We start from the raw sequence: 43,976 nt of genomic DNA, 5'->3' as shown, positions 1-43,976 counted from the left end.
ATGGGTTTTTTCCATCTCATACTGACCCATCATAATTCCTGACGGTGTGGACAGCGGAGTGCCGCTTGTATACTCAAAAGCCGCTCCTGGTTTAATCGTTGGATGTTCACCAACCACGCCACCACCACGGATTTCCTGACGCCTGCCATACGCATCGGTGATCGTCCAATGGCGTGAACGCAACTGGATTGTCTCCGTCCCTAAATTTTCAATGTGGACATGGTAAGCCCAAAGATAGTGATTTTCTTCAGGCGACGATTGATTTTCCAAATAAATGGGAAAAACTGTCACTTTAACAAAATTTGTTGTTTGAGTGTAAATGGGATCCAAAGTCATTTAAAATCTATATAATTTAATTTCTACATTAGTTATAGTACAGTATGATGAAATAAAAAATCACTAAAAACGTTCACCCTGGGGGTTTTATGGCCGAAAAATTTGATGAATTCATGGAAGAAGTCGAAAGCGATATTCGTCATGAAAAATATATGAATCTTTGGAATCGTTATGGTAAAGCCCTTACCGGCTTTATTATTATGGGACTTGCTTGCCTTGTCGGATATAATTTGTGGAACCAATACGACTATAACAAACGCAGCAAAGCTTCGGATGTTTTGATTAGTGCTCAAGACTATGCGGCACAAGATCGCCATGGTGAGGCACTTAGCGTTTTAAAAAGTTTGGCGACAAGCACGGTTGCTCCTTATGATATTCTTGCTAAAGTTAATGAGGCAGGTATTTTGAGTTTAGGGGATGCACGCCAGAAACAAGAGGCTCTGAAACTTTATCAAGATATTCTTAATACTAAAAATATTGATTCGGTTTGGCATGATTTGGCCACCTATCAAAAAGTGGTGATCCAAAGCGAGCAATCTGAAGTGAACTTTGAAACTTTGCTGAAAGAGTTGGATGCGATTGATCAAGAACACTCTTCCCTTGCACCTCTCGTCTTGGAATTAAAAGGGGCTCTTTTATTTCAAAAAGGTGATAAAGCTCAAGCAGGTGAAATTTTTGTAAAGCTCGCTCAAAGCAAGACTGCACCAGAAGGAGTTGTCATGCGCAGCCAGTTGATGGCTCAAATTATTAGTGCTAACTAACAGACCTTTTTTGAAGTCGAGAGTTTTGTTTCTCTGACTAGCAAAATTTTGACGAGCATGGGGAGTTTATAAAAGTAAATGAAGCTTACGAGTTAAAATCTAGCGACGTCTGGGCGCAAAAGGCGACTGTTTCAAAAGAGGTCTAACGATAAAGCTCTGCCATTTTTAGTAGTAGAGCTGCCTCTTTTTCAGTTCGATCTATTCATTTATAATAGCAAGCCGCTATAACTATCTGGGTTTGTCCTTTAAAGGAAGGATAATAGAAAAACTCTCTCGCATTAAGAAAAAATAAGATTATTAAAAAGGTGTTTAAAAATTAAATCTTTATTATAATTGTAATATAATTCAAATTGAGCGAAACAGTTTTAATTGGATGAGAGTGATATCATTTCATTAAATTATTCATCCTCACATCATTTTATTTTACTTAAAAAATCTTGGTATGTAGTTGAGGGCATTGGATTACTTCTCTCATGATTCCACTATTTTTATCTGCTATTTCCTTGCTGAGTACCCTCCATACCAGAGACAGATAATATAGCTAAGACTGCCATTGTCCAATAATAGCCCCATCAAGACAGCTTTCAATCTATCCAAAATAAATATGAGATTTATCAAGTCTCCCCGGGGTCATCTTTAAGATTTCAGATTGTTAGTGACCTCAACAACTTTTTCCATACAGATAGATTGCAGGAAAAAGACCAAGAGGCAGCAAATTGTTAAAATATTTAAGGGGAAACTTATAATATTTTTGAGCTTCTCCGCAAGGAGGAACTAACTTTTAAGAAAGCTTAATTGGCGGCGAACTTCTTTTAAAAGGGGCGTTATGAGAAGATATGTTTTAACGTTGCCCATCAGCAAATCAAGCTTATATTCTTAAAATGTCGGTAAGTGGAGATTATTGCATAGCGAAAGTGGCCGCACCTCATAGACATAAAACTATTGGTAATAAAAATAAAGGGTTTTTCGCCCTTTGAGGAGTAAGAGATGGCTATATCAGAAATTCCTAGCAAGATAATTGAACGCGCAGAAGCTCTTACAGAGATGAAATTGCATGTAGCAACTGAACTTACTAAAATCATTTATTTGCCTTCTAAAGAAAGAGTAACCGAGAAAGAAGTTCTAGCCACCTATTATAATCTTTATAATAGTATTAAAGAACTAGCTCCCCCTCCTTTAGAAAAAATAAGTTCTAAAAAAACGCGTGCTTACTTAATAATAGGAGGAGTTATTCTTTTATTAATATCTCTTGGTCTGTATGTTTTTCCATTGGCTAAAATTATAGGAAATTATCTTCGTTGACTTCTATCATTAGTATTTCTTATCGCGAGAGATCGAGCCGCTTTTACAGAAAGAATAAAGGGAACAACCTTCTGCCAATGTGGCGATGCTCTCAAAAGGGACGGCTTATACTATTGCCTGTCTTCAAGGGCTGACTATAAATATAAAGGTAATCTTATCACCTGCCAGGAATAGGTTTTACCCAAAAGGAGGGAAGAAATGCTGGATCATGTATCTCTGTTTGTAGACGACTTCCAAAAAGGATTAGAGTTTTATGATAGCCTTTTAGAACCTTTAAATATTAAAAGATTTATGACCTTTAAGAGTACGGCTGGATATGGAACAGAACATAGCAAGTTCTTCTGGATAACAGCTGTCGGTGCTTTACCTTCCCTCTCCGAAAGAAGAAAGTTAGGTCTTCATATAGCTTTCCATGCTCCTGAGCGGTTAGCAATAGATAGATGGTATGAGAATGCTCTAAAATTAGGAGCTATGGATAATGGCAAGCCTGGGATTAGAGAAGAATATCACCCTAATTATTATGCTGCCTATATTGTTGATATTCATGGTTGGCCGTTAGAAGCTGTGTGTCATCACCCCTTGGAAAATGAGGGTAGTATGGCATATTTGAAAGAGTTTAGTAAATTAATTACCTAAAGAGGTGATTTTGATGCAATTTTAAGTTCTCTTATGGAAAGAAATAATTAGCAATTGATTCAAAAATTTTAAAGCAATAGAGAGATTTTGAGTACCATGGATAATATCCAGACCCAGTTATCAACAATTGATAAAAGTGATGAGTATGGCCCTTTTGACATTATTGGAGATGTGCATGGGTGCTTTGACGAGTTGGTTACCTTGTTAGTGAAGCTGGGTTATACCTTTGAAAAAGGCAATAAAATTCAAGTCTCGCATCCAAAGGGAAGACGGCTGATTTTTGTGGGAGATTTAGTGGACCGTGGCCCCAATTCTCCCGATGTATTGCGACTTGTTATGGAGGCTGTTTGGAGTGGAATAGCGTTTTGTGTTTGTGGTAATCATGATGATAAGCTTAAGCGTAAACTCATAGGGCGGGATGTAAAAGTTTTACATGGATTGAAAGAAACTCTCGACCAATTGGCCAAGGAAGATGAATCTTTTAATTCTTCAGTAGTTGATTTTCTAAATCAGTTAGTTCCCCACTATGTATTTGATAAGGGAAGATTAGCTGTGGCGCACGCTGGGCTCAAAGAAGATCACATAGGTAAAGATTCACCCCGCATTCGGGCCTTTTGCCTCTATGGTCAAACGACAGGAGAAGTGGATGAGTTTGGGCTGCCGGTTCGTTCACCTTGGGCAGAAGACTATCAAGGAGAGACACTAGTTGTTTATGGGCATACGGTTGTTCCAGAAGCAACGTGGATGAATAACACCATTAATATCGATACGGGTTGTGTTTTCGGGGGAAAATTAACAGCCTTTCGATACCCTGAGCTAGAGCTTGTCAGTGTCGACGCTATTCAAATCTATTACCCAGAGAAAACTGCACTATAAAATCTCAACTGGCCAACTAAAATCACCAAAAAAGAGATTTAGGATGATCCAAGAGCCAATTTTACTCGATCTGCCCCTTTCTATTACGGCCAAGCGTCTAGTGATTCGCCCTGTGCAGCCCGGAGATGGCGCCAAAATGTTTGAGGCAATAGAGGAATCACGTCAACTCTTTGAGAAGTGGTTTGAATGGACTCACTACGTCAAAACTCCCAAAGATTTGGAAAAAACTGCACGGGAGTTTTATGCTAAGTTTATTTTAAGAGACGAGTTTCACTTTATAAGTTTTTATGAAGAGAAGCTTGTTTGTAGTGCCAGTTTTCATAAGCTTGATTGGAAAACAGGTTCTGCGGAAATCGGGTATTGGTGTAAAAAATCGGCACATGGCCAAGGTTTTGTCATTGAGATGGTGAATGCTTTAGTGGAGTATGCTTTTCAAGAAATGGGGTTGAAGCGTCTGTCTATTGTGATGGATGAGGAAAACTATGCCAGCATTCGCGTGGCTGAGGCAGCCGGATTTACCCTTGAAATCAAAGCAAAGGGGCTGTGTGCTAAACCCGGTGTTGAGACATTACGTCTAGGGCGTCGCTATATTCGTTTGGCGGAATGAGTAATGGTGAATGAAAAGTCATCAGTTTGTTCCAACCCATCAGAATTATGGCAGAGACTGATGAAGGAGGGCTGGGATTTTATCAAAAATGTGGTTTCGCTTGCTATTCTTTGAAAGGAAATTATGGTATTCGTCATCGTTGTGTAAAAATTAATCTTCCTCAATAATTTCTAAATACGCCAGGAATGGCTGAGGTGAGAGACCATCAGCAATCTTCCAGCACGCAGATAAAACCGCCTGGACATAGTTCCATTGCGCCAGACGTTGCGGATTAAGTGAAAGCTCAGTCGCAAAGCCTTGAATTCGTCTTGCAATAATATCTTTCGCATCCCCATGCTGCATTAAGTCAGGAATTGGATTGCGTAAATACGCCCCCACCTCATACGCCGACTCCCCAATCACACCTTTCGGGTCGAGAGCAACATACCTCTGATTGTGAGCTAAGATATTATCATGATGCAGATCCCCGTGAAGCAGGACAGGAGGACCTTGAGTTGCCAGTAACTGGTATTTGAGATGACGTGCTTTTTCTAAGTAGTTAGCCGGCAATTCCCACTCCTTGTCCAGCTCGTGGAGCCATTGGACAAGGGAAGGAAACTGCCGGGTAGAGAAAGGGGCTTTGTGTAATTGTTGCATTACTTGCACCGTTGCCTGGATTGCCAGATGATCTTCTTTAGGAAAAAAGGATTTTAGAGAATGCCCAGGATTGGCGCATTCCAACAGCAAAGCGCCCCGCCTCAAATCACTTTTCAGTAATTTCACGCATCCCTGACCAGCAAAGCTTTGAAGGCAAACGGCTTCCTTTTCGATGGCCGATTGATCAATTCCGATTTTAAGAATAATAGGCTGGTCACCTTGTAATCCAGACATCACATAATTATTGGTAAGATTGGGAAATGCCACTAGATGTTTAAGTTGCCATTGGGAGGCGCAAGCTGAGACCAGGGTAGGAAGAGCTCTCAGCCAGTCTTTGCCGTGTGCCCCAAAAATCGTGATTATGTTGGTCTCAAAAGGAGAAATGGTTTGGCTCCTTCCTCAAATTGCTACCACTTGACCATCTACTAAGCGTAGGGTGCGATCGCTATAGTGGGTCATGTGCGCGGTGTTATGGGTAATCATCAAGGTGGTGCGCTGTTCTTCAGCAACAATGCGAGTGGTTAATTCCATCATCACCTTAGCCATTGTTGGATCAAGAGCAGCAGTGATTTCATCGAGCAACAACACTTTTGACTCACTCATCAATGCCATGATTAAGCTTAAAGCTTGACGTTGGCCGCCGGATAAATTACCGGTGAGCTCATTTAAACGTTTTTCCAAGCCCATGCCAAGCATTGCTAATTTCTCGATGAAGATTTCACGCCGCGCATTATTTTTGTGGCGAGCAAAACGACGGGATTGGCCTCGCTTATAGGCAAAGCTTAAATTTTCCTCGATGGTCATGTTGCTAATCGTGGCGATGCGTGGGTCTTGTAAGACTTTTGCTATGGCGGGACTGCGTTCTTCTACCGACCATTTAGTGATGTCTGTATTGTCCAAAGTAATGCTGCCAGAGTCAACAGCAAGGGCACCTGAAATCGCATTAAACAACGTTGATTTACCAGCGCCGTTGCCGCCAATTAAAATCACAAATTCGCCGCGCCTAATGGTCAAATTGAGGTCTGTTAAAATTTGGCGTTCCAGTATAGTGCCGTGCCCCATGGTGACACTGATATCTTTTAGGCAGAGCATGTGCTTTTTCCTTTTAGCTGTGGCAATACCATAATGGCGAGGATAGCCAGGCCAGTGATTAAGTTTAAGTCAGACGTTTCCAATCCCAACCATTCACTGTGAAGGGCTAAAGCAATCAGCAGACGGTAGACAATTGATCCTAAAAAGCAGGCGAATACATTTAACCAAAGCGAGCGGAATGGCAGCAATTTTTCTCCAATCATCACGGCAGCCAAGCCAATAATAACGGTGCCAATCCCCAAAGATACATCACTAAAGCTTTGGTGTTGGCAATAAAGACCACCCCCCAACCCAATCAACGCATTGCTTAAGGTAAGGCCAGCGACGGTAAAACTCGCGAGGCGAACCCCCATCACCTTAGCGAGTTGTTGGTTTTGACCAATACTGCGTAATGCTAACCCAAAATCCGTTGCCAACAAATAGCTTAGCAGGCTCCCTATTCCCAGGCTAATAGCGATCAACAGCATGAGGGCATTTGATCCCACGAACAAGGTCCCCTCGTTCATCAACGTAATATTGGGAATACCGCCCATTATCTTGAGATTAAGGGAATAGAGCATAAAGGCAACCAGAATGCCGGATAACAAGTTCGTCACTTTGAACTTAACATATAAAATACCAGTAGCAAGACCGGCAAGACCCCCAGCACTTGCGGCTAATAGCAAGGAAGTGAGAGGAGAGAGGCTCGCCTTCAACGCTACCGCAGCGGTGGCAGCCCCACAAGTAAAGCTGCCATCACAGGTGAGATCGGGAAAATCAATAATCCTGAAAGTAAGGAAAATGCCCACGGCAACAACGCCGTAAATCAGGCCGATTTCTAGACTGGTGAGGAATTCAGCGCCGCTCATGAGTTTGCTCCCCCGATCACTTTGGTGGCTAATTTAGTGAGCTCTTCAGGAATTATAATACCAATTCTGGCAGCAGCGTCCACGTTGAGGTAAAGATCGGTTTTGTGGGGAAGTTCAATCTGTTCTACGGCTATATCACCGCCATTAAGGAGGCGCGCGATCATATAACCAGTTTGCAATCCTATCTCGTATTGATTTGGCCCAAGAGCCGCGACCGCTCCCAGGGCAACGGCATCTGTATCGCTCACATACACTGGGATTTTGGCGCGAGTTGCAGCTTTGATGACGCTTTGAAGGCTGCTAAGAGCTGTGCTATCATTGCTGATGAAGATTGCCTGCGAATTTTGGGCAAGCTTCGTTGCATTTTGGGCTACATCGGCGGTTTTGTTAACGGCCTGACAAATGAGAATCAAGTCTAATTGAGGGCAAAGTTCTTCCAGTTTTTCTTTTAAGATAACGGAGTTTGCCTCTCCAGGGTTATAGAGAAAACCAAGCTTTTTCAGCGATGGTTGCAGTTTTTTAAACAACTCAAGCTGAGGCAGTAGATCAATATAGTTGGAAACGCCAGAAGTATTATTGTTGGGTGCCGTAATGGTTTGGACAAGACCAGATTTTAGTGGGTCTGTGATGGAACTAAAAACTAATTTTACCTTTTTAGAAGCTGCATGTTTAGCAAAGCTTTGCGCAGTGACCGTCCCCACACCCACAACTACAGCAGGATTTTGATTACTATATTTGGCAGCAATCTGTTGAGCGAGAGCTGGATTTCCTTGGGCTGATTCGATTCGCAAGTCCAAATTTTTGCCTTGTTTATACCCTTTTATTTCTAAGGCAGCGACGATTCCATTGGTGGTAGCATCTAGGGCAGGGTGATCCGCAATTTTACTGATATACACTTTGTGAGGAGGTTGAATAGTGGCAGATTGCGCTGAAGTGGCAATAAATATTAGACCCTGTATAAATACCTTCTGCAAATTCATTTTTTTTGTAGAAGTTAGACGCACAGATCCAACGACGTTCATAATTGAGATTAATTTAGCTAGTTCCATTTTTCTTATTTATCCTATTTAAGACAAGGCGGTACCCTTGATAGGGCTCTTCCTTTAAAAAGCGCGCCACACGACCAATGGTAGTGAGACTTGCCCCTGTCAGGCGGTGAATGTCGCGGTAGGATAAGTTTCCAGCCTCAAGGTACTGGCAAACTCGCCACCGTTCCTTCAAGGCTATTATTTCTTGGGGGGTACAAAGATCTTTTAAGAAGCGATGTACTTCATCTTCTGTCTCCAGCAGAAATAACGCCTCGGCCAATTCAATTGGCTTTATGTGATGATGATCGTCTTCCATGCAGTTTCTTTGTCTTGTTGTAGTACTGTGATAGTACAATAGTTCAAATAAACCATTTGTGTCAATAAAAGAAATTGACAAACTTAAACACTAAGAAGCTGTTGAGTGTTTAAATCTGTCCTATCAATTTGTGGTTATTGTGTTTATCCGCCCCTTATAGCTTATGCTCTTTTTGGGCGGGGGACATTGCCCCACTTGCGAAAATGAAATATCTTCCCCTATCTCGCCCTTGTTTAAAACACCGAATTCACTAAACCTCCTTCAACACGAAGTGCTGCTCCATTGGTGGCTGCGGCTAAGGGACTTGCAATATAGGTTACGAGATTGGCAACCTCATCCACACTGATAAAACGGTTAATCAAAGAGTTCGGACGGACATTTTTAAAGAATTCAGTCTCAATTTGAGCGACTGTTTTATTTTGTTGAATGGCAATATTGGCAAGGAATTGTTCAACGCCTTCAGACCGAGTGGGGCCGGGGAGGATGCTATTCACCGTGACATTGGTGCCAGTGGTGAGTTGAGCAAGTCCCCGTGAAATAGCAAGTTGGGCTGTTTTTGACATGCCGTAATGGATCATTTCACCAGGAATGGCGATAGCTGATTCACTCGAAATAAAAATGAGGCGTCCCCAATTTTGAGCCAGCATTTTGGGGAGATAATAACGGCTCAAACGGACGCCACTCATGACATTAACGTTAAACATTTTTAGCCAATCGTCATCAGTGATATCGCCAAATTCTTTGGGTTCATAGTAACCAAGATTGTTGACGAGAATATCAATGTTTTGCACTTGAGACTCAACTTTTCTAACTTCCTCTGCCTGACTGAGGTCGGCGACAAAAGGAAAGAGAATAGCCCGAGGGCAATGCTGTCGTATTTGGTGAATGGCAGTGGTCACACGCTCATGGGTGCGGCCATTGACATAAACAGAGGCTCCTTCAGTGGCAAGACTTTTGGCGATAGCAAGGCCAATTCCCGCTGTTGATCCTGTCACAAGAGCTGTTTTATCAGTTAAGTGCAAATCCATCTTTTAAGACTCCTTTTAAAAACTACCTCACTATAATATAAGTTTGTTGCCCTAATTTTCTCTTAAAGTTATGGTGGGTGTAAGTTTTTAAAAAAGATATGAAAGAACAAATGACACGTTATTTAATCACCAGTGCGCTTCCCTATATTAATGGCATTAAACATTTGGGGAACTTGATTGGATCAATTTTGCCAGCTGATGTGTATGCCAAGTTTTTGCGTCAAGATGGTAAAGATGTATTATATATCTGCGGAACAGATGAACACGGAACGCCAGCTGAAATTGCGGCAGCAGAGGCGGGTAAACCGATTGAGCAATATTGCTGCGAAATGTTTGAGGTGCAAAAGGGAATCTACGAGCGTTTTGGGATTCAATTTGATTATTTTGGTCGGAGTTCTGCTCCTTCAAATCATCAATTAACGAGGGATATTTTCTCGCATTTAGAGAAAAATGGTTTTGCTGAGGAAAAGGAAATTCGTCAATATTATTCTTTTGATGATAAGCGTTTCTTGCCTGATCGCTATGTGGAGGGAACCTGCCCCCATTGTGGCTATCAAAAGGCAAGAGGCGATCAGTGTGATGGCTGCGGCACTTTATTAGATCCCGAAGATCTGCTTGATCCTTACTCAAGCATTAGCGGCAGCAAAAATATCGAGCTGACAGCAACCAAACATATCTTTTTAGATTTAAGTAAGCTTGAAGATCAATTGAAAGACTGGGTGTCGGATCAACTCCAATGGCCTGATGTGGTGAAGGGCATTGCCAAGAAATGGCTGAATGAAGGCTTGCAACCGCGTTGTATTACGCGCGACTTGAAGTGGGGGGTTCCTGTTCCTAAAGAAGGGTATGAGGAAAAGGTATTTTACGTTTGGTTTGATGCCCCCAATGGTTATATTAGTATGACTCAAGATTGGGCAGCGACAACAGATAAGCCAGATCAGTGGAAAGAGTGGTGGATGGCCAATCAGGACGTGCAATACACTGAGTTTATGGCCAAAGATAATGTGCCGTTTCATGCGATTTTCTGGCCAGCCGTCTTATTTGCCGCGGATATGGGATTCAAACAAGTTAATTATATCAAAGGCTTCCACTGGTTAACTTATGATAAAGGTAAGTTTTCTACCAGTCAAAAGCGTGGTATTTTTACCGATGTGGCGCTGGATTTGTACCCCGCTGATTATTGGCGCTATTATTTGTTGGCTAACTGTCCGGAAACATCAGATTCTGATTTTTCTTTTAGCCTATTTGCTTCGGTCGTTAATAAGGATTTGGCTGATATTCTCGGAAATTTTGCCAACCGTACTTTGTCACTTTTCCAAAAATATTATCAAGGTTTAGTGCCCCTGCAATTGCAGCCAGAGCAAGTGGATCAAGCTTTGTTGCAAAATGTAGAGGCACATGTCAGCGAATTGGGAGAGCATCTGAAACAGATGAAATTCCGTCAAGCGGCGCAAACTTTACGATCCCTTTGGGTGTTGGGAAATGAATACATCACGACCAAAGAACCATGGACGGTGACGAAGACAGATCCGACGAGCGCGATGATTAGCCTCATCCATTGCTTGCATTTGCTGCGGGTTTTTGCGGTTACTAGCTATCCCTTTATTCCAGAAGCAGCAGCAAAGATTCTCACATTACTTAATGACCCAGCAGCAGATCAGTTAGCCCAAACACCCTTCGCCGCAAGTGTTAATTTTAGCTATTTTGCCAAAGATCACCAATTGCAGGCACCGTTCCGATTGTTTGACAAGATCGAGGAAGCCCGCGCCCAAGAGCTAACAGAGCAATACTCAGGAAAGTAGGGTGAGGGTCCGACAACAAGCAACACTCTTTATGCGTTGAGCTCGAAATCTCTCTCGATGGTTGTTGACCTTTTGGGGGGGACGTTATAAACTAATTAAAGTTATTCATTAATTTTAATTAGTTTAATGTCATCACAGCCAAACCTTCGTCCTCTTTCGCCGCATTTACAAGTCTATAAACCACAAATTACCTCAGTTCTGTCAATTACCCATCGGGTGACGGGGATAGGTCTGTCTCTGGGCATCTTCTTCTTTCTTTATTGGCTAGGGGCTATTGCCATGGGAGCTGACTCTTTTGCTGAAGCAATTATCTTCTTCAAAAGCTGGTTCGGTCAACTTGTATTAGGGCTGTGTCTTTTAGGATTTTATTATCATTTTGCTAATGGAATTCGCCACTTGGCTTGGGATTTAGGATATGGCTTTTCACTCCGCGCGGTACACGTAACAGGATGGACAGTTGTGATTGCTGCTGTGTTGCTGACCTTACTAACATGGATGAGTATTAAATGACACAAAGAGATTTTCAAACGCCATTGGCGAAGGTAAAAGGTCTAGGCTCAGCTCACGATGGTGTTAACCATTGGGTTTACCAAAGAATCTCTGCAGTTGCCCTTATTGTTTTGGGGCTGTGGCTAGTGTGCAGCCTTTCTTATCATGGTGACGATTCTTATGCTGATGTGGTTACTTGGCTGGCCAATCCTTGGACAGCATCTGGGATGTTTTTATTTATCTCAGCTGTAACCTTCCATGCAGTTTTGGGGATTCAGGTGATTATCGAAGATTATGTTCATGCGGCTTTTTGGCGCTATGCAAGCTTGTTAATCCTGAAATTTTTGATGATTTCCATTCCTGTATTATCTCTCTTTTTCTTGATTAAAATTGCATTCTTAGGTAGCAAGTGATGGCAGACTCTTATAAAATTATCGATCATAAATTTGATGTCGTTGTTGTTGGTGCTGGCGGGGCTGGCTTGCGGGCAACCTTAGGTATGTCAGCTGCAGGGTTAAAGACGGCCTGTGTGACAAAGGTTTTCCCAACGCGTAGCCACACTGTTGCTGCGCAAGGAGGGATTGGTGCTGCCCTTAATAACATGAGTGATGGCGATGACTGGCGGTATCATTTTTACGATACTATCAAGGGCTCTGATTGGTTGGGTGATCAAGATGCCATCGAATATATGTGCCGCAATGCGATTCCAGCGGTGGTAGAGTTGGAACATTTTGGCGTTCCTTTTTCACGTACACCGGAAGGAAAAATTTATCAACGTCCTTTCGGTGGGCATACAGTTCGCAAAGGTGAGGCAATGGCTAAGCGTGCTTGTGCCGCGGCTGATCGCACTGGACATGCGATTCTTCATACGCTTTATCAACAATGTTTAAAGCACGAAGCAGAATTTTTTGTTGAGTATTTTGCCCTGGATTTAATGATGGATTCAGAGGGCCGTTGCCGTGGTGTTATTGCTTGGAACCTGGAAGAGGGGACAATTCATCGTTTTCAAGCGCACACTGTTGTGTTGGCAACAGGTGGATATGGCCGAGCGTATTTTTCCTGTACTTCCGCCCATACCTGTACTGGTGATGGCAATGCAATGGTGTTGCGTGCTAGTTTGCCGCTTCAAGATATGGAATTTATTCAGTTTCACCCCACAGGTATTTATGGTTCCGGTTGCCTGATTACTGAAGGCGCGCGTGGTGAAGGTGGTTACCTTACGAACAGTGCAGGCGAACGATTTATGGAACGTTATGCGCCAAATGCTAAGGATTTGGCCTCACGTGATGTGGTGAGTCGGGCGATGACGGTGGAAATTTTGGAAGGAAGAGGAGTAGGCCCTCATAAGGATCATATTTTCCTTCATTTAGAACATCTTGATCCCCAAGTATTGCATGAAAGATTGCCGGGCATTTCTGAGACCGCTAAAATTTTTGCTGGTGTTGATGTGACGCGTGATCCGATTCCGGTATTGCCGACAGTGCATTATAATATGGGAGGGATTCCAACCAACTATCATGCGGAAGTAATGAAAGATGGAAAGGGGACAATTGTGCCGGGCTTGATGGCGATTGGAGAAGCTGCTTGTGTTTCTGTGCACGGTGCTAATCGTTTAGGAACAAACTCGCTGTTGGATTTGATTGTTTTTGGCAGAGCTGCTGCTCTTAGAGCTAAAGAGTTAATTGAACCTAATAGGCCCCATGATACTTTGCCTGAAGGTTTAGAGGATAAAGCGCTGGAACGTTTGGATAAAATTCGCCAAGCCAACGGCGATCAAAAAGCAGGGGCCATTCGGCTGGGCATGCAACGAGCAATGCAAAAGCACTGTGCTGTCTTCCGTGACGAAAAATTGTTGAGTGAAGGAACCCGCGAGTTACAAAATATTAAGGATCAAATGGCTAAACTAGAAATAAATGACCGATCTTTAATTTGGAATACGGACCTGATGGAAGCGTTGGAACTTGATAATCTTCTGGCTCAGTCAACGGTAACATTGGCATCGGCCTTAAACCGCCAAGAAAGCCGCGGAGCCCATGCGCGGGAAGACTATCCAGAGCGCGATGATCAAAATTGGATGAAGCACACACTAAGTTGGTTGGAAAATGATCAAAATGTTAAGTTAGATGACCGTCCGGTCACTCTCCACACTCTTACGAATGAGATTGATCCCATTCCCCCAGCAAAACGTGTTTACTAAAGGAATTGTTCGCAAATGGCTGAATTTAGATTGCCCGCAAAATCCCGTGTCTTGGATGGTAAACATTACCCTGCTGCTAAAGATGCAAAGAACGTCAAACAATTCCAAGTTTATCGCTGGGATGCCACCCCTGATGCAAATCCGCGTTATGATACCTATGACATCGACCTGGATCATTGCGGTCCAATGGTTTTGGATGCGCTAATTAAAATCAAAAACGAAGTGGATACAACGCTCGCCTTCCGTCGGTCTTGCCGCGAAGGAATTTGCGGCAGTTGTGCAATGAATATTGATGGCACCAATACTCTTGCCTGCACCAAACCAATCGCAGAGGTGAAAGGCACGATTAAAATCAATCCATTGCCCCATATGTCTGTTATTAAAGACTTAATTCCCGATCTCAAAATCGCTTATGCCCAATATACGTCGATTAAGCCATGGCTGCAAAACGACACTCCCGCACCAGAACGTGAACGCCTTCAAAGCGAAGAAGAACGTGCCAAACTCGACGGTTTGTGGGAATGCATTTTGTGTTTTTCCTGCACAACCAGCTGTCCAAGCTATTGGTGGAATGGCGAGAAATATTTGGGCCCAGCAACATTGCTGCAATCTTATCGTTGGATTGCTGATAGTCGGGATGATCACACAGGCGAACGACTGGATGATTTAGAAGATCCCTTCAAGCTCTATCGTTGCCACACCATCATGAATTGTACTAACACTTGCCCCAAAGGTCTCAACCCTGCCAAAGCCATTGGCGCGATCAAACAAAAAATGGTCGAACGGAAGGGGTAGAGTGAAATGTTCATTATTTCTCTTCCCATGTTGATGGTTGTTTCTCCACCAAGGACTTAATCACATAACAAAGGGTTGGGAGGAGGAAGAGAGTGAATAATGTGCCAAGGCTGAGGCCACCCAGCAATACAGCGCCAATGGCTCGGCGGGATTCAGATCCGGCATCGTTTGACAGCACAAGAGGGATGATGCCAAAGATCATCGCGCCTGAGGTCATAAGGATGGGACGTAGACGAAGCTTTGCTGCTTGCCTGACAGCGTCAATCAATGGAATTCCTTGAGTGCGCAACTGATTGGTAAACTCAACAATCAAAATGCCATGTTTGGTGATCAGGCCAACGAGGGTAATAAGACCTACTTGAACGTAAATATTCATCGATTGCTCCACTGCCCAGACAACGCCCAGGGCACCTGAACAGGCAAGAGGGACGGTAAGCAACACAACCAACGGATCAACAAAATTTTCAAACTGAATGGCTAAAATAGCAAAGATAAAAACCACAGCAAGGAGGAATAATATGGTCATGGTTGAGGTCGACTCATTATACATCTTGGCCGCCCCAATCCAGCTTTTTTTATAGGATTGGGGGAGATTTTCGGTCAGAGATTTTAACAGCTTGGGCATTGCTGATTCAATTTTAATTCCTACAGGTAAATCAACGTTTAAAGTAGTTGAGCGCATCTGGTTAAAATGTTTCAATTCTTTAGGTTGGGTGTCGGGTAGCATTGTAGCGACAGATCCGAGAGAGATGCGCTGACTGGAAGGATTGGTGACGTAAAGCTCATTCAATGTCCAAGGGTTACTACTGCCTTCTAAACTGACGGGGTACAAAATACCATCCTTGGAAAAAGTAAGGGATTGATCACCACTAAAGAATACCTCAATCGTTTTGGCAATTTGTTGTTGAGTGAGGTTGAGTTTGGACAAAGCGTTGGTGTCAAGATCAATGGTGTAACTTAAGAAGTCAAGTTTCAGGTCGTGACGAACCGAGTCAAATAGCTTGGTATCTTCAATCTTTTTGCGTGCCGTCTCAACATTTTTAAACAAATCGCGGTAAGTGTCCGTTGTTGAAACAACGATTGCAAGTTCTCCGCCACCAAAGTCATTATCAAGTCCAGGTAGTCCTGAATCCCAGCTCCATGGCCAAACATCTGTAGAAGGCGTGGCAGAGGCTTCTCTCCGAAAGGAATCGACAATTTCCGCCGCTGACCGATGGCGCTCAGCCTTTGGTTTTAAATGAAGCACAACGGAACCACCCCAATCGCCCATAAAACTCAGATAGCCAGCTGCTTCAGGTGTTGACTTGATCATAGTTTCGATAGGAATTAGTTTTTGTTCCATTGCAGTGATGTTTTTGCCGGGAATGGGTGGCACGTAGACACCAATCAGAGCGCGGTCCTCTTTAGGTGCCATTTCTCGAGGGAGAAGATTGGCCAATAAAAAAGAAGCACCAATGGCTGCTGCGGTAGCAGAGAGGACAACTTTTTGACGCTTCAGAATAAACGTTAATATGGTGCTATAGGTCTCTATTAACCGGTCAAAAAAATAATCTATCTGGGGCAAGAAATGATGTTGCTGCGGCTTCAAAATTGTCGCGCACATGAGAGGCGAGAGCGTCAAGGCAACTATTCCGGAGATCAGAACACTCCCCGCCAAAGCGACAGCAAACTCAATAAACAGCTGTCCAATCGCCCCTTCAATAAAGGCAATAGGGGCATAGACGCTGGTCAGTGTTAATGTCATCGCAACAATGGCAAACCCAATTTCACGGGCACCTTTAATGGCGGCTTCTAAGGGAGGAGTTCCTGCTTCAATGTGGCGAGAGATGTTTTCTAATACGACAATAGCGTCATCAACCACGAGTCCAACAGCAAGAACCATCGCAAGCAGCGTAATGATATTAATTGAAAAGCCAAATAGAGTGAGGAACAGCAGAGAGCCTACCAGCGAAATGGGGATCGTCACCAATGGTATGAGAGTAGCTCTGATGCTTCGCAAGAACAAAAAGACAATAGCTAACACAAAGATAATTGCTTCAATAATAGACGATTGAATGTTTTTCAAGGATGCCCGAACGAAGTCCGTTTGATCCGTGATAATATGAACTTTAAGCTCAGGCGGCAGATTTTGCTGTAGCTCTTTGATTTGGGATTGGACGAGGCTGGAAATGTCAAGCGGGTTGGCATCAGAGGTTTTATTAATCGCCAAACATAAGCCAGGCTTGCCATTAATTCTAACTCTGAATTGTTCGTCGTTGGTTGTGAGGCTGATGTTCGCCACAGATTTTAAAAAAATAGGATGCTGCTTTTTATGAACATTATTAAAGTCTTTTTCTCTAATCAAAATGTTTTCATAGTCCGTCACCGTTTTAAGGTCGGCATTTAGAGTTGCAGGTGTTTCATTTTGAAATTTCCCAACGGGGAGTGACAAACTGCTGCGACTAATAGCGTTAAAAATTTCATCAACATTCACGCCAAAACTATAAAGCCGTTTGGGATCTAACGACACCTTATAAGTATAGGGTTGGCCCCAAACTTCACAGGATGCCACACCTTTCAAACTGCGAAAGGTATTGCGTAAATTGAGATTGGCAAAGTGAGTGAGGGCACCAAAGTCCATCGCCGTTGACTCTAAGGCAATCACTATAAATGGCGGGCCATCTGATTTAGTTTTACGCTCAATGACTGGGTCTTTAACCTGTTGCGGTAGTTGACCTCGGGCCAGCCCCACTGCATCACGTACAGAAATCATTGCTTGATCCATGGAGGTGCCGATCTCAAAGTGCATTTCCACAAAGCACGATCCTTGATTGGATGAGGAGGTAATGCTATCAAGACCAGCAACTCCGGCAAGATTATCTTCTAGAATATTGGTGACAGCCGTTTCAACAAGCTCAGCACTGGCATTAGGATAAATGGCGCGGACAGTGATTGTCGGGAAGGTAATTGTGGGGTATTCGCGGACGCTCAACAAGTGAAAACATAAGGCGCCAATCAGCGCAATCATTCCATTCAGGATAACAGAGGTCACCGGATGGTTTATAAAATAGGTTGTCAAATTCATAACTTTTATTTTTCTTGATGGACTGTCACAGCGATCTCGGGATAAAGACGAGATTGGCCGGCCACGATCACTTGATCGCCCACAGCAACCCCCTCAGTTACCTCAATTTTGTCTTTTTCTCGCAACCCAAGTGTAACGGGTATAAGGGTGGCTTTGCCTCCTTTCACGAGATAAACAAAAATATTCCCGTCCTTAAAGACGATGGCGTCAAAGGGGAGAACAATAACATCTGTGTGTTGTTCAATCACCAAATCCACATCTACGGTGGCCCCAATCAAACAATCATTGCAAGGATAGGTGACGTAGGCAGGGCAGGCGCCCGTCTCTTCATCGATCATTTTTTGAACATGGGTTAAAGGGTATACTTTGCCATTGATTTGAATTGGTTGGTGATCTTTAATGGCGAGTGAGAGAGAAGCTGGAATATCAAACTCCACAATTAGACTCGCCATGTCATAGAGACTGACAATCGGATCAGCTTCTTGCACTTGCGCGCCTTCACGCGCTTTAAAGACACCAATCACGCCATCAAAAGGGGCATAGAAATAAATTTTATCAAGGGCAATTTTTGCCTCTGCCAAAGATTTTTGCGCCCCAATCAAAGCATGCTTTTTTTCTTCCACAGCTGCTTTGCTGGACGCTCCTTTCTTCTCAAGATTGAGGATGCGATTATACTGATCCTGGGCAATATTTTCGGCAGCAACTGAGAGTTCATAGGACTTTTCAATATCCGCATTATCAACTCTGGCAATCAACGTTCCTTTTTTTACCCATTGTCCAGCATTGAGAAGGGAGTCAAGTGTGCCTGTTGCTTTGGCAATAAGGGTGGTGGAGTGGTGTGCCCGCACGGTGCCAATAAATCGAGCGGTAACGGCAATATTGTGCAGCGCTGCTGTTTCAACCTCGACCACTTTTGTCTCAATTGGGAGGATGGAGACCGTGAAGGAAGCGACGATTTTATAGCCAATCAGGATAACAAAGAGGAGTGCTGCACTCACTATCACCGGGCGTGAGTGACGTGTTTTTTCCCAAATCTGTTTGACATAAGTTAGGATCATGGGGGTGCCTTCAAAAGAAAAAATAAGCTAGAGATAGGCCGCTGGATAGTAAAATTAAGCCACTATAACAGAGATTGTTAGTGACAAAAAGAGGGAAGTATTATTATTTGGAGATTTATTCTGAACATATCTCTCTTCAACTCTCCTTTTTATGGAACCTAGAATTGAGTTCTCATTGCCCCCCTCAGATCAAAGTCCGAGGGGGGGCGAAATTAATCTGCTTTTAAGACATTGGGGAAGCCAGCTGACAAAGCCTGAGATTCATAGTCTGCCAATGTCCCTTCAAACAAACCACCTCTCCCATCTGCTGTCATCGCAAAAATGTGAGTGGCTACATCATTAATAAAGGCGCGGTTGTGGCTAACAAAAAGTACTGTTCCTTCATAATCCCCCAAGGCATTAGCCAAAATATTGGCGCTCGACATATCCAAGTGATTGGTTGGCTCGTCCAGGAGGAGGAAGTTCGCATTTTGCACGATTAAACAGCATAAGCCTACCCGGTTTTTTTCGCCCCCTGATAAAATTGACAGCTTCTTGAACACGTCATCCCCTCTGAGAAGGAATCCACCAAGGAGAGAACGGGCTCGCTGTTCAGAGATTTCTGGATTAATGGCAAGCACATTTTCCAGTGCTGTTTTCTTTTCATCAAGATAATCAAGTTGTTCCTGAGCGTGATAGCCAATGCGCACATTATGCCCTAATTCAGCCTGACCCATTAAAAAGGGAATCTGATGAATGATTGACTTAAGCAGTGTTGATTTGCCAATTCCGTTGGCACCAATAATGGCAATCTTTTGCCCTCTATCAATCTTGAGGCTGAGTTTTTTGGCGAGTGGTTTGGTGTAACCAATCGCAACCTCTTTAAGATTGAGCACATGTTTACCACTGGGATTGCCATTGCTAAGTTGAATTGAAACTTCGCTTGGGTCCTGGTCAATTTGCACTGATTCTTCTAAGCTACGTAAGCGTGAGAGCATCTTTAAGCGGCTACGTACCTGAGCTGCCTTAGACTGTTTAGCGCGAAATCGATCAACGAATTTTTCAATGTCAGCATAACGATTTTGGATGTTTTTCACCTCGTTTGCATTCAACAATTGGCGTTGCTCATATTGATCGAGGAACGCATCAAAGTTTCCTTTGTAGGGCGTGAGTTTTTGGTTGAACAAATGAAGAGTAATGGTGGCTAACCGATTCAGCAAATCGCGGTCATGCGAGACAAACAGCAAGGTGCCTTTAAAGGTTTGCAAGAATTGTTCCAACCAAATCAAACTGGGTAAATCTAAGTGGTTGGTTGGCTCGTCCAAAATCAAAAAGTCAGGCTTGTTGATCAGGACTTTCGCTAGCTCCAAACGCATCCGCCATCCGCCTGATAGTTCCAACGGTGAACGATCAAAGTGGTCTTGCGTAAATCCAAGGCCAATCAATAAACCTTTTGTGTCGGAAGAGAGGCCATAACCGCCCAATTCTTGAAATTCTGCTTCCAGCTTTTCATAGGCAAAATAATGTTCATCCGTATAGTCTTGGCCCATTAATTCAAGAGCAGCATCCCGACGCCTTTCAAGATCTCTTAACGCATAAGACCCCTCAAGACATTCTTCCAAAATCGTGTCTTTAGGTGTTGGATTGGGTTCTTGGGGCAGATAGCCAAGAACCATCTTTTTCGGTTTAATCAGTTGGCCCGATTCGGCTTCATCCAAGTTGCAGATAATGTTGAGAAGAGTGGATTTGCCGGCTCCATTGGCACCAACTAAGGCAATTCTCTCCCCTTCGGGAAAGTGATAGTTGATGTTATCTAAAATAAAACGGTGACCAAATTTTTTGGTTAAATTTTGAATAAGAATCATAAGTCGCACAGCCTTTGCTTGCAAAATTTACAAATAGTCATAAGCATGTACCCAAAACACCTACAGAAATCAGTTTCTGGCTTCGCATATTGGGGGTCGCTTTTATCTTGGTACTCCTTAAAGAGAGTCTACTATTCGCGTCGCACCAAAATAAAAGTCACCTTAAATCTGCTAGCCATAATGCCGTCTCTTCGGGGGGGTTGGGGATAATAAATCAATGACTTTAGCCGCGCTAAATCCAAATAGGGGATTGTTAACGGCACACGGAAATTCCCGTTGGGTCGTGTGCCAGCTTATCCTGTAATGTTGATGCTTTTCTTTCGCATATTTTATAATCTTTCGTAAGTACACTCAGTAGATTTAAATACTTTTTGGCAAAAGTCAAGATTGTTGAATTTTTAAGAGAATAAAGAGGGTAATTTTTTCAGAGGAATTTAGTATTGGTTGCGGGGGCAGGATTTGAACCTACGACCTTCAGGTTATGAGCCTGACGAGCTACCGGGCTGCTCTACCCCGCGTCAATAAAACTATTATATACACCAAAGTTATTAAGAATGCAAACATTATTTTTCTGAAGCTTAGAATAAAGTTGCTGAACAACCTCAAAAAGAGCCACTTGAAATGGGGGAAAATGATTCTCACATAACGACTTATAGTGTTTTTTAACATGATTATATCGAAAAATTGAATGAAAAAGATTCTTAAGCACATTGTTTTGCGGGCAACATTATTAAGCTCTATGGCCCAAAAAAGCCTATTAAGGAATCGCAGCTGCCTGAATTTATCAAAATCATCAATAATCAAACGCGACGGGAATGTACATATATTGGGTTGTGTAATAGTCCCATATATCAAGAGTCATTAGATGCATAATATGAAAAAATTAAGCGTATTTTAAATCTGACTAGCTTAATTGTTGAAAATAATGCAGTGTCGAATAATGTGCTCAGTACAACTAAAAAATTAAAGAAAAAAACAAAATACATCATTAGTTAAGTAACTAATATGCTTAATTTAAATAAAAATGATAACAATACCAAATGTTGTGGCAGCTTAGATATAAGAATACATCATAATTTTCAGCATATTCAGCTATCTTTAACCTTTGAGTGATATATCATTCCTATAGAAGCTCCAGGGTTATAGGTGAGGAAATGTCGAAAATTTTGATGATGATGAGTGCGAGTGCGGTATTAGCTACGACAGTCTATGCGGATTGTCCCGTTCTAGATTTAAATACCCTGCCAAACGCAGCTTGCTCTACGGAACGAGCTCCCTACAAAACGGGACCACTTTCTAAAATGAGTTATGTCTCCCATACGCCATGTCCTTCCGGTGTAGGATTGCGCAAAAAATTGCAAGGGATCTTTAATGGACCTAAATCCTATCCTGGACAAGAAGTGTCCAGAAGATCAGGGATAGTGAGTTGTATCTATAATCTCAATCAAGATTGGCAAAAGTTATTGGGGGTTAAGAATCAACATCTGGTCTTACAAGCTGAAATTGCCACACCCAATCAGGCCAATTATTTAACTTTTTTGCGCTGTCCTGTTTTAAGCCAAACTGCAGCTGAGTTGATTAACCACAATGAATCGATCGAAATCTATTCAACTCGTAATAGTAATGTCAGCTATGTCTTTAAGGCCATGCAATTAGAGCCCGCAGGGACTATATCGCGCTTTAAAAATTATGTGACAAGAGGCAATAATCAAAACCTTCAGGAACTTGGTAGCCAGCTGCAGGTTAAAAGACCATTTCAACAGCGTTGCGAATATAATCATAAAACAGGTGGTTCACCTCTGACACTGATTTTGGATGGGACTCAGGATGTAAAATAGGACTTCGGGATACCCAGAGAGTCTAATGATACCAGCCAAAGCGTTTCTGGTAGAAAGATTTAACCATTTGAACGGTGACCGCATATCCCAAAACAATGAAACCTAGCCAGATAGTAAAGGTGAGTGGCACTGGGATGAAATCAAGGGTCGCGGCAAAGCGACTATAAGGGAGATAAATCCCGATGGCGATGATGGCAAAGGTGGCCAGGAGAAGGGAGGGCGCCGCCGAGCTTTCAATAAAAGGAATTTTGCGAGTCCGAATTAAATGCACGATAAGCGTTTGGGTGACAATGCCCTCAATAAAAAATCCCGACTGGAAAAGGTTTTGATGCTCAAGAGAATTAGCGCCAAAGCCAAACCATAATGTTAAGATAGCCAAAATATCAAAAATAGAGCTTAAAGGACCAAAAATTAGCATAAATCGGAAGAGCTCTGGTGAATTCCAGTTGAGAGGTTTTATCAGCGCCTCTGCATCGACTCTATCAAAAGGGATGGCAATCTGTGAGGTATCATAAAGAAGGTTTTGCACCAACAGCTGTAAAGGCATAAGGGGCAAAAACGGCAGAAATATACTGGTGATTAAGATGGTGAACACATTTCCAAAGTTAGAGCTTATTGCCATTTTAAGATATTTCAAAAGATTGGCAAAGGTGCGGCGTCCCTCAAGTACGCCGGTCCCCAAAATCATTAGATTTTTTTCTAACATGATAATGTCGGCAGATTCTTTGGCAATGTCGACCGCAGAATCCACGGAAATACCAATGTCGGCAGCTTCCAGGGCATTAGCATCATTAATGCCATCTCCCATGAAACCAACAACCTCTCCGTTTTCTTTTAAAAGGCGGACGATACGTTCTTTATGAAGGGGGGAGAGTTTTGCGAAAACATTCAGGGATTTTGCTTTTTCTGCAAGCTCCCGATCGCTCAACGAATCCACCTCATGCCCTAGGAGGATCCCATGGAGGGGAAGACCGACGTCTTTACAAATTTTCTTGGTGACCAGTTCATTGTCACCAGTTAAGATTTTCACCTCAATGCCATGTTTCTTTAAAAATTGAATCGCAGGCGCGGCGGATTCTTTGGGGGGATCCAGAAAAGCGATATACCCCAGGAGTTCCAAATCTATTTCTGCATGGAGAGTGGTTGATCCCTCAATAATCTTTCGCGCTACCGCCACAATCCGTAAGCCTTCTTGGTTGAGTTTAGCAGTGACTTCCATGATTTGAGTTTTAATGGGAGGGGTCAATTTTTGCGATTGACCATCCTCATAAACGTGCGAGCAAACGGTGAGCATTTCTTCTAATGCTCCTTTACAAATGAGAATGTGATTCTGCTGTTGGTCTGCAACAATGACTGACATCCGGCGGCGCATAAAATCAAAAGGGATTTCATCAATCTTTTCATAATTCAGGCTGGGATCGAGCTTTTGGTTCACCTCTACATGTTCCAGTACGGCGACATCGAGTAGATTTTTAAGTCCTGTTTGGTGAAAGCTATTAAGATAGGCATATTCTAGGACGAGATCAGAATTTTCACCCCAGGCATCAGTATGGCGTTCTAGGAAAATCTTATTCTGCGTCAAAGTACCTGTTTTATCAGTGCACAAAACGGTCATGGCGCCAAAGCTTTGAATGGCATCCAGGTGTTTAACGATGACTTTTTGTTTCGACATAATAGTGGCGCCTTTGGCCAGTGTGGTGGTGACGATCATGGGGAGCATTTCCGGTGTTAAGCCAACAGCGACGGAAACGGCAAACAAAAATGCTTCAAACCAGTCATGCTTAGTAAATCCATTTATCAGCAGGATAATTGGCATCATGACAAGGGTGAATTGAATGAGAGTCCAGCTGATTTTATTGACACCGGTTTGAAAATTGGTTGGTGCTCTGCTGGAATCAGTCATGTGTTGCGTCAATTCTCCCAAAAATGTGCTTCTGCCCGTAGCAATAACAATTCCAAGGGCGGTGCCACTGATGACGTTTGTTCCCATATAGCAAATATTTTCTAAGTCAAAAATATTATCTGTTGCTTTACTGGTGACATATTTTTCCACAGGCATGGCTTCACCAGTCATGGAGGCTTGGTTAATAAATAAGTCTTTGCAAAATAAGATTCGGGTGTCAGCCGGAATCATATCTCCCGATGACAGATGGATGATATCGCCGGGCACAAGGTGATCGACATTCACCTCGTGTTTATGTTGGCTGATATTAAGAGTGCCAGCCTCCCTATGAATGAGTCGACGGATGACGGTAGCAGTTGTCTTCACCATAGCTTTCAATTGTTCGGCAGCACTGCTTGACCGACGCTCTTGCACAAAACGAATTAATGTGGACAAACAAATCATCATAACAATGACTGTCATCCCCGCAGTATCATCGGTCCAGTAGGAAATAACCACCATGAATGACAGCAATATATTGAAAGGAGTGCGATAGCATTCCCATAGCTGGCGCCACCAAGTAGGAGAGAGGTTACTGTCTAATTTATTAAGGCCAATGATGTCGCGAAGTTCATCGGCTTCGTCTTCAGTAAGTCCATCTAAGTTGCTGTTGAGCTGTTCTAGCAGCTGGGGTGTCTCCATAAATGCCGTTTTAATGAGCTGTGTTTTATAATTGTGAGAGATTTCATCTTTAGAGGGTTTTGTATTGAAAATTTCAAGAATATGGAGATAAACAAAGTACCTTTCCAGATATCTGTTACCCAGAATGAAAGCAAAAATCTTTTTTATTTGTTCAATAATTGCCATTATTCTTACCCATTTAGGATTAGCCTCTGTTAATATGAAAATGGCTTTGATAACGCCCCAAAAACCATTACCTTTTATGATAATAGTCTCACTAAAAAACTTAAAAAATACATAAAAATACATAAAGTATAGTAATTTTTTCACATAAATTTAACAGGGATTTAATGGAAAAAACAGGCAATATATTATTTATATTAATTTTTGTCATCCCCCCAGAGTCTGTGGTTTTGTAGAGAGGCGAACATAAAACACTCTTTTCCCAAATAAATACTGGATCTTGAGAGGAAAAAAAGCCAATATAGGAAAAAATAAGATAATAGATAGGGGGGAGGATTGACTACGACGCGTCGTCAATCTGTTGAGTTGGTTCGGTTTGATCATGTTGGTCTGGTATATCCAGGTGGAGCACCGGTCTTGCATGGGCTGAGTCAATCTTTTCATGTCGGTTCATTTACCTTCTTGACCGGCGTGAGTGGCGCAGGTAAAACCTCTCTCTTAAAACTTATCTATCGGGAAGCAAAGTCCACCGAAGGAACTGTTCGGGTTTTTGGTAAAGATGTCTCAAAGCTTAATCGGTCTGAATTACCTCAGTTCCGCCAGCGTATTGGTATCGTTTTTCAAGATTGCCGTTTATTTCCCCATTTAACGATTTTGGATAATGTGGCCTTAGCTCTTAAAATTACTGGTTCTGATATAAAATCCTCCCGTATTTATGCTAAAGAATTGCTCGACTGGGTTGGTTTAGGTCAACACATGAGCGACTATCCAGCGATCCTTTCAGATGGACAAAAACAACGCGTGGCCGTGGCGCGTGCAGTGATTGGTCGGCCACTCTTATTGTTGGCGGATGAACCTACCGGAAATCTTGACTATGAGGCTGGTTATCGATTGTTAAGATTGTTTGAGGAACTGAATAAAATTGGTACTACAGTGATTGTCGCAACGCACAATAAAAATTTGATTTCGGAGTTCTCTTATCCAGAATTAGAACTTTATCAGGGCCGTTTAATCAGTAGGGGACGTGAGGCGCTTAGAAAGTTACACTCATCGTGACTGAACCTACGAATTTCTCCCTGCCGATCTATGGGCTCAATTTTATCTTGGTGTTTCTTAAAGAGAGCCAGCTATTCGCGTGCTGTCAAAATAAAAGTTGCTGGCTATTTCGAGAGTCCAAGTCCGCATTTTCAATCATGATGAGTATAGAGTAATGCTAATGCTAGCCAAAAATAATATTGATGAAATTCCCATAAATCAAGATGCGGTGACGCGCTTTGTGCCTATGATCATGGCGCTTCTTGTTTTTCTGCTCAGCCTCGTGCTTGCGGGGGCGTTTTCTATCAGTTCTTCCTTGAAAAATTGGCATGTGGGGGCGAGTCACAAACTCACCATTGAAGTCCCCTTGCAGCATGAATTGGATCGGGAGCGGATGATTCCTAATATCGTCACTTTTCTTCAGTCTGTGCCTGGTATTAACCATGTTGAACCTATTAAGCATCAGCAGCTATTAAGTTTGCTTGAACCCTGGGTGGGTCAAGCAGAGATGTTAAGTGACGTTCCTGTTCCGGCATTGATTGATATTGATGTGGATCCCAATGCTCATTTAGAAGTACCGGAATTGATTCAAAAGTTGCGCCAATATGCGGCTGGGGTGCGTATTGAATCCCATAGCAGGTGGCTTGAAACCTTGTTAATTTTGCGAACCTCTTTACAAGTGGTGGCTTATCTTTTTGCATTGATTATAGCGATGACGGTTGCTATTACCGTAATGTTAGTGACAAAAGTAGGCCTTGCATCGCATTATCAAAGTATTGCTGTGTTACGACTCATGGGGGCTCACAATAGTTATATTGCTCGTAAATTTCAGGCCCACGCCTTAAAGCTCGCCTCTAAGGGGGCATTAATTGGTTTTTTGGCAGCGTTTCCGGTCCTTATTGGTCTGAACTATGTGACGTCAAATTTTGGGGTACCCGAGATGTTGCGGCCCACAGCAGATTTATCGCTTATAGCCTTGCTTGTGATTATCCCTTTTATTATTATTGGTCTTAGTATTTTAGTGGCGCGATTTGCCGTTTTAAAAACGTTGATAAAGCTTGATTAAGATTAACACAGTATTAAAAATTTTTCTGGGATCAGTGCTTAGTATTGTCGTTTTGTGGATTGCTGGGTTTCTTTTTTTTGTCTATTCGTTACCAATCCAACCATCAGACGATATAAATCGAGTTGATGCTATTGTTGTGTGGACAGGTGGTGGTTGCCGTATTGCGACAGGTCTAGAGTTACTTGCTGCTGGTGTTAGTGATAAATTATTTATTTCTGGCATTTCCGATATGTATCGCGACACCGAAACAACAGGTGAACAGAATAAGAATTCAAATCCTTCTCTATCAATTGACACGGTTTTTGCGTGGTCAGAAAAGCAACACCATCCTCAACACACTATAAATGAAGTTGCTGATCCTTTAGCAAAGCTACGCCTATGGGGAACCAAGGGATGGAATCCCTTAAGGGCATTTAAAAAAAGCTGTAATGAGTGTCAAATTGATTTAAGTCTTGATCAAATTAGTGAGCTCATGCAAAAAACTTACTTTGGCAGCCAGGCGAAAACCACCATCGGTAACGCGATTGAAACAGCTCGTTGGGCCAAATTGAATCGGATACAGTCTATTCGACTTGTGACATCTCCCATGCATATTCCGCGTAGTCTTGTAGAATGTCAGCGTTATTTATCCGATATTCAGGTGATTATCCATCCGGTCGAATTAAGCAAGTTTAATCACCGTCATTGGTATAAAGATTGGCGTATAGCTTATAAAATAGCGATAGAATATTCAAAATACTTGTCAGTATTACTGGGGGTTCGCATTCAACGACAGGAAAATTTATATGAGGAAAAAGAGGATAGTAAATCCAGGTAGAAAAGCTGATATTTTCGGTTAAACTTACTATAAATAGTATATCTTTAGAAAGAATTAATAATGAAATATATTCGCTCCTTCATCTTTGATGTTTATTTTTATGCAATTGGACTATTTTTTAGTATTTTTGGGCTGCCAATATTGTTAGGCCCGCAAAGGTGGTCCTATTATGTGTCACAAATTTGGGGCTATATGACGCTTGTGGGGGCTCGGTGGATATTGGGGTTGGATTGTAAAGTAGAAGGTCTTGAGAATTTACCCGAAAAACCCTACCTCATTGCATCGAAACATCAATCCGCATGGGAAACAGCAGCAATGTGCTATATTTTTCCAGGAGCTGTGTACGTTTTAAAAAAAGAACTGAAATATGTTCCTTTTTTTAACTGCCACTTTGCCAGGCAAAAGGTGATTGCTGTTGACCGTAAGCTAGGCAAACGTGCGATCGAACCTATGGTTGAGGCGGCTCAATTTCATAAAGAGGCAAAGCGCAACATCATTATTTATCCAGAAGGAACGCGTTCTGCTGTTGGTAAGGCTGGGCGTTACCGTGCGGGGGTTTTTGCTTTGCAAGAAGGATTAGACATCCCTGTCGTTCCTGTGGCATTAAATTCTGGTGTATTTTGGCCACGTCGCTGTTTTGTCAAAAAACCAGGTGTGGTGACGGTTTCGATCCTTCCAGCAATTAATCCCGGCTTAACGCGCGAAGAATTTATGGAAACTCTAGAAAGAGTTATTGAAACCAAGTCAAATCAACTCCTCGAAGAGATTAATTATGAGAACATGGTTGAAAAAAAATCTTAGCAAAATTGCCGCGATTATCGTATCTCTTACGGTTATTGCCATTGTGGTAGATGCGGTTCAGCACTATGCGGTTTTAAAGTTTACTGAGGGATGGCTGCAAAGCTGTGAAAGACGTCAGAATACCTTTGAGGCAAAATTAAATTTGTTGCCCTTAGGAAATGCGTCTGTTGACATTTTAAATCTCGTTTCAAAAGAGGATGACGAAATATTAACTGTCAAAAAGATACATTTGCGCAAAGGAATTTTTGACTTTAATCATTTTAATCTTACTGCAGAAGAAATAGTAGCTCCTTTCCTCTCAGCACAAATGCTGAGAGCTGTAGGCCAGCGGACGACTAATGAGACAGGACCAACTCTAACCTTTAATCCCATCACAATTAGTAATCTTGAAGTTGCAGCTCCTTTGGTTGCCCTTAAAGCGCAAAACGTTTTGGCAGATGCAGTGTATAAGGAAGGCGATTCTATTCTTACTCTAATAGTCACGGCGCCAAAAATTGCCGTGAATCAGAACGAGGCATTAGGCCTACAGATCTTCGGAAATTTGACAATGCACCCCCCGCATAATGGAGAGCTCACCTTTAAAGTGAAGGGCATTGAGGAATTTGCTGATATTGTTATTCAGTCTGGCTATCTTGACCCTAATAAAGGGCAAATCTTAAAGGTTGGTGGTCTGTTGCTGGGGGACGAAGAGGGCAACGTGCGCCTTAAGCTCCGTTTTAAAAATAATAATATCTTTTTAGGGCCACTTAAAATTCGTTAAATTTAATCCGCTAAGTGGAAATCTAGGGAGCTTGCTCCCGGGATGAAGAGCTAAAATGGGCATGAGCCCATTAATGTATTTAAGCAGGGCGTCCGAACTAAAAAATTCCTATCTCCGTAGCTTGCTGCAGGGATAGGAATTTTTAGGTCTGCGCAAATTTATATAATAAGGAGAATTTATATATGTTAAAAAAATGGGGATACTTTGTACTCTGCCTCAATTTAATGGGCATAATACCCACAGGAGCCGCTGAAATTGATGATTTTATTCAAGAAAATCCAGTCATACGTCAATTTTACAATGCTTTACGTGGTGATACACTTTGGCATCATGTCACACAGACTGCAACTCCGGAGCTAGAAGGAAAAACTTTAGTATTTGCATATAAAAATGATGATTTTGAATTTTTAGCTGCTGTAAAGAGTAAAGAGGAAATTAGGGTGCTTAAGAATAAAACGGGCTTTAAACGCACTTATAAATTTCATTCCTTTGTAAAAAATGGGCTTCCTATCTTGGTTTTTTTAAAGAAAAAGATAGAAAAATCTTTCTTGCATACCAAATTTGCTGAAACATGGGCTGATACTCTCATTGCTGAACCTTATAATCTTGCTCTTATTGAAAAGGCCAGAAGTGTTCTAATAAATGATCCATCACCCTTTTCTCCTTATATCGATAAGAGTATCCCTAGATTAAAAAAACTGGAAATAGATGTGTATTTCAACACGGGGGAGGAGGCTCTGCAACAAGGAAATATGTCAGAGGCATTAACATATTTCACCTTATCTTATAACGATGGCAATGTAAGGGCTGCCTATCTTCTTGGTAAGCTTTATGCTAATGGAACAGCTGAAATGGTACCTAATTATATAAAAGCAGCAAAATATTTTAGGGATGGTGCTGTTAATGGTGAAGCGGCAAGTCAATTCAGTTTTGGAATGTTATATTATAATAATAGTATTGCACGGATAGATCATGATTTTGAGAAAGCATTCTCTTGGTGTTTGTTAGCAGCCTTACAAGGCTATAAAGACGCTGTTAAATTTATTTATGAAAAGCAGGATGATTTCTTATCAATAGGAGAGTTTTTGACAGAGTTTTCGGTCAGGAAAGGCGAGAGAGCCTAACCTATATAGCCAACTAGGCGCCTTTTTGGCGTCTTTCCAGCACTTTGAAAAGCCTTCATTAGCTTTGTCTAGTGGCGGTTTTCAAAGCTTGAAAATACATCCAAAATGTCGCCATAACTTTGCATCAATCTATACTAGATTGGCTATATTCTTGCTTCTAACGCGTCACAAAGTTCGACCATCTCATCGGCGGTACCAATGGTAATTCGTAAGTGATTTGGCAGACCATAAGGGAGGACTGGTCGAACAAGAATCCCATTCTTACCGAGATGTTGGTAAGTCTCTTTTGCATTATGAGGGCCTGCTTCAGGGAATTCCACTGACACAAAATTTCCCCCACTTGGCAAGAAGCGATAGCTTTTTTCGTGGAGGAATTTTATGAAATTTTCCTTAATTTGCACCATTTTCTGGCGGACATTTTTTGCCCATTCCTGATCGCCTATTGCTGCTATTCCTGCAATTTGGGCGAGCTTATTAACGTTAAATGGCGGACGGATTCGGTTAAGAAGATGAATCACATCCACTGAACTATAACACCATCCAAGACGTAAACTTGCTAAGCCATAGAGTTTTGAAAAGGTACGCGTAATAATTAGATTTGGGTGTTTTTCCACCAATTCAAATCCACTGGTATAATCATCTGCCTCTTCAAGATAATCAGCATAAGCAGCATCAAGAACGATAATAATATGGGGAGGGGTTTGTTCAATTAATCGGCGTAGCTTGCCTTTATCTAGATAAGTGCCAAGGGGGTTAGCCGGATTATCGAGATAGATGATTTTTGTGCGAGGGGTGATTGAGCTTAAAATCGCCTCTATTTCACTTATGTAATTAGGCTGAGGCGCATAAACAAGGGTAGCACCCACACTCATTGCCGCGATGCGGTAAACTTGAAACCCATAATGGGGCGAGATAACTTCGTCCCCAGGGCCGGCAAAACAGCGTGCCACAAGATGGAGAATATCCTCAGACCCATTGCCACACAAAATTTGTTGGGGATCGAGGAGAAAGTGGTTGGCGATTGCCTGCTTTAGGCTGGCCGCCCCACCACTCGGATAGCTATGAATATGATGAATATGAGCTTTTAACGTATCACTTACTTGGGGAGAGCAGCCATAAGGGTTCTCATTGGAGGCTAGGACAATCCGACGTGACATTCCTTCTGGTGTAATATCGCCGCCAACATAGGGGGTAATCTTATAAATACTCGGATGCGCTTTAATTGTCATTATTACACTCGTGAGGGTTTGGGGCGTGCTAAAATTAAAGGAGAGCTTTTTTGCAGATAATTGCAATAAACTTGTTTGCTGGCTTCAATACAGACGAGACCTGAAAATTTAGCTAAAATTGTCGGCCCAATTTTTTCGAGTAATTTAGAGATGTTTCTTGCAAAATGGGAGGGGCTTGGCAGGCTATAAAGTGTGCGCCTAGAGCGAAGAGGAGTAAATTGATTTTCTTTCAAAATACGAGAAAGCTGCGTCATCGTGTAAGGATTGCCATGACCAAAAGGGGTGTCATCAATTTGCGCCCACAAACCTCGTCTGTTAGGCACAATCACCAAGAGCCGCCCATTGCTAGCCAAGATACGCCATAGCTCTCGTAAATAAGGTCGAGCGTGTTCTGCATGCTCAAGAGAGTGAATGAGAAGGATACGATCAACAGATTCGCTGGGGAGGGGTAACGCATCTTCATTAATTAAGCAGCAACTATTTTTTTCCTCACTCGGCCAATGGAGGATTCCTTGCTGAGCTGCCATAAACACAAGAGAGCGATGAATGCTGTCGGAGGTAGGCATAAAGGGAAGAGGATAGCCGAGGCCAAGAAATGTCTCTATGGCAATTTCTGGCCATAACTCAGTGAGAGTTGCCCTAATTGTGGAGGCCGTTGAGTGACCTAAGGGACTTGCATAAAAATCAATAAGGTCGACAATGTCTTGGGCCATTCTCTTATTTTATTCCACACGTCATGAGTATACCATAAGTTACATTCTTTATTCTGAGGCTTTTTGCCCAAAAAATAAACGTTATTCTTTTCTGGCAGATGTCTTGCAATGAATCTGCGTTGTTTTTGCGATATAAGAGAGCCATATTTCAGTTTCATGGTGTAGGGTTGGAGATGTTTCAAAGTCTATATCCATGGCTTTGAGAATTTCTGATATCAAAATGGGCCCTTTTTTATCGCGAAATATACCCCGGATAATTGCAACAGCATAAAGCTTGCCATTTTTTTCAAAACGTTGTGTCATTATATACCACTTGCCATTCCAACTCTCTAAAGTTGTTTGCAGGGTATAAGTTTCAAAAAGAGTGAGAGGACGGAAATAACAAATTTGACTGGCACTTACGACAGGGAACCATTTGTTGCGCAGGATGACTTTTAAAAGGCCTGTTTTCATCATGTAATCAATACGCCCAAGATCCATAATGGTCAGATAACGACCATTATTCATATGCCAATTCAAATCAAGATCATTGGGAAGAACGGTTAAGTTAATACTGGTCGTTTCTTTAATATGAACAGATTTTGTCCGCGAAAAGAACGATTTAACATATAAAATAAGTAATCTAATATATAAGTTCATTCTATATACTTATACTATAAGGCTTAATAACTAATAAAATAGAATGAGAGGGGAAAATGAAAAGAGACATATTTTTTATTTGTGAGCCATTTTGCTAAGAAATTATAAACTTAGCAACTTCCTTTATCGTCAGTTTTTGAATCTCCGATACGGTGCCGGTAGCATCAATAATACGGCATCGATCGGGATTTTCGCGAGCAATTTCTAAATATCCTTGACGCATACGATTGTGAAATTCAAGTTGCATATTTTCAAATCGATTTTCACTGGTATGGCGTTGCAAGGATCGCTTAATTCCAATCACGGGATCAAGATCGAAGACGAAGGTAAGATCTGGTATATGGGAAGAAAAGAGTTGCTGGTTGAGGGTTTTGATGAAGGTCAAGTCAGCACCATGACCATATCCTTGATAGGCAATAGTAGAATCAGTAAAGCGATCGCAAATAACCCACTTCCCTGCATTTAAGGCAGGCAGAATCACTTTTTGCCAATGGTCTAGCCGCGCTGCATTTAACAGTAAAACTTCGGACAAGGGAGACCAACGACCAGTTGTGCCAGAAACGAGAAGAGCCCGGATGAGTTCTGCTCCTTCTGTGCCACCGGGTTCACGTGTAATGGTAACGGTGATACCCTGGTCGCGTAAATAATCCGCTAAAAGGTGACTTTGAGTGGATTTGCCAGTCCCTTCGCCGCCTTCAAAGGTGATAAACTTGCTCTGCATTTATGCTTTTCCCCAAATCAAATAGGTGATGGAAGCAATGATGCGTTTGAAGAAACCTGCTTTTTTAACTTCACTTGCTGTGATAAGCGGAAATTCTAAAGGTGTTTCTAGCGTTGGAGCTGTTACAAGGACCTTGCCGACCTCTTGCCCTGCGGTTAAGGGGGCGCTTAAAGGACGGTCGTAGACCACCTCAACTTTGGCATCTTTTCTAGCCGCTTGCGGAATGGTGATCCGGCAATCTTTGGCAACGGTCAGAGGAACCGTTTCTTCTGAGCCAAGCCATACGGGAGCTGTTTCAACAACCTGACCCGCTTTAAAGAGGCGAATGCTGGCAAAATTTTTCATTGCCCACGTCATTAATTTAGTGGCTTCTTCGGCGCGTGCTTTCATCGTTGGCAAACCATTAATGACAAGGTTAAAACGCTTTTCTGTTCCTTCTGGTTCAATTTCTTTGGCCGACGCGACGAGACCATATTGACCAGTATCTGTAAAACCAGTTTTAAGACCATCAGAGCCACTATTGTTGAACAAAAGTGGATTCCGGTTTGGCTGCGTGATGTTGTTGTAAGTAAACTCTTTTTCACCAAACAAAGAATAGTGGTGGGGATAATCATCAATGAGGCGCTGCGCGATAAGACTCAGATCCCGCACCGTTGTGAGATGCTCAGGATCTGGCCAACCGCTGGCATTTTTAAAGGTTGTATGAAGGGCGCCAAGCTCACGGGCACGTTGTGTCATCTCGGCGGCAAAGACCTCTTCGCTGCCAGAAACACCTTCGGCAAGGGCCACGCACGCATCATTCCCAGATTGAATGATAACGCCATGCAACAAATCATCAACACTGACCAGACTGTCGACTCCCACAAACATTTTCGAGCCACCCATTTTCCAGGCTTTTGAGCTGACCATGAGAGGGGTGTCCAGCCTCAGCGAGCCATCTTTCAAGTGATCAAAAATCATATAGGCCGTCATGATTTTGGTCATAGAGGAAGGATAAACGAGCTCATCGGCATTTTTCTCTAAGATCACCCGGCCTGTATAATGGTCGATTACAATTGCTTGAGCTGCTGTTGTATTGATCTTAACGGAAGCAGCAATCACAGGAGGCAGATTAGGATTGTTGGTTGCCAGCGTAATGGCTGGGGGAGAGGCAGGTGCTTCAACTTTTTGCGACTCTTTTGCTTCGATTTTTTGCGGTGCTTTAAGTGCTTTTTTGTGATTCTTAGGAGCAGCCAAACATGCAGATGTCAGAAGAGAAAGAGAGAAAAGAGTAAAAAGTATTTTCCGAGTCATTGTCATGTTCCTTTAATTTGCTGTCAAAGTCACGCCATGATAGCCATTACGGACAACTGTTTCCATAACTTTTTGTGCTTGTTTTTTGGAAGCGTATGGACCCAGCTTGACAGTGAAAAATTGCTGGCCACGCACAGCTTTTGAGAGGGCGACAGCCACTTTGCCGTGGTGGCGTAAATTTTGTTGGGTTTTGAGGGCGTTTTGCTTTTGCACAAAACTACCAACCTGAATATAATGGATGCCGTTTGACGGCTGAGATGCCACCGGGGCTGAGACGCGAATAGGTTGGGCTTTTGTTGTGCGCGCAAGAACTGGTGTTTCTTGGGCGGCTTCATTCAGGAGCGCTTCAAACCCGTCGTTATTTACTTTTTTCGTATAGGTTAGCTGTGTTGTTGGAGGCTTAATCGGTTCAGAAGTAGGCTTGTTAAGCACGGCCAAGGTTGCTGCAACCTCTATGTCTGTTTCAGGTTGATAGACGGTTTGGCTAACTTTAGGCTCAGTATGATCTAAATATTGATGATGATTTTCGGCAATTTCATCGCGGTAAATTTGATCCCAAGCACGCCCGGAAGGGTCCATCCCATAGCGCCCATATTGTTTGAGATAGTTGGCAAGAGCAACGCTTTGTTCTGGCAGTGCTTTAACCCGAACATTTCCCAGTCCTTTACCGTGAGTGCCAAGTTCAATCGCTGCTTTTTTGGACAGATCAATAATGCGATCATCAACAAAAGGTCCACGGTCGTTAATTACTAAGTGCAGACTTTTGCCATTGTCAGTGTTCGTCACTTCAACGACGGAAGGAATAGGAAGTGTTTTGTGGGCCGCTGTATAACTATGCATATCATATTTTGAGCCGCAAGAGCCAGGGCGTTGGTGAAAGCCCGGACCATACCAGGAGGCCACACCCGACTCCTCATAATCGTAGTGATCTTGTGGTGTATAGCGGACGCCTTTAATTTCATAAGGTTTTTTGGTGCCGCTGCAAAGTTCTTTTGCCGGTGTTTTTTTGACAGGTGTAGAAGCACAACCGCTTAAGAGTAAGCCGGCTCCTAAAACAACACACATGAGAAAAAGCACCTTCATTGTCATTTTTGGACAAGGGTTTGATTTTTTTGGTGCCGGGGGCATCCCCTCTTGATAAGGTTTTAGTGAGTGATATTTTTTAGGTATAAAAGGCATCAGAGTGCCATCAAACAAACATTTCTTGCAATAACGAAGCCATGGATAAAATTTTTTCATACTTAATAAGCGAGATGGGGTATTTTTTACTTCTTTTTACGAAGATAAAATTTTTTTCTGCAACACTCAAGAGTTTTGATCATTAACTTTGCCTTTTTAATGGGGGAGGTAGAAAATCTGCAGCAGTAAAGATAATTTCATTACCCGTCCGATAGTCCAAATTGTTTTTGTAGATTTCTGTAATTTTATTTTTCAACTCAAGAGCTATTGGCTGCACAGCGCTGTCTGGTAGCTGTTGGATAGCGTTTGTCAGACTGATGAGAGACGCAATATCGATTTTTTCTGATTTTAAAAAGGTTTTTAATATCAATGACTTTTCTGCCTCAAGGGTTTGGAATGTTTTAAAGAGAGGTAATTTATCAGACTCAGGGGAGGAGGTTGCAAGCAGATCCTGGGCTAGCTTTAAGGCTAAGGGCGCTATATCTTTATGAATATCTTTTTCCCGGCGTAAGTAAAATCCCTGACCGTTCCAAAAATACTCAAAAGTATGCGAAAGGTGAGAGCACCAATCACCAAGGCCTCTAGGTTCTGGCTTAATAAACATTACTACTTTACCATCTAAAGTTTTGACTTTACCAATAAGGAGATGCTCCATAGCAAAAGGAAAATAAGGCATGGAGTGTTCCGACGGACCGAAACGGCAGTCAATCCCAAACTGATACTCTGTCCTCTCCACAAAATGGCTGCTTAAATCTATCCAAGTCCACCCTTTACCTGTCCGTGAATAAGCTCGATTGCTGGCGAAAAGAGGATTTTTGCAGGCAATAAAGCTCTCCCAATCCGCACATCCTGACACGTCTAAAGCATAACATTTAAAAAAATTCAGGAGGGGAATAGACTCTAAATCAGGTATAATAATCGCCCCCCGATCAACAATATCGCCCCGTTTATAGGCTTTATCGATAAGCGCCCATAACACGCAGGTGATCGATTCAAGATAAGCACGTTGTTTGGTGAGTGTGGTCTCGTCTGGACCTATTAACAGAGATATTCCCCCAAATGTGAGACCATGTGGTAAATAATGAGAGCTATAGTCTCCATAGTTTTGGAACAGCTTGAATTCATGCTCAAATGCTTGGTCCGTCGTATAAATATGAGTTAAGATGCGATGGCCTTTTTCAATAAGCTGTGCATACAAATCTTTCATATCATTGGCTGGCGGATTGGAGTGATGATAGGTAAAAGGAGATTTTTCATCTTCGCGATGGAGTAAATCACGACAAACATCTTCTACCAACTCGCGGGTGAGGATAATGCTATCCGACCTGCTATTTTTTAAGGAAGATAGCCCAATTTCCTCATTATTATCCTTATTCTCATTAGCAAAAGTAGGAGAGAGAGATCCCGAGCTAACACAAGCGATGATCAGAAACAACGAACAGAGAGAAAAAGTCATTGTGGTTTCTTCGCTTCTTTGATGAGAGTTCCAATAATAGAGGGGTCGAGGAGAGTAGAGATATCGCCAAAATTATCCAGATCGTTGGCGGCAATTTTTCGTAAGATACGGCGCATCACCTTGCCAGATCGAGTTTTTGGTAAGCCGCTGGTTATCTGAATGTGATCAATGGTCGCAATGGGGCCAATGTGGCTTCTCACCCACTGAACCAGAATTGCTTCAATATTGGGATGCAATTTGTCTGACTCTAAAACGACATAGGCGTAAATTCCTTGCCCTTTGATTGAATGAGGCCAACCCACAACAGCAGACTCAACCACCGATCCATGAGAATTGAGAGCAGATTCAATTTCAGCTGTGCCAATGCGATGACCAGAAACGTTAATGACATCATCGACACGTCCTGTAATCCAGTAATAACCCTCGCTATCGCGTAAACATCCATCGCCGGTGGTGTAGTAACCACGATAGGTTTTAAAGTAGGTATCGATGAAGCGTTGGTGATCATTATAAAGGGTACGGGCTTGTCCAGGCCAAGAGTCAGTGATAATTAAATTACCGCTGGCTTCGCCGTCAAGGAAATTCCCATCGGCATCAACAATGGTTGGCTGGATGCCATAAAAAGGGAGAGTCGCTGACCCTGGCTTAAGGGGAATAACGTGGGGTAATGCTGAAATCATAATGCCGCCGGTTTCCGTTTGCCACCAGGTATCAACCAGGGGGCGGGCCCCAAACCCAACCTGTTGGTAATACCATTCCCAAGAGGTGGGATCAATTGGCTCCCCCACAGAGCCTAAGACCTTAAGTGAATTCCGATGAGTTGTTTTTAAGTAATCTTCGCCTAATCGAATAAGAGAGCGAATCGCTGTAGGCGCTGTATAAAAGAGCGACACCTTATGTTTATCGATGATTTGCCAGAAACGCTCAGGGGTGGGGTAGGTGGGGATCCCCTCAAACATCACAGTTGTCGCTCCATTAGCTAAAGGACCGTAGAGCACATAACTGTGACCTGTGACCCAACCAATATCAGCGGTGCACCAGTGAATATCCTCGGGGGTATAGTTAAAGATATGCTCGAAGGTCATAGCGGCGTATAAAAGATACCCACCCGAGGTATGGAGCACGCCCTTTGGTTTGCCAGTGGAGCCAGAGGTATAAAGCGTAAACAGAGGGTCTTCCGCACTCACAGGGGTCACTGGACAATTGGTTGATTGGTTTTGAAGTAGCTCATGATACCAAACATCGCGTCCCGCAATCCAAGGCGTGTTTGCCTCAGCTCTTTGCACGACAATAAGGTTGGTAACGGATTCGGTGCCCTCAAGGTTTAAGGAGCTATCAACGTTTTCTTTAAAGGGGAGCTGTTTGCCACCCCGGATGGCTACATTGGAAGTAATGACAAGTTTGGGCTGACAATCGCTGATGCGACTGGCCAAAGACTCGGGCGAGAATCCCCCGAAAACGACAGAATGGACAGCGCCGATGCGAGCGCAGGCAAGCATAGCCACGGCTGCTTCGGGGATCATTGGCAGGTAAATAACCACCCGATCTCCCTTTTTCACACCAAGGTTTTTAAACCCATTAGCGAGGCGAGACACTTCGGTATGCAATTCTTTGTAAGTAAGAGTTTTTGAGTCGTCAGGACTATCCCCTTCCCAAATAATGGCAGCTTTATCTCCCAGGGCATCAAGATGGCGGTCGAGACAGTTCTCAGCTACATTCAATACCCCATCTTCATACCAGCGAATATAAAAATTTTCGGGGTCAAAGGAAATATTTTTAGCTTTTGTATAAGGCTTAATCCACGAAAGGCGCTTGCCCTCTTCAAACCAAAATTTTTCTGGATCGCTGACCGATAATTCATACCTTTTCTTATAGTCAGCTAGGGTTTTTGCTTGGGCAATTGGCATAATACACTCATTAATTTAAAGCTTTATTATAATTTTGTGCGAAATTTTATATAAGTAGCAAGTAAAAATATGGGGAAGTGTTTTAGAAGGGAGAAGGAGAGAAGCATGACAAAGACTCCTATCATTAATATTCTCGAAGTCTATCAGTTCAATACCAAATAAAAGCTTAATAATTATAGCCAATCTAGTATAGATTGGTGTAAAGTTATATCGACATTTTGGATGTATTTTCAAGCTTTGAAAACCGCCACTAGACAAAGCTAATGAAGGCTTTTCAAAGCGCTGGAAAGACGCCAAAAGGGCGCACAGAAAATGGGTCAATCTATACTAGATTGGCTATAAAGGCAAGAGGGCAGAGAATTTAAGGGTGGTTAAGAAGGAACCGAGAGCAAGAAAGTGATGTGGTAGAAAATAAACATGAACTTATTGGTAGAGGGCTTCGTCTCAAAACTCACCCCCGTGTATTCATGCTTTTTTCCTTTTAGATCTTTCTCACTAACTTAAGGAAGGTGAGTTTACTCACTCCCTCCTCTCACAATCTCAAGATCCGTAAAGTGTTGTTTTTGTTGATGTGACAGCATATTACGTTGTTGTTGCTGCTGTAATTGTTGTTTTTTAAATTTTATCACCTGATTAACTGGGTATATTGCGGTGCTAAGAGACTGGATGGGAAGCCTCACGCCAAACCTAGAACCTTGGGGCATGTTTGGCAAGGATCCGCTGGAGCGTGCGGCGATGCATTTTCAGACGTCGAGCTGTTTCGGAGACGTTATTCTGACATTCGGCAAAAACGCGCCGGATATGCTCCCACTTTACTCGGTCTGGGGACATGGGGTCTTCTGGAGGCGGTGGGGGATTATCAGTTCGGTTTTTAAGAGCACGCTCAATCTCATCCGCATCGGCTGGTTTGGGGAGATAGTCCACTGCCCCGTGTTTAATTGCCGCGACAGCGGTAGCGATGTTGCCATAACCGGTCAAGATGATAATTCGAATGTCGGGGTTGCTCGCTTTAATACTTTCCACCAGATCCAGGCCGTAACCATCGGTGAGCTTGAGGTCTAAAATTGCATAATCAAAGGATTGTTGCCGCAATTGAAAGCGCGTAGTCGCCAGACTATCCGCAGTTGTCACCTGAAAACCCCTGCGTGTCATGGTACGCGATAATCTTTCTCGCAAGTGCAAGTCATCATCCACAATTAAGAGACGATTTTGATCATTCAAAATTTGTTCAGACATCCAGGTTCTTTCTCACTTCTATTGGTAGTTGAATCTCACATCGGGCGCCGTTTTGATTTTTAAAATAAAGGGTTCCACCAATTTTTGCCAGCAAAGCTTGTGCGATAAAAAGTCCCAGGCCTAAATGATACCTAGCTTCAGCGCTTGATCTGCCAGAAACATACGGTTCGCCTAAGCGACCAAGGATTGACTCTGGATACCCAGGACCATTATCAGCAATGATGATATGAATTGCTCGCTCGTCCCAATTCACCTCAATGCTTAAGGATGATTGAGCAAACTGCCAGCCATTTTGCAGGATGTTATTGAGCCCATGCACCAGCTCTGGTGTTAGCTGCAAAATCGGTTCGGGTGGCGGAGAGCTAACATTAATGACTAGATGTTTCTCTTCATTTTCTGGTAACCTTGTCGCGATCAACTGGAGTGCCGCTTTAACGGGTAAGGCATCATAGGGAAGTGTTTTCTCCCCGGCAAAGTTCTGAGCCAACTCCACTAGAATCTGACGGCAATGTTTTACCTGATCTCCAATTAATTGTAAATCGAGATGGTGCGGCGTTTCCTCTAATAAATCTTGAGTAATCAATGAGATAGTCGTAAGCGGTGACCCCAGCTCATGGGCGGCGGCTGCTGCAAGAGCTCCTAAAGAAGCAAGACGTTGCTCCCGTGCCAACGCGAGGTTGCTCGCGTGGAGAGCTTCTGATAAACGGCGACCTTCTTGCGCCACGCGCTCAATATAAAGGGCGATAAAAACAATTGCCGTACTAAGGGCAATCCCAATGCTAAGCTTTAACGCAAGGGGCAGCTCAAGGCCGTGGGTCTCCCAGGGAAGAGGATAGGGGGAGACAGCCAAAACCCCAATCGCCCCAAGAGCTGAGAGATAAAGAATTAGTGATTTTTTGGGTGGCAAAAATCCCGCAGCGACAACGACTGGGGCGAGTAATAAGACTCCAAAGGGATTATTCAGTCCGCCGGTCAAGTAAAGCACCGTGGTTAATTGTCCTAAATCGTAGAGCAGATAAGCGGCAGCTTGACCCTCAGGAATGAGATTTCCTTTGGCGCGCACCAGGCTGAAAAGCCCATTAATTAAGAGGGACAAAAGCAGGACAATCGCTAAACTTTTTATCGGCATAGTAAAGCCAAGGCTGTAATAAACAACCAGAATGGTGACAAGTTGACCCGCAACCGCAATCCATCTTAAGGATATAAGGAGTTGGATAGGAATAGCACTAAAGTTCATTGGACTTGACTCACACTCTCGATAGTTTAATGTGACATTACTTAAGGGACAAGTTTTAGGAAATAGAAAATATTTGCTGGCTATCATTCTTTAGTTTGACCCTTGCACGATACTACTCAATTATAGGAGACAAAACGATGAATTTAAAATACCTTCGGTTGGGGATTTTGGGTTTGTCCTTGGGGCTGGGTGTTTTGGCGGCATTCACTTATTATTTTAAAGTAACTCCCAAAAGTTACGCGAGCGCTGAGACGACCAAATCATTACCCAATTTAGGTGGTCCTTTTAAGTTGAATGACCAATTTGGCAAGATACGCACCAATGACGAGTTCAAAGGTAAGTTTATGTTGCTGTATTTTGGCTATACCTTTTGTCCAGATGTTTGTCCTTTGGGTTTACAAAATATCGGGGAAGCCTTGCGGTTGCTTGGCCGCGATATTGACCAGGTGGTACCCCTTTTTATCACCATCGACCCTGAGCGCGATACGGTAGAGAATCTTAAAATTTATGCGACAAATTGGCATAGTTCATTTGTTTTTCTGACAGGAACGCACCCAGAGCTTGATCCTGTATTAAAGGCTTATAAGGTTTATGCAGCTAAAGCCAAACCAGATGGAACGATGGCGGATTATTTGATGGATCACAGTGCTCTTGTGTATTTAGTTGACCGGAATGGCAAGTTTGTTGATTATTTTCCTCATACGACAAATCCAGCACAAATGGCTAAGCTGATTCAAAAACAGCTTATATTATCTCCCTCAAAATAACTTCTCAGGGACTTTAAGTCCCTCCCCATTTATCATTTCTTTACTTTCCCTCCCTTATTCTAGGTTCTGTAAATTTGTGTATAAACTAGGCCAACTAGCATTTTATATTTTTTGGGTGAGGGAAATTTTGTCAATGCTTTATCATTTATATGAATTGAAAAATGCGGCATTACTTCCGGCTCACGCCTGGTCCGAAGCGATTGATCTTTTAATGAGTGGGGTGCCTAATGAGATGAACCCTTATGGGAGTTTAATTTCTGCTTCCACAAAAATAATTGAACGAACAACTCGCATTTTTACAAAGCCTGATTTTGGCTTTTCAGAAGTTGAACGTCAGGGCGTGCCCCTTCAGATCAAAGAAATAGAGGTGATGATTAAGCCCTTTTGCCGCTTAAAATATTTTCAACGTTTACAAGATGGCACGCCCCGCACATTTGACGATCCCAAAGTATTGATTGTTGCCCCGCTTTCTGGTCACTTTGCAACCTTATTAAGGGATACAGTGCGGGCGATGTTACCAGATCATGAGGTCTATATTACCGATTGGATTGATGCCAGCCGAATTCCTTTAAAAGAGGGGACTTTTAATCTGCAGCATTATATTGACTATTTGTTGGATTTTATAAGGTATTTGGGACAAAAAGTGCATGTTATTGCGGTGTGCCAGCCGTCAGTTCCCGTGCTTTGCGCTGCGTCA

At 42.7% G+C, this 43,976-nt stretch carries 39 protein-coding genes, 1 tRNA gene and 2 pseudogenes; 19 read left to right on the top strand and 23 right to left on the bottom strand.

The genetic code is table 11. The features are described from left to right. A partial coding sequence (gene apaG, locus IG80_RS0102895) for a Co2+/Mg2+ efflux protein ApaG (protein WP_084756074.1) occupies window positions 1–321 on the bottom strand: 321 nt, incomplete at its 3' end. 104 nt (window positions 322–425) lie between these two features. Here apaG and IG80_RS0102890 point away from each other — a divergent pair. The 5 genes and pseudogenes from IG80_RS0102890 to IG80_RS0102870 all read left to right on the top strand — a co-directional run bounded on the left by IG80_RS0102890 (window position 426) and on the right by IG80_RS0102870 (window position 4,518). Then, window positions 426–1,097: a tetratricopeptide repeat protein gene (locus tag IG80_RS0102890; protein WP_032112502.1), complete on the top strand. Its 672-nt coding sequence runs from the start codon at window positions 426–428 to the stop codon at window positions 1,095–1,097. A gap of 987 nt (window positions 1,098–2,084) precedes the next feature. Next, window positions 2,085–2,399 carry a hypothetical protein gene (locus IG80_RS0102885; protein ID WP_032112501.1) on the top strand — a complete coding sequence of 105 codons (315 nt, stop codon included), beginning with the start codon at window positions 2,085–2,087 and terminating at the stop codon, window positions 2,397–2,399. 198 nt (window positions 2,400–2,597) lie between these two features. Further along, entirely contained in the window at window positions 2,598–3,035 is a 438-nt protein-coding gene (locus IG80_RS0102880) for a VOC family protein (RefSeq protein ID WP_052045928.1), read from the top strand. A gap of 129 nt (window positions 3,036–3,164) precedes the next feature. Beyond that, window positions 3,165–3,890 (top strand): annotated as a pseudogene (locus tag IG80_RS0102875) (metallophosphoesterase); the annotation flags it as partial. 64 nt (window positions 3,891–3,954) lie between these two features. Continuing rightward, window positions 3,955–4,518, top strand: a complete 564-nt coding sequence (locus tag IG80_RS0102870) for a GNAT family N-acetyltransferase (RefSeq protein WP_052045926.1) — start codon at window positions 3,955–3,957, stop codon at window positions 4,516–4,518. A gap of 150 nt (window positions 4,519–4,668) precedes the next feature. On the opposite strand, the gene IG80_RS0102865 is transcribed toward IG80_RS0102870, so the two are convergent. The 6 genes from IG80_RS0102865 to IG80_RS0102840 all read right to left on the bottom strand — a co-directional run bounded on the left by IG80_RS0102865 (window position 4,669) and on the right by IG80_RS0102840 (window position 9,466). Further along, window positions 4,669–5,421 carry an aminoglycoside phosphotransferase family protein gene (locus tag IG80_RS0102865; protein ID WP_156962008.1) on the bottom strand — a complete coding sequence of 251 codons (753 nt, stop codon included), beginning with the start codon at window positions 5,419–5,421 and terminating at the stop codon, window positions 4,669–4,671. 132 nt (window positions 5,422–5,553) lie between these two features. After that, complete coding sequence (locus IG80_RS0102860) at window positions 5,554–6,246, bottom strand: ABC transporter ATP-binding protein (RefSeq protein WP_075553143.1); 693 nt, start codon at window positions 6,244–6,246, stop codon at window positions 5,554–5,556. Continuing rightward, a complete protein-coding gene (locus IG80_RS0102855; protein WP_032112499.1) occupies window positions 6,234–7,094 on the bottom strand; it encodes an ABC transporter permease in 861 nt (286 codons plus the stop codon). Before IG80_RS0102855 ends, IG80_RS0102860 begins: the two co-directional genes overlap by 13 nt. Further along, window positions 7,091–8,143 (bottom strand): ABC transporter substrate-binding protein, encoded by a 1,053-nt coding sequence (locus IG80_RS0102850; protein WP_052045922.1) that lies wholly within the window; start codon window positions 8,141–8,143, stop codon window positions 7,091–7,093. The genes IG80_RS0102855 and IG80_RS0102850 overlap by 4 nt, the downstream gene beginning before the upstream one ends. Then, entirely contained in the window at window positions 8,130–8,438 is a 309-nt protein-coding gene (locus tag IG80_RS0102845) for a YerC/YecD family TrpR-related protein (protein WP_032112498.1), read from the bottom strand. The genes IG80_RS0102850 and IG80_RS0102845 overlap by 14 nt, the downstream gene beginning before the upstream one ends. Before the next feature lie 233 nt (window positions 8,439–8,671). Further along, window positions 8,672–9,466, bottom strand: a complete 795-nt coding sequence (locus IG80_RS0102840; RefSeq protein WP_032112497.1) for an SDR family NAD(P)-dependent oxidoreductase — start codon at window positions 9,464–9,466, stop codon at window positions 8,672–8,674. Between the two features lie 98 nt (window positions 9,467–9,564). Here IG80_RS0102840 and metG point away from each other — a divergent pair, with 98 nt between their 5' ends. The 5 genes from metG (at window position 9,565) to IG80_RS0102815 (ending at window position 14,749) form a co-directional block, all read left to right on the top strand. Continuing rightward, window positions 9,565–11,268, top strand: coding sequence for a methionine--tRNA ligase (gene metG / locus IG80_RS0102835; protein ID WP_320408877.1), 1,704 nt, complete (start codon window positions 9,565–9,567; stop codon window positions 11,266–11,268). 126 nt (window positions 11,269–11,394) lie between these two features. After that, window positions 11,395–11,778: a succinate dehydrogenase, cytochrome b556 subunit gene (gene sdhC, locus IG80_RS0102830; protein ID WP_032112496.1), complete on the top strand. Its 384-nt coding sequence runs from the start codon at window positions 11,395–11,397 to the stop codon at window positions 11,776–11,778. Next, entirely contained in the window at window positions 11,775–12,170 is a 396-nt protein-coding gene (gene sdhD / locus IG80_RS0102825) for a succinate dehydrogenase, hydrophobic membrane anchor protein (protein ID WP_032112495.1), read from the top strand. Before sdhC ends, sdhD begins: the two co-directional genes overlap by 4 nt. Next, window positions 12,170–13,954 carry a succinate dehydrogenase flavoprotein subunit gene (sdhA, locus tag IG80_RS0102820; RefSeq protein ID WP_032112494.1) on the top strand — a complete coding sequence of 595 codons (1,785 nt, stop codon included), beginning with the start codon at window positions 12,170–12,172 and terminating at the stop codon, window positions 13,952–13,954. The genes sdhD and sdhA overlap by 1 nt, the downstream gene beginning before the upstream one ends. Window positions 13,955–13,969: 15 nt before the next feature. Further along, a complete protein-coding gene (locus IG80_RS0102815) occupies window positions 13,970–14,749 on the top strand; it encodes a succinate dehydrogenase iron-sulfur subunit (RefSeq protein ID WP_032112493.1) in 780 nt (259 codons plus the stop codon). Between the two features lie 13 nt (window positions 14,750–14,762). On the opposite strand, the gene IG80_RS0102810 is transcribed toward IG80_RS0102815, so the two are convergent. The 4 genes from IG80_RS0102810 to IG80_RS0102795 form a co-directional block, all read right to left on the bottom strand. Beyond that, window positions 14,763–17,813, bottom strand: a complete 3,051-nt coding sequence (locus IG80_RS0102810) for an efflux RND transporter permease subunit (protein ID WP_032112492.1) — start codon at window positions 17,811–17,813, stop codon at window positions 14,763–14,765. Window positions 17,814–17,818: 5 nt separating this feature from the next. Next, window positions 17,819–18,871 (bottom strand): efflux RND transporter periplasmic adaptor subunit, encoded by a 1,053-nt coding sequence (locus IG80_RS0102805; RefSeq protein WP_052045920.1) that lies wholly within the window; start codon window positions 18,869–18,871, stop codon window positions 17,819–17,821. A 212-nt stretch (window positions 18,872–19,083) separates the two neighbouring features. Then, the gene (locus IG80_RS0102800; protein ID WP_052045919.1) at window positions 19,084–20,715 is read right to left on the bottom strand and encodes an ABC-F family ATP-binding cassette domain-containing protein; all 1,632 of its coding nucleotides are present in this window, start codon (window positions 20,713–20,715) and stop codon (window positions 19,084–19,086) included. A gap of 441 nt (window positions 20,716–21,156) precedes the next feature. Then, a tRNA-Met gene (locus IG80_RS0102795) sits at window positions 21,157–21,233 on the bottom strand. Between the two features lie 636 nt (window positions 21,234–21,869). Here IG80_RS0102795 and IG80_RS0102790 point away from each other — a divergent pair. Further along, window positions 21,870–22,553 (top strand): hypothetical protein, encoded by a 684-nt coding sequence (locus IG80_RS0102790; RefSeq protein WP_032112491.1) that lies wholly within the window; start codon window positions 21,870–21,872, stop codon window positions 22,551–22,553. A gap of 22 nt (window positions 22,554–22,575) precedes the next feature. Here the strand turns inward: IG80_RS0102790 and mgtA are convergent, their stop codons facing one another. Continuing rightward, entirely contained in the window at window positions 22,576–25,302 is a 2,727-nt protein-coding gene (gene mgtA, locus IG80_RS0102785) for a magnesium-translocating P-type ATPase (protein WP_032113294.1), read from the bottom strand. A 333-nt stretch (window positions 25,303–25,635) separates the two neighbouring features. On the opposite strand from mgtA, the gene IG80_RS0102780 reads away from it, so the two are divergent. From IG80_RS0102780 to IG80_RS0102755, 6 genes are all read left to right on the top strand, one after another. Then, window positions 25,636–26,355 carry a cell division ATP-binding protein FtsE gene (locus IG80_RS0102780; RefSeq protein WP_032112490.1) on the top strand — a complete coding sequence of 240 codons (720 nt, stop codon included), beginning with the start codon at window positions 25,636–25,638 and terminating at the stop codon, window positions 26,353–26,355. Window positions 26,356–26,515: 160 nt separating this feature from the next. After that, a complete protein-coding gene (locus IG80_RS0102775; RefSeq protein WP_032112489.1) occupies window positions 26,516–27,400 on the top strand; it encodes a cell division protein FtsX in 885 nt (294 codons plus the stop codon). Beyond that, window positions 27,393–28,217, top strand: a complete 825-nt coding sequence (locus IG80_RS12310; RefSeq protein ID WP_034418704.1) for a YdcF family protein — start codon at window positions 27,393–27,395, stop codon at window positions 28,215–28,217. The genes IG80_RS0102775 and IG80_RS12310 overlap by 8 nt, the downstream gene beginning before the upstream one ends. Window positions 28,218–28,277: 60 nt before the next feature. Beyond that, a complete protein-coding gene (locus IG80_RS0102765) occupies window positions 28,278–29,018 on the top strand; it encodes a lysophospholipid acyltransferase family protein (RefSeq protein WP_032112488.1) in 741 nt (246 codons plus the stop codon). Beyond that, window positions 28,990–29,778 carry a DUF2125 domain-containing protein gene (locus tag IG80_RS0102760; RefSeq protein ID WP_032112487.1) on the top strand — a complete coding sequence of 263 codons (789 nt, stop codon included), beginning with the start codon at window positions 28,990–28,992 and terminating at the stop codon, window positions 29,776–29,778. Before IG80_RS0102765 ends, IG80_RS0102760 begins: the two co-directional genes overlap by 29 nt. Window positions 29,779–29,960: 182 nt before the next feature. After that, window positions 29,961–30,902 carry a tetratricopeptide repeat protein gene (locus IG80_RS0102755; protein WP_032112486.1) on the top strand — a complete coding sequence of 314 codons (942 nt, stop codon included), beginning with the start codon at window positions 29,961–29,963 and terminating at the stop codon, window positions 30,900–30,902. A gap of 143 nt (window positions 30,903–31,045) precedes the next feature. Here IG80_RS0102755 and hisC read toward each other — a convergent pair whose 3' ends face one another. The 11 genes from hisC to IG80_RS0102705 all read right to left on the bottom strand — a co-directional run bounded on the left by hisC (window position 31,046) and on the right by IG80_RS0102705 (window position 42,599). After that, on the bottom strand, window positions 31,046–32,131 hold the full coding sequence (hisC, locus tag IG80_RS0102750; protein WP_032112485.1) for a histidinol-phosphate transaminase: 1,086 nt from the start codon (window positions 32,129–32,131) through the stop codon (window positions 31,046–31,048). 2 nt (window positions 32,132–32,133) lie between these two features. Then, a complete protein-coding gene (locus IG80_RS0102745) occupies window positions 32,134–32,844 on the bottom strand; it encodes a class I SAM-dependent methyltransferase (RefSeq protein ID WP_052045917.1) in 711 nt (236 codons plus the stop codon). 81 nt (window positions 32,845–32,925) lie between these two features. Further along, complete coding sequence (locus IG80_RS0102740) at window positions 32,926–33,483, bottom strand: acyl-CoA thioesterase (RefSeq protein ID WP_052045915.1); 558 nt, start codon at window positions 33,481–33,483, stop codon at window positions 32,926–32,928. A 94-nt stretch (window positions 33,484–33,577) separates the two neighbouring features. After that, window positions 33,578–34,204, bottom strand: a complete 627-nt coding sequence (gene tmk / locus IG80_RS0102735; protein ID WP_032112484.1) for a dTMP kinase — start codon at window positions 34,202–34,204, stop codon at window positions 33,578–33,580. Continuing rightward, the gene (locus IG80_RS0102730) at window positions 34,205–35,497 is read right to left on the bottom strand and encodes a D-alanyl-D-alanine carboxypeptidase family protein (protein WP_052045913.1); all 1,293 of its coding nucleotides are present in this window, start codon (window positions 35,495–35,497) and stop codon (window positions 34,205–34,207) included. A 12-nt stretch (window positions 35,498–35,509) separates the two neighbouring features. After that, window positions 35,510–36,580 carry a septal ring lytic transglycosylase RlpA family protein gene (locus tag IG80_RS16480; protein ID WP_269517043.1) on the bottom strand — a complete coding sequence of 357 codons (1,071 nt, stop codon included), beginning with the start codon at window positions 36,578–36,580 and terminating at the stop codon, window positions 35,510–35,512. 238 nt (window positions 36,581–36,818) lie between these two features. Further along, on the bottom strand, window positions 36,819–38,132 hold the full coding sequence (locus IG80_RS0102720) for a hypothetical protein (RefSeq protein ID WP_032112483.1): 1,314 nt from the start codon (window positions 38,130–38,132) through the stop codon (window positions 36,819–36,821). After that, window positions 38,129–40,039 (bottom strand): acetate--CoA ligase, encoded by a 1,911-nt coding sequence (gene acs / locus IG80_RS0102715; protein ID WP_032112482.1) that lies wholly within the window; start codon window positions 40,037–40,039, stop codon window positions 38,129–38,131. The genes IG80_RS0102720 and acs overlap by 4 nt, the downstream gene beginning before the upstream one ends. A 515-nt stretch (window positions 40,040–40,554) precedes the next feature. Further along, window positions 40,555–40,743 carry a hypothetical protein gene (locus tag IG80_RS14925; protein ID WP_156962005.1) on the bottom strand — a complete coding sequence of 63 codons (189 nt, stop codon included), beginning with the start codon at window positions 40,741–40,743 and terminating at the stop codon, window positions 40,555–40,557. Continuing rightward, window positions 40,727–41,275 (bottom strand): ActR/PrrA/RegA family redox response regulator transcription factor, encoded by a 549-nt coding sequence (locus IG80_RS0102710; RefSeq protein WP_032112481.1) that lies wholly within the window; start codon window positions 41,273–41,275, stop codon window positions 40,727–40,729. The genes IG80_RS14925 and IG80_RS0102710 overlap by 17 nt, the downstream gene beginning before the upstream one ends. Beyond that, a complete protein-coding gene (locus tag IG80_RS0102705; RefSeq protein ID WP_052045909.1) occupies window positions 41,268–42,599 on the bottom strand; it encodes an ActS/PrrB/RegB family redox-sensitive histidine kinase in 1,332 nt (443 codons plus the stop codon). Before IG80_RS0102705 ends, IG80_RS0102710 begins: the two co-directional genes overlap by 8 nt. Window positions 42,600–42,649: 50 nt before the next feature. Here IG80_RS0102705 and IG80_RS0102700 point away from each other — a divergent pair, with 50 nt between their 5' ends. Both IG80_RS0102700 and IG80_RS15520 read left to right on the top strand, forming a co-directional pair. Continuing rightward, window positions 42,650–43,279, top strand: coding sequence for an SCO family protein (locus tag IG80_RS0102700; protein ID WP_032112480.1), 630 nt, complete (start codon window positions 42,650–42,652; stop codon window positions 43,277–43,279). 133 nt (window positions 43,280–43,412) lie between these two features. Then, window positions 43,413–43,976, top strand: a pseudogene (locus tag IG80_RS15520) (polyhydroxyalkanoate depolymerase); the annotation flags it as partial.

It is taken from the genome of Candidatus Paracaedibacter symbiosus (genome assembly GCF_000757605.1).
GTDB lineage: Bacteria > Pseudomonadota > Alphaproteobacteria > Paracaedibacterales > Paracaedibacteraceae > Paracaedibacter_A > Paracaedibacter_A symbiosus.
The sequence above is the reverse complement of the archived record's forward strand: the minus strand, read 5'-3'. Positions and strand labels throughout refer to the sequence as shown.

Coding starts and splice junctions, on each gene's coding strand:
- IG80_RS0102890 (WP_032112502.1), top strand. CDS start 426: ATGGCCGAAAAATTTGATGAATTCATGGAAGAAGTCGAAAGCGATATT.
- IG80_RS0102885 (WP_032112501.1), top strand. CDS start 2,085: ATGGCTATATCAGAAATTCCTAGCAAGATAATTGAACGCGCAGAAGCT.
- IG80_RS0102880 (WP_052045928.1), top strand. CDS start 2,598: ATGCTGGATCATGTATCTCTGTTTGTAGACGACTTCCAAAAAGGATTA.
- IG80_RS0102870 (WP_052045926.1), top strand. CDS start 3,955: ATGATCCAAGAGCCAATTTTACTCGATCTGCCCCTTTCTATTACGGCC.
- IG80_RS0102860 (WP_075553143.1), bottom strand. CDS start 6,246: ATGCTCTGCCTAAAAGATATCAGTGTCACCATGGGGCACGGCACTATA.
- IG80_RS0102855 (WP_032112499.1), bottom strand. CDS start 7,094: ATGAGCGGCGCTGAATTCCTCACCAGTCTAGAAATCGGCCTGATTTAC.
- IG80_RS0102850 (WP_052045922.1), bottom strand. CDS start 8,143: ATGGAACTAGCTAAATTAATCTCAATTATGAACGTCGTTGGATCTGTG.
- IG80_RS0102845 (WP_032112498.1), bottom strand. CDS start 8,438: ATGGAAGACGATCATCATCACATAAAGCCAATTGAATTGGCCGAGGCG.
- IG80_RS0102840 (WP_032112497.1), bottom strand. CDS start 9,466: ATGGATTTGCACTTAACTGATAAAACAGCTCTTGTGACAGGATCAACA.
- metG (WP_320408877.1), top strand. CDS start 9,565: ATGAAAGAACAAATGACACGTTATTTAATCACCAGTGCGCTTCCCTAT.
- sdhC (WP_032112496.1), top strand. CDS start 11,395: ATGTCATCACAGCCAAACCTTCGTCCTCTTTCGCCGCATTTACAAGTC.
- sdhD (WP_032112495.1), top strand. CDS start 11,775: ATGACACAAAGAGATTTTCAAACGCCATTGGCGAAGGTAAAAGGTCTA.
- sdhA (WP_032112494.1), top strand. CDS start 12,170: ATGGCAGACTCTTATAAAATTATCGATCATAAATTTGATGTCGTTGTT.
- IG80_RS0102815 (WP_032112493.1), top strand. CDS start 13,970: ATGGCTGAATTTAGATTGCCCGCAAAATCCCGTGTCTTGGATGGTAAA.
- IG80_RS0102810 (WP_032112492.1), bottom strand. CDS start 17,813: ATGAATTTGACAACCTATTTTATAAACCATCCGGTGACCTCTGTTATC.
- IG80_RS0102805 (WP_052045920.1), bottom strand. CDS start 18,871: ATGATCCTAACTTATGTCAAACAGATTTGGGAAAAAACACGTCACTCA.
- IG80_RS0102800 (WP_052045919.1), bottom strand. CDS start 20,715: ATGATTCTTATTCAAAATTTAACCAAAAAATTTGGTCACCGTTTTATT.
- IG80_RS0102790 (WP_032112491.1), top strand. CDS start 21,870: ATGTCGAAAATTTTGATGATGATGAGTGCGAGTGCGGTATTAGCTACG.
- mgtA (WP_032113294.1), bottom strand. CDS start 25,302: ATGGCAATTATTGAACAAATAAAAAAGATTTTTGCTTTCATTCTGGGT.
- IG80_RS0102775 (WP_032112489.1), top strand. CDS start 26,516: ATGCTAGCCAAAAATAATATTGATGAAATTCCCATAAATCAAGATGCG.
- IG80_RS0102765 (WP_032112488.1), top strand. CDS start 28,278: ATGAAATATATTCGCTCCTTCATCTTTGATGTTTATTTTTATGCAATT.
- IG80_RS0102760 (WP_032112487.1), top strand. CDS start 28,990: ATGAGAACATGGTTGAAAAAAAATCTTAGCAAAATTGCCGCGATTATC.
- IG80_RS0102755 (WP_032112486.1), top strand. CDS start 29,961: ATGTTAAAAAAATGGGGATACTTTGTACTCTGCCTCAATTTAATGGGC.
- hisC (WP_032112485.1), bottom strand. CDS start 32,131: ATGACAATTAAAGCGCATCCGAGTATTTATAAGATTACCCCCTATGTT.
- IG80_RS0102745 (WP_052045917.1), bottom strand. CDS start 32,844: ATGGCCCAAGACATTGTCGACCTTATTGATTTTTATGCAAGTCCCTTA.
- IG80_RS0102740 (WP_052045915.1), bottom strand. CDS start 33,483: ATGAACTTATATATTAGATTACTTATTTTATATGTTAAATCGTTCTTT.
- tmk (WP_032112484.1), bottom strand. CDS start 34,204: ATGCAGAGCAAGTTTATCACCTTTGAAGGCGGCGAAGGGACTGGCAAA.
- IG80_RS0102730 (WP_052045913.1), bottom strand. CDS start 35,497: ATGACTCGGAAAATACTTTTTACTCTTTTCTCTCTTTCTCTTCTGACA.
- IG80_RS16480 (WP_269517043.1), bottom strand. CDS start 36,580: ATGAAGGTGCTTTTTCTCATGTGTGTTGTTTTAGGAGCCGGCTTACTC.
- IG80_RS0102720 (WP_032112483.1), bottom strand. CDS start 38,132: ATGACTTTTTCTCTCTGTTCGTTGTTTCTGATCATCGCTTGTGTTAGC.
- acs (WP_032112482.1), bottom strand. CDS start 40,039: ATGCCAATTGCCCAAGCAAAAACCCTAGCTGACTATAAGAAAAGGTAT.
- IG80_RS14925 (WP_156962005.1), bottom strand. CDS start 40,743: ATGCCCCAAGGTTCTAGGTTTGGCGTGAGGCTTCCCATCCAGTCTCTT.
- IG80_RS0102710 (WP_032112481.1), bottom strand. CDS start 41,275: ATGTCTGAACAAATTTTGAATGATCAAAATCGTCTCTTAATTGTGGAT.
- IG80_RS0102705 (WP_052045909.1), bottom strand. CDS start 42,599: ATGATAGCCAGCAAATATTTTCTATTTCCTAAAACTTGTCCCTTAAGT.
- IG80_RS0102700 (WP_032112480.1), top strand. CDS start 42,650: ATGAATTTAAAATACCTTCGGTTGGGGATTTTGGGTTTGTCCTTGGGG.